The 57671-nt window shown below is 67.2% G+C and carries 50 protein-coding genes, 1 tRNA gene and 1 pseudogene (1 of these 52 running past the window's edge); 17 read left to right on the top strand and 35 right to left on the bottom strand.

Annotation, left to right across the window (positions count from 1 at the left end):
- Positions 1-301 carry the 5' end (the start) of a M20/M25/M40 family metallo-hydrolase gene (locus ACUYTF_RS11390; RefSeq protein ID WP_434143282.1) on the bottom strand. It extends 1013 nt beyond the left edge of the window, so the window shows 301 of its 1314 coding nt (coding positions 1-301); the start codon lies at positions 299-301; its stop codon lies beyond the left edge, outside the window.
- Between the two features lie 105 nt (positions 302-406).
- Here ACUYTF_RS11390 and ACUYTF_RS11385 point away from each other — a divergent pair, with 105 nt between their 5' ends.
- The 4 genes from ACUYTF_RS11385 to ACUYTF_RS11370 all read left to right on the top strand — a co-directional run bounded on the left by ACUYTF_RS11385 (position 407) and on the right by ACUYTF_RS11370 (position 4466).
- Complete coding sequence (locus tag ACUYTF_RS11385; RefSeq protein WP_434143280.1) at positions 407-1357, top strand: EamA family transporter; 951 nt, start codon at positions 407-409, stop codon at positions 1355-1357.
- Positions 1358-1396: 39 nt separating this feature from the next.
- On the top strand, positions 1397-2095 hold the full coding sequence (locus tag ACUYTF_RS11380; protein ID WP_434143278.1) for an MgtC/SapB family protein: 699 nt from the start codon (positions 1397-1399) through the stop codon (positions 2093-2095).
- A gap of 54 nt (positions 2096-2149) precedes the next feature.
- Positions 2150-2533, top strand: a complete 384-nt coding sequence (rbsD, locus tag ACUYTF_RS11375) for a D-ribose pyranase (RefSeq protein ID WP_434143277.1) — start codon at positions 2150-2152, stop codon at positions 2531-2533.
- 142 nt (positions 2534-2675) lie between these two features.
- Positions 2676-4466 (top strand): ATP-binding cassette domain-containing protein, encoded by a 1791-nt coding sequence (locus ACUYTF_RS11370; protein ID WP_434143275.1) that lies wholly within the window; start codon positions 2676-2678, stop codon positions 4464-4466.
- Positions 4467-4521: 55 nt separating this feature from the next.
- Here the strand turns inward: ACUYTF_RS11370 and ACUYTF_RS11365 are convergent, their stop codons facing one another.
- From ACUYTF_RS11365 to ACUYTF_RS11340, 6 genes are all read right to left on the bottom strand, one after another.
- On the bottom strand, positions 4522-5994 hold the full coding sequence (locus ACUYTF_RS11365) for an aldehyde dehydrogenase family protein (RefSeq protein WP_434143273.1): 1473 nt from the start codon (positions 5992-5994) through the stop codon (positions 4522-4524).
- An 11-nt stretch (positions 5995-6005) separates the two neighbouring features.
- Positions 6006-7163 carry an FAD-dependent oxidoreductase gene (locus ACUYTF_RS11360; RefSeq protein ID WP_434143271.1) on the bottom strand — a complete coding sequence of 386 codons (1158 nt, stop codon included), beginning with the start codon at positions 7161-7163 and terminating at the stop codon, positions 6006-6008.
- The gene (locus ACUYTF_RS11355; protein WP_434143270.1) at positions 7160-7372 is read right to left on the bottom strand and encodes a ferredoxin; all 213 of its coding nucleotides are present in this window, start codon (positions 7370-7372) and stop codon (positions 7160-7162) included. Before ACUYTF_RS11355 ends, ACUYTF_RS11360 begins: the two co-directional genes overlap by 4 nt.
- 5 nt (positions 7373-7377) lie before the next feature.
- Entirely contained in the window at positions 7378-8559 is a 1182-nt protein-coding gene (locus tag ACUYTF_RS11350) for a cytochrome P450 (protein WP_434143268.1), read from the bottom strand.
- 92 nt (positions 8560-8651) lie between these two features.
- Positions 8652-10040: a glutamine synthetase family protein gene (locus ACUYTF_RS11345; protein WP_434143266.1), complete on the bottom strand. Its 1389-nt coding sequence runs from the start codon at positions 10038-10040 to the stop codon at positions 8652-8654.
- A gap of 144 nt (positions 10041-10184) precedes the next feature.
- Entirely contained in the window at positions 10185-10952 is a 768-nt protein-coding gene (locus ACUYTF_RS11340) for a glutamine amidotransferase-related protein (protein WP_434143262.1), read from the bottom strand.
- Between the two features lie 264 nt (positions 10953-11216).
- On the opposite strand from ACUYTF_RS11340, the gene ACUYTF_RS11335 reads away from it, so the two are divergent.
- Together ACUYTF_RS11335 and ACUYTF_RS11330 are read left to right on the top strand one after the other, a co-directional pair.
- The gene (locus ACUYTF_RS11335) at positions 11217-12851 is read left to right on the top strand and encodes a flavodoxin domain-containing protein (RefSeq protein WP_434143260.1); all 1635 of its coding nucleotides are present in this window, start codon (positions 11217-11219) and stop codon (positions 12849-12851) included.
- 89 nt (positions 12852-12940) lie between these two features.
- Complete coding sequence (locus ACUYTF_RS11330; RefSeq protein WP_434143258.1) at positions 12941-14677, top strand: GAF domain-containing protein; 1737 nt, start codon at positions 12941-12943, stop codon at positions 14675-14677.
- Here ACUYTF_RS11330 and ACUYTF_RS11325 read toward each other — a convergent pair.
- A complete protein-coding gene (locus ACUYTF_RS11325) occupies positions 14674-15393 on the bottom strand; it encodes a gamma-glutamyl-gamma-aminobutyrate hydrolase family protein (protein WP_434143256.1) in 720 nt (239 codons plus the stop codon). The two genes, ACUYTF_RS11330 and ACUYTF_RS11325, sit on opposite strands and share 4 nt — an antisense overlap.
- Before the next feature lie 256 nt (positions 15394-15649).
- Here ACUYTF_RS11325 and ACUYTF_RS11320 point away from each other — a divergent pair, with 256 nt between their 5' ends.
- Positions 15650-17167: an amino acid permease gene (locus ACUYTF_RS11320; RefSeq protein ID WP_434143255.1), complete on the top strand. Its 1518-nt coding sequence runs from the start codon at positions 15650-15652 to the stop codon at positions 17165-17167.
- 78 nt (positions 17168-17245) lie between these two features.
- On the opposite strand, the gene ACUYTF_RS11315 is transcribed toward ACUYTF_RS11320, so the two are convergent.
- From ACUYTF_RS11315 to ACUYTF_RS11305, 3 genes are all read right to left on the bottom strand, one after another.
- The gene (locus ACUYTF_RS11315) at positions 17246-18334 is read right to left on the bottom strand and encodes a Zn-dependent alcohol dehydrogenase (protein WP_434143253.1); all 1089 of its coding nucleotides are present in this window, start codon (positions 18332-18334) and stop codon (positions 17246-17248) included.
- A gap of 79 nt (positions 18335-18413) precedes the next feature.
- Positions 18414-19160: a gamma-glutamyl-gamma-aminobutyrate hydrolase family protein gene (locus ACUYTF_RS11310; protein WP_434143252.1), complete on the bottom strand. Its 747-nt coding sequence runs from the start codon at positions 19158-19160 to the stop codon at positions 18414-18416.
- Between the two features lie 256 nt (positions 19161-19416).
- A complete protein-coding gene (locus ACUYTF_RS11305) occupies positions 19417-20916 on the bottom strand; it encodes a CoA-acylating methylmalonate-semialdehyde dehydrogenase (protein WP_434143250.1) in 1500 nt (499 codons plus the stop codon).
- Positions 20917-21119: 203 nt separating this feature from the next.
- Here ACUYTF_RS11305 and ACUYTF_RS11300 point away from each other — a divergent pair, with 203 nt between their 5' ends.
- Positions 21120-21905, top strand: a complete 786-nt coding sequence (locus ACUYTF_RS11300) for an FCD domain-containing protein (protein ID WP_434143248.1) — start codon at positions 21120-21122, stop codon at positions 21903-21905.
- On the opposite strand, the gene ACUYTF_RS11295 is transcribed toward ACUYTF_RS11300, so the two are convergent.
- Both ACUYTF_RS11295 and ACUYTF_RS11290 read right to left on the bottom strand, forming a co-directional pair.
- Positions 21895-22944 (bottom strand): nitronate monooxygenase, encoded by a 1050-nt coding sequence (locus ACUYTF_RS11295; protein WP_434143246.1) that lies wholly within the window; start codon positions 22942-22944, stop codon positions 21895-21897. The genes ACUYTF_RS11300 and ACUYTF_RS11295 overlap by 11 nt on opposite strands.
- A 51-nt stretch (positions 22945-22995) precedes the next feature.
- Positions 22996-23529 carry a hypothetical protein gene (locus ACUYTF_RS11290; protein WP_434143244.1) on the bottom strand — a complete coding sequence of 178 codons (534 nt, stop codon included), beginning with the start codon at positions 23527-23529 and terminating at the stop codon, positions 22996-22998.
- A gap of 389 nt (positions 23530-23918) precedes the next feature.
- Between ACUYTF_RS11290 and dacB the strand changes: the two genes are divergently transcribed.
- Positions 23919-25364, top strand: coding sequence for a D-alanyl-D-alanine carboxypeptidase/D-alanyl-D-alanine endopeptidase (gene dacB, locus ACUYTF_RS11285; protein WP_434143243.1), 1446 nt, complete (start codon positions 23919-23921; stop codon positions 25362-25364).
- 193 nt (positions 25365-25557) lie between these two features.
- On the opposite strand, the gene ACUYTF_RS11280 is transcribed toward dacB, so the two are convergent.
- The 7 genes from ACUYTF_RS11280 to ACUYTF_RS11250 all read right to left on the bottom strand — a co-directional run bounded on the left by ACUYTF_RS11280 (position 25558) and on the right by ACUYTF_RS11250 (position 36071).
- Positions 25558-25971 carry a DUF1801 domain-containing protein gene (locus tag ACUYTF_RS11280; protein ID WP_434143241.1) on the bottom strand — a complete coding sequence of 138 codons (414 nt, stop codon included), beginning with the start codon at positions 25969-25971 and terminating at the stop codon, positions 25558-25560.
- Positions 25968-26312, bottom strand: coding sequence for a VOC family protein (locus ACUYTF_RS11275; protein WP_434143239.1), 345 nt, complete (start codon positions 26310-26312; stop codon positions 25968-25970). Before ACUYTF_RS11275 ends, ACUYTF_RS11280 begins: the two co-directional genes overlap by 4 nt.
- Positions 26313-26914: 602 nt before the next feature.
- Positions 26915-27643 carry a VIT1/CCC1 transporter family protein gene (locus ACUYTF_RS11270; RefSeq protein ID WP_054682433.1) on the bottom strand — a complete coding sequence of 243 codons (729 nt, stop codon included), beginning with the start codon at positions 27641-27643 and terminating at the stop codon, positions 26915-26917.
- A gap of 5 nt (positions 27644-27648) precedes the next feature.
- Positions 27649-29607, bottom strand: a complete 1959-nt coding sequence (locus tag ACUYTF_RS11265) for a heavy metal translocating P-type ATPase (RefSeq protein ID WP_054682432.1) — start codon at positions 29605-29607, stop codon at positions 27649-27651.
- 72 nt (positions 29608-29679) lie between these two features.
- The gene (gene chrA / locus ACUYTF_RS11260) at positions 29680-30894 is read right to left on the bottom strand and encodes a chromate efflux transporter (protein WP_449279846.1); all 1215 of its coding nucleotides are present in this window, start codon (positions 30892-30894) and stop codon (positions 29680-29682) included.
- A 192-nt stretch (positions 30895-31086) separates the two neighbouring features.
- Complete coding sequence (mobF, locus tag ACUYTF_RS11255; protein WP_449279861.1) at positions 31087-34542, bottom strand: MobF family relaxase; 3456 nt, start codon at positions 34540-34542, stop codon at positions 31087-31089.
- A 149-nt stretch (positions 34543-34691) separates the two neighbouring features.
- Entirely contained in the window at positions 34692-36071 is a 1380-nt protein-coding gene (locus tag ACUYTF_RS11250; protein ID WP_428931815.1) for an aminotransferase-like domain-containing protein, read from the bottom strand.
- A gap of 99 nt (positions 36072-36170) precedes the next feature.
- Between ACUYTF_RS11250 and ACUYTF_RS11245 the strand changes: the two genes are divergently transcribed.
- From ACUYTF_RS11245 to ACUYTF_RS11235, 3 genes are all read left to right on the top strand, one after another.
- On the top strand, positions 36171-37397 hold the full coding sequence (locus ACUYTF_RS11245) for a benzoate/H(+) symporter BenE family transporter (protein WP_428931814.1): 1227 nt from the start codon (positions 36171-36173) through the stop codon (positions 37395-37397).
- A 100-nt stretch (positions 37398-37497) separates the two neighbouring features.
- Positions 37498-37962: a GNAT family N-acetyltransferase gene (locus tag ACUYTF_RS11240; RefSeq protein WP_428931813.1), complete on the top strand. Its 465-nt coding sequence runs from the start codon at positions 37498-37500 to the stop codon at positions 37960-37962.
- Positions 37963-38252: 290 nt separating this feature from the next.
- Complete coding sequence (locus tag ACUYTF_RS11235; protein WP_449279845.1) at positions 38253-39017, top strand: helix-turn-helix transcriptional regulator; 765 nt, start codon at positions 38253-38255, stop codon at positions 39015-39017.
- 39 nt (positions 39018-39056) lie between these two features.
- Here the strand turns inward: ACUYTF_RS11235 and ACUYTF_RS11230 are convergent, their stop codons facing one another.
- Entirely contained in the window at positions 39057-39752 is a 696-nt protein-coding gene (locus ACUYTF_RS11230; protein ID WP_441873443.1) for a hypothetical protein, read from the bottom strand.
- 242 nt (positions 39753-39994) lie between these two features.
- Here ACUYTF_RS11230 and ACUYTF_RS11225 point away from each other — a divergent pair, with 242 nt between their 5' ends.
- Together ACUYTF_RS11225 and ACUYTF_RS11220 are read left to right on the top strand one after the other, a co-directional pair.
- Positions 39995-40177 (top strand): hypothetical protein, encoded by a 183-nt coding sequence (locus ACUYTF_RS11225; RefSeq protein ID WP_449279844.1) that lies wholly within the window; start codon positions 39995-39997, stop codon positions 40175-40177.
- Positions 40174-41226 (top strand): annotated as a pseudogene (locus ACUYTF_RS11220) (recombinase family protein); the annotation flags it as partial. The gene ACUYTF_RS11225 and the pseudogene ACUYTF_RS11220, both read left to right, overlap by 4 nt.
- 604 nt (positions 41227-41830) lie before the next feature.
- Here the strand turns inward: ACUYTF_RS11220 and ACUYTF_RS11215 are convergent.
- The 11 genes from ACUYTF_RS11215 to ACUYTF_RS11165 form a co-directional block, all read right to left on the bottom strand.
- Positions 41831-41903, bottom strand: a tRNA-Ala gene (locus ACUYTF_RS11215).
- Between the two features lie 138 nt (positions 41904-42041).
- Complete coding sequence (gene rsfS / locus ACUYTF_RS11210) at positions 42042-42434, bottom strand: ribosome silencing factor (RefSeq protein ID WP_434143232.1); 393 nt, start codon at positions 42432-42434, stop codon at positions 42042-42044.
- Positions 42435-42499: 65 nt separating this feature from the next.
- The gene (locus tag ACUYTF_RS11205; protein WP_434143230.1) at positions 42500-44077 is read right to left on the bottom strand and encodes a hypothetical protein; all 1578 of its coding nucleotides are present in this window, start codon (positions 44075-44077) and stop codon (positions 42500-42502) included.
- Entirely contained in the window at positions 44070-44675 is a 606-nt protein-coding gene (gene nadD / locus ACUYTF_RS11200; protein WP_434143229.1) for a nicotinate-nucleotide adenylyltransferase, read from the bottom strand. The genes ACUYTF_RS11205 and nadD overlap by 8 nt, the downstream gene beginning before the upstream one ends.
- A gap of 6 nt (positions 44676-44681) precedes the next feature.
- Positions 44682-44912, bottom strand: a complete 231-nt coding sequence (locus ACUYTF_RS11195) for a hypothetical protein (protein ID WP_434143228.1) — start codon at positions 44910-44912, stop codon at positions 44682-44684.
- A 58-nt stretch (positions 44913-44970) separates the two neighbouring features.
- Complete coding sequence (locus ACUYTF_RS11190) at positions 44971-46224, bottom strand: glutamate-5-semialdehyde dehydrogenase (protein WP_434143226.1); 1254 nt, start codon at positions 46222-46224, stop codon at positions 44971-44973.
- A gap of 10 nt (positions 46225-46234) precedes the next feature.
- Positions 46235-47029: a glutamate 5-kinase gene (gene proB, locus ACUYTF_RS11185; RefSeq protein ID WP_434143612.1), complete on the bottom strand. Its 795-nt coding sequence runs from the start codon at positions 47027-47029 to the stop codon at positions 46235-46237.
- On the bottom strand, positions 47011-48516 hold the full coding sequence (obgE, locus tag ACUYTF_RS11180; RefSeq protein WP_434143224.1) for a GTPase ObgE: 1506 nt from the start codon (positions 48514-48516) through the stop codon (positions 47011-47013). Before obgE ends, proB begins: the two co-directional genes overlap by 19 nt.
- 67 nt (positions 48517-48583) lie before the next feature.
- A complete protein-coding gene (gene rpmA / locus ACUYTF_RS11175; RefSeq protein WP_434143222.1) occupies positions 48584-48838 on the bottom strand; it encodes a 50S ribosomal protein L27 in 255 nt (84 codons plus the stop codon).
- 37 nt (positions 48839-48875) lie between these two features.
- A complete protein-coding gene (gene rplU / locus ACUYTF_RS11170; RefSeq protein ID WP_434143221.1) occupies positions 48876-49184 on the bottom strand; it encodes a 50S ribosomal protein L21 in 309 nt (102 codons plus the stop codon).
- 178 nt (positions 49185-49362) lie between these two features.
- Positions 49363-51786 (bottom strand): Rne/Rng family ribonuclease, encoded by a 2424-nt coding sequence (locus tag ACUYTF_RS11165; RefSeq protein WP_434143220.1) that lies wholly within the window; start codon positions 51784-51786, stop codon positions 49363-49365.
- Positions 51787-52098: 312 nt separating this feature from the next.
- Between ACUYTF_RS11165 and ACUYTF_RS11160 the strand changes: the two genes are divergently transcribed.
- Positions 52099-52701: a vitamin K epoxide reductase family protein gene (locus tag ACUYTF_RS11160; protein ID WP_434143219.1), complete on the top strand. Its 603-nt coding sequence runs from the start codon at positions 52099-52101 to the stop codon at positions 52699-52701.
- Positions 52702-52720: 19 nt separating this feature from the next.
- Here the strand turns inward: ACUYTF_RS11160 and coaE are convergent, their stop codons facing one another.
- On the bottom strand, positions 52721-53326 hold the full coding sequence (gene coaE, locus ACUYTF_RS11155) for a dephospho-CoA kinase (protein WP_434143218.1): 606 nt from the start codon (positions 53324-53326) through the stop codon (positions 52721-52723).
- Positions 53327-53374: 48 nt separating this feature from the next.
- Between coaE and ACUYTF_RS11150 the strand changes: the two genes are divergently transcribed.
- On the top strand, positions 53375-53983 hold the full coding sequence (locus ACUYTF_RS11150) for a DUF4126 domain-containing protein (protein ID WP_449279843.1): 609 nt from the start codon (positions 53375-53377) through the stop codon (positions 53981-53983).
- Positions 53984-54102: 119 nt separating this feature from the next.
- On the opposite strand, the gene rpsA is transcribed toward ACUYTF_RS11150, so the two are convergent.
- Positions 54103-55545 (bottom strand): 30S ribosomal protein S1, encoded by a 1443-nt coding sequence (gene rpsA, locus ACUYTF_RS11145; protein WP_434143216.1) that lies wholly within the window; start codon positions 55543-55545, stop codon positions 54103-54105.
- Between the two features lie 208 nt (positions 55546-55753).
- Here rpsA and ACUYTF_RS11140 point away from each other — a divergent pair, with 208 nt between their 5' ends.
- Entirely contained in the window at positions 55754-56671 is a 918-nt protein-coding gene (locus ACUYTF_RS11140; RefSeq protein WP_434143215.1) for a pseudouridine synthase, read from the top strand.
- Here ACUYTF_RS11140 and ACUYTF_RS11135 read toward each other — a convergent pair.
- On the bottom strand, positions 56664-57554 hold the full coding sequence (locus tag ACUYTF_RS11135; RefSeq protein WP_449279842.1) for a hypothetical protein: 891 nt from the start codon (positions 57552-57554) through the stop codon (positions 56664-56666). The genes ACUYTF_RS11140 and ACUYTF_RS11135 overlap by 8 nt on opposite strands.
- Positions 57555-57671 lie beyond the last annotated feature (117 nt).

Raw genomic sequence — 57671 nt, 5'->3', positions numbered from 1 at the left:
ACGGGTCGACGCTCCAGTTCGCGGGGTCGGCCGGCACGACGTCGAGGTGCCCGTGCAGCACGAGGGCCGGCAGTTCGGGCTCGGCCCCGACGACCCGGGCGACGAGGCTCGCGCGCCCCGGAGCCGATTCGAAGATCTGCGGTGCGAGGCCGAGGCCGCGCAGGTATTCGGCGACGTACTCGGCCGCCGGCCGCTCGGGATTCGCGTCGCCGCCGCCCCGGTTCGTGGTGTCGATGCGGATCAGGTCCCGCGCGATCTTCGCTGTCTCGGAGAGCTCGTTCGTGATGGTCTCGTTCGGCATGCTCCCAGCGTAGCCGAGCGCGATCGGGCCGGGTCGGGAGCGCGTGCGAATGCTGCGCCGTATGACGCGCTACGCTCGCATCGGGAACTACAGATAGGGGCGAACGTGGCCACGTCGAACAGCACGGGCGGATTCCCGCTCGCGGGCTTCCTGCTCGCCATCGCTTCTGCAGCGACGTTCGCGCTCTCCGGCATCTTCGCGAGCGCCCTCATGGCGGCGGGATGGTCGGCCGGCGCGACGACGACGACGCGCCTCGTGCTGGCCGCGCTCGTGCTGCTCGTCCCGACCGTGGTCTCGATGCGCGGCCGCTGGTCCTTACTGCGGCACGGCTGGAAATCGGTGCTGCTCTTCGGTCTGCTCGCGGTCGCGATCTGCCAGCTCGCCTTCTTCATGTCCGTGCAGCTGATCGCGCCGAGCCTCGCGCTGCTCATCGAGTTCATGGGCCCCGTGCTCCTGGTGCTGTGGGTCTGGCTGCGCACCCGGATGGCGCCGTCGGCGCTGACCCTCGTCGGAGCCGTGCTCGCGGTCGGCGGGCTGCTCGCGATCTCGGGCATCGGCGGCGGGGGCGCCGCGCTCCATCCGCTCGGCATCGTGTTCGGTCTCGTCGCCGCGATCGGCAACGCGGCCTACTACGCTGCCGGCGCTCAGGCCTCGCACGGCATCCCGCCGATCCCGTTCGTCGGCCTCGGTCTGGGCCTCGGCGCGGTCGTGCTCGTCTGCGTCTCGCTCACCGGCATCCTGCCGTTCGAGGTGGCCGACGCCCCGGTCGTGATCGCGGGCGCCGAGGTCTCCCCCGTCGTCGCCGTCGCGGGGCTCGTCGTGATCTCGACCGCCACTCCCTACGTGCTCGGCGTCGCGGCCTCCCGCCGCCTCGGCGCGACGCTGTCGAGCTTCACCGGGTACTCCGAGGCCCTCTTCGGCATCTTCTGGACGATCGTGCTGCTCGCCATCCTGCCGACGGGCATGCAGTGGATCGGGGCTGCTCTCATCATCAGCGGCGTCGTCGTCGTGCGTCTCGGCGAGCTCGCGAAGGGCCGCGACCGGGGACGCGCATAGCCCTGTTCCGATCGGACCGGGGCTCGCTATCCTGGGGCCATGCCGTGGTGGACTCCGACTTCCGGCCTGCAGCTCGGGCTGCTGGCCGCGTCGTTCGTGCTCTGCGGCCTCATCGGCCTCGAACGCCAGTTCCGCCAAAAGGCCGCCGGGTTCCGCACCCATGTGCTCGTCGGCACCGGTTCGGCCACGTTCACCCTGGTGTCTGCGTACGGGTTCGAACCGCTGCTCGGCCATGCGACCGGCGGCGATCCCTCGCGCATCGCGGCGCAGGTGGTCTCGGGCATCGGCTTCCTCGGCGCCGGCGTCATCTTCACGCGGCGCGACGTGGTGCGCGGCCTCACGACCGCGGCCACGGTCTGGGTTGCGGCGGCGGTCGGCATGGCGTGCGGCGCTGGAATGGTGATGCTCGCCGTCGGACTCACCGCCGCGCACATGTTCGCCCTCATCATTGTCGGCCCCCTGGTGGCGAAGCTGCCGAACCGCGATTCGAACCGCGTGCTGCACCTCGTCTATCTCGACGGCAGCGGCACGCTCCGGCAGGTGCTCACCGATGCGGCGGAGGTCGGCTTCTCGGCCTACATCCTCCGCTCGGAGAAGCACGAGCACACCGGCATCGTCGAACTCGACGTGCGGTTCAAGGGCAAGCCCCCGCTCGAAGTGCTGATCCCGAAGCTCCACGAAGTGCCGGGCATCCGCTCCGTGCAGGTGCGGCACGACGACGCCGACGACGACGAGTGACGAGCCCCGGGCAGCCGGCCACGAACACCCGATGGACGGAAGCAGGCAGATGCGATGAAACGATCCGGAATCCTCGGCCGCGACCTCCTGTATGCGATCGGGTCGCTCGGGCACACCGATACCTTCGCGGTCGCCGACTGCGGGCTGCCCATCCCGCCGGGCGTGCGCGTGATCGATCTCGCGGTGGTCGCCGGTGTGCCGGGGTTCCTCGACGTGCTCGACGCCCTCACCGCCGAGGTCGTGACCGAGCACGCCATCGCCGCGGTCGAAGCCGACGACCATGCGGCGGGACCAGCGCTGCGCGAGCGCTTCCCCGGGCTCGAACAGGTGTCGCACGAGCAGTTGAAGCGGCTCACCGCCGACTGCCGGTTCATCGTGCGCACCGGTGAGGCCCGCCCCTATGCGAACGTGATCCTGCGGTCGGGCGTCCCATTCTGAGCGGCGCTTCTCGTTCCTCCGCGTACGGAGGCGCCGCGTCTTCTGCTACGCTGTTGCGCATGATCTCCTGACCATCGACACGCACCTGCGTCCGAGGCCCTTTCGCGCGCCCGGCAGGTCACTCGACGATCTCAAGGGTTTCATGTTCCATTCAGCATCTGCATTCGACGCACGCACGCACCTGCGGGTCGATGGCGTCTCGCACTCCTACGCCGGGCGGCGCGTACTGACCGACATCTCGTTCACCGTCTCGGCGGGCGAGCGGGTCGGCCTCATCGGCGAGAACGGTTCGGGCAAGTCGACGCTGCTGCGCGCGATCGCGGGGCTGCTCGACGATCGCGTCGGCACAGTCTCGGTCGAATCGCCCGGCGGCGCGGCGACCACGATCGGCCTGCTGCATCAGGAGCCGCCGTTCGCGCTCGAGGATTCGATCGACGAGGCGCTCGAGGGGTCGGTGGCGCCCGTGCGGCACGCGGCGGCCGCGGTCGGCGAGCTCGGCGGCGCAATGGCCGAGCACCCCGACGACCCGGAGATCGAGCATGCGTTCGCCCGCGCCCTCGACGACGCCGAACGCCTCGGGGCGTGGGAGGTCGACGCGCGCATCGCCGCGACCGTGAACGGTCTCGGCCTCGGAGCCTTCGATCGATCGCGGGCGGCGGGGTCCCTCTCGGGCGGGCAGCGCGCGCGTCTCGGTCTCGCCTGCCTGCTGCTCAGCTCCCCCGATGTGCTGCTGCTCGACGAGCCGACGAACCACCTCGACGATGCCGCGACCGCGTTCCTCGTGGGCGCACTCGCGGCCTGGCGGGGGCCGGTGCTCATCGCGAGCCACGACCGCGCCTTCCTCGATGAGACCGCGACCTCGCTCATCGACCTCGACCCCTCGCCCATTCCGCACGCGGTCTCGGGCCCGCTCGTGCAAGACGGCAGCGGCACAGGGATCGGCGCCGCCCGCTTCACCGGCGGCTTCAGCGACTATCTCGCCGATCGGCAGGACGCCCGGGCGCGCTGGGAGCGGCAGTACCGCGACGAGCAGGCCGCGATCGCGAAGATGCGCGCCTCGGTCTCGGGGCAGCAGACCGTCGGGCATACCGACTGGAAGCCCCGCACGGAGAGCCGCATCGCCCAGAAGTTCTACGGCGACCGCAACGCGAAGGTCGTCTCGCGCCGGGTGAACGATGCGCGCGGCCGCCTCGAGCAGCTCGAGGCGGAGCAGATCCGCAAGCCTCCGGTCGAGCTCGAGTTCCGCGGTCTCACGGTCGCGGGCGCACCGCGCGCCGGCGCATCGGGCGCCGGCGCATCGGGCGCCGGCGGAGACGGCACCGGTTCAGGTGCGCTGGAGCCCGTGCTCGTGGCGACGAACGTCTCTTCCGCCGAGCGCCTCGTGCCGCATTCACTCAGCATCAGCCGCGGCGAGCGCTGGCTCATCACCGGGCCGAACGGTGCGGGCAAGTCGACGCTGCTCGGCATACTCGCGGGCCGGCTCTCCCCGGATACCGGGCAGGTGACGCGTTCGAGCGGCGACCGGGTCGAGCTGCTGTCGCAGGAGATCGAGCTCGCCGACCCGCGGGGGCGCGGCGACGGCCGCACCGTGCTGCAGGCGTACACCGACCTCGTCGGCGAGCGGACGGGCGATACCGGTCTTGCGGAGCGTGTGCCGCTCACCGCGTTCGGGCTCATCGCGGGCCGCGACCTGAACCGGCCGGTATCGACGCTCAGCGTCGGGCAGCAGCGCCGGCTCGCGCTCGCCGTGCTGCTCGCCGACCCGCCCGAGATCCTGCTGCTCGACGAACCGACCAACCACTTCTCGCTGAGCCTGATCGACGCCCTCGAGACGGCGCTCGAGCGCTACCCCGGCACGGTGGTGGTCGCGTCGCACGACCGCTGGCTGCGCCGCCGCTGGTCGGGCGAGCGCTTCGAGGTCTCGCCCGAGTAGCCCGCCGGGTCGCTGAAGCCCCTCGGCGAGCCACTCGAAGACGGCGGCGTGCCGGTCAGAGCGCGAAGCCGCCCCGGTCGACGCCCACCACGCGGTCCCCCAGGAAGAAGCGGACGCCGTACTGCGGCCCGTGCCCGCCGATACCGCTCGTTCCCCAGAAAGTCTGCTGCGACCCGTCGGCGAGGTCGGACATGAACGTCCCGTTGATGCGCACCTCGCCCGCACGGATGCGGGAGGCGAGGTCGAGTGCCGCATCGATGTCGCCGCTGAAGACGTAGGCGTCGAGCCCGCCGGTCGGCGCATTCGCGTGACGCAGCGCTTCGAGTTCGTCGGTGTACGCGTGCATCGTGAGCAGCGGCCCGAAGAGTTCGGTCGTCGCGTCTTCCGCGGCCGTGCCGACGACGACGCCGGGGTTCAGGAACCATCCGCCCAGATCCGGCAGGTCATCGCGCCCGAGCAGCGAGCCGCCGAGGCCTTCGAGCCGCGCGACCTCGTGCTGCAGCGCGTCGCGATGGCGCTCGAATGCGAGGGGCCCGAGTTGCGTCGATTCATCGAGTCCGTCGCCCATGCGGAGCGCGGCGAACTCCGTCTGAATCGCGGATGCCAGGTCGTCGTGCAGCGAGTCGTGCACGAGGATCTTGCCGGGCGCCTCGCACCATTGGCCGTTGACCCGAGTCGTGCCCTGTACGAGCGATGCGGCGGCGGCGGCCACATCCGCGTCGTGCCGGACGATGACTGGGTTGTTCGATCCGAGCTCCATCTGCGCCACAGCAAGGGCGGAGGCCGCGCTCATTGCCACCGACCTGCCGGTGTCGACGCCTCCGGTGAACACCAGCGCTCCGATCCTCGGGTCCCCGGTCAGCAGGGTACCGATCGACGAGCCGCCCTGGAGGAGCTGGAAGTACCCCTTCGGAAGCCCCCGTTCCTCGATCAGACCGATCAGCATCTCCGCCATCAGCTGCACCCCGCTCGGGGTGTTCTCAGACGGTTTCAGCAGCACCGGGCAGCCCGCGAGTAGCGCAGCGGCGACTTTGCCCGACGATGTGAACGAGGGCACATTCCACGGGGCGACGATGACCGCCGGGCCGATCGGTTCGCGCAGCAACCGTACGGGGTAGTCGGGAGTGCCCAGTTCGACGGATTCGCCGAGTTCGATCGCCTCGCGCACCACCGACCGCACGCGGTCGCCGAGCGACGAGGCGATGATCTTCGCCGTTGCGATCGGGCAGCCGGTGTTGATCGAATCCTGATACGCGACTTCCTCCTGACGGCGATCGAGCGCATCGGCGAATGCTTCCATCAGCTCGACGCGCGCGTCGAGCTGAATCTCGCGGCTTCGGCCGCCCTCCGAAAAACGATGCGCTGCGGCGAGCGCACGCTCGATGTCCGCAGGTGCGGTGGTGAGCTTCTGCTGGCGCACTTCGCCGGTGTTCGGGTCGCAGAGGGGTCGGCCGCTGTCTTCGAGCGCGATCCATTCGCCATCGATGTACGAGCGCTGGAGAATGATCGGTGGGATGGTTCTGGTCATGGGTCCGTGTCCTAACGTGCCATGCGGAGCATGGCGATCTGGGGCTGTGCGTTGACGCCGATCCAGCCTTCGCTGCCGTCGTCGCCGCTGACGCGGTAGAGGATGGCTCCGCGGCCGGGGTTCTCGAATTCGACTTCGATCGCCCCGTCGCGTCTCAGCGTGCCGAGCACCTGTATCTTGCGACCGGCGACGTCCGTCCAGAAGTAGGGCATCTCGGGTGCACTCGGTTCGCGGCCGATGAGCGTCTCGGCGAGGTGCGTGCCGTGCTCGGCGGCAGCGGTCCAGCTCTCCGTTCGGATGCGTTCGCCGGATACCGTCTGCCGGGTGATGACATCGCCGATGCCGAAGACGGTCTCGTGCACCGCTTTCCCGGTCATCACGCGCCCCCGTTCGTCGCACACGAGCTGCCCGTCGGTGAGGAGGCCGCTGTCGGAGAGCCAGGAGGTGATCGGCCGCGCACCGACCGCGCTGATGAGCGCATCGAAGGCGAGCACGCTGCCGTCGCCGAGGATCATGGTCCAGTCGCCCGGACCGCCGGTGATCTGTTCGATATCGGCCCCCCATCGGCAATCGATGCCGATCGCCTGGAGCCAGGACGCGACGTCGGCGCCGAGGTGGCCGACGAGCAGCCGTTCGAGCGGCCGGTCGGCCTTGTCGAGAAGCACGACCTCTGCGCCGTTGCCGACGAGCGAGGTCGCGAGTTCCGATCCGATCGCGCCGGCGCCGATGATGCCGACGCGGTCGCCGTCGCCTGCAGCTCGGCGTATGCGTTCGACGTCGCCGAGCGTGCGCAGGCGAAGCACTCCCTCCGGTTCGATGGGCAGACTGACCGGCGATGCTCCGGTAGCGATGACGAGGCGACCGTAGCGCACCCGCCTGGTCTCGCCGCTCTCTTCCAACCGCAGTTCGACGGTCGATGCCAGGGGATCGACGCCCGTCGCTTCGGCTGCGATCACCGGAGCGATCCCCTGCCACTCGACGGCGATCTCCGTATCCTCGGGGCTGGTGAGGAAGCGTTTGGAGAGCGGCGGTCGCTCGTACGGCATGCTCGGGTCCCGGTCGACGACGAGCAGCTCGCCGCTGTAACCGAGTTCGCGCAGGCGGTTGCCGAACGCTTCGGCCGCGACCGAGGCGCCGATGACGACGATGTCGTACTCGTCGGCGATCATGGTGCGCCTTCGACGTCTCGGAGCATGATGGCTCGTTCCGGGCAGTTCTTGATAGCCTTGCGCACGTTCTCCTCGTCGACCGAGCCCTCGCGGCCGGGCAGTACGTAGCTGTAGCCTTCGTCGTCGATGCCGAAGGTCTCGGGGGCGAGCGCCCAGCAGCGGGCATGACCCTGGCAGCGGTTCAGATCGATGTACAGTTCCTTCGCCATGATGATCACTCCGTCCCGATGCGAGCGGCGAGGGGGCCGACTCCGTGCCAGACCTGGTCGCCGACGGTCTCGAACGAGGGCACCTTCGCCAGGAACTCCTGCAGACCGATGATGAGCTCCTTGCGTGCGAGATTCGACCCGAGGCAGCGGTGCACTCCGCCGCCGAATGCGAGGTGCCGGTTGTCCTCGCGATCGATCTTGATCGTGTTCGGGTCTTCGAAGATCTCGGGGTCGCGGTTGCCCGCGCCGAACACGAGCACCACCCGTTCGCCTGCTTTGATCTCGTGCCCCTGCACGGCGGTGTCGCGCGTGCACTTGCGCGCCATCGCCTGCACCGGTGACATGGTGCGCAGGAACTCTTCGACCGCGATCGGCACCTGGTCGGGGTTCTCGCGGAGCTGCTGCTGGGCCTTCGGATTCTGGCCCAGGTACCAGAGGGAGGCTCGCAGCGCCCATGCGGTGGTGTCGAGGCCGGCGACGAAGAGGAGATAGGCGTACGAGATCATCTCCTCCTGAGTGAGCGCGCGTCCGTCGATCTTCGAATGGATGATCTTGTCCATGAGGTCGGTGTATTCGCCGCCGTCGGCCTGGCGGGTTTCGATCATGTTGCGGAAGTACCCGATGACCTCGTCGCTCGCGGCGCGGGCGACCTCGGGATGCTCGGTGCGTTCGTAGAGGATGTCGTCCACCCACTTGTCGAACTTCGGCCAGTCAGCCTCGGGGTACCCGCAGAGACGGCTGAAGATGATCGTCGGCATGGGGCGGGCGAACCCCTTCGAGAGGTCCGCGATACCGTCGTTCGCTGCCGCTTCCGCGAGCACCTCTTCTGCGAGTGCTCGCGCGGTCTCGACCATACCGGGCTCGAGCTTCGCGATGTTCATCGGGGTGAACAGCGGCAGCAAGATCTTGCGATACGCCGTGTGCTCGGGCGGATCGACGTCGATCGGCACCATCGGGAAGTCGATGCCGAGGTCGGGCAGCAGCATCGTGGGGCGTACCGAGAAGGTCTCCGGATCCTGCTCGGCGGCGAAGATGTCTTCGCTCTTGGCGAGGAAGGTGAACCCGCCGTACTTCTTGCTGCGCCCCACGGGGCACTCGTTCATCATGACCTCGTAGTCGTCAAAGATGGTGTCGAGGTGGTCGCCGTGGTAGCTGAATTCGTTGAGGTCTTCGGTGGTCTTGGCCATGATCGGGTCCTTTCTTCGGTGCCGGACCGCAGCCTTCGGGCTTCGCGAGGGCGTCGGGGTCCGGCGGTTCAAGAGGGGTGTGGAACGGTCGCCTACATGCGTTCGAGGTAGCGTTCGATGTCCCACTGCGTGACGGCGATGCGCGACTGGTGCGCCTCCCAGCGCCGCATCTGCGAGTAGTGCTCCACGAAGTCGGCGCCGAAGTACTTCTTCGCCATCTCGCTCCGCGAGAACTGGTCGACGGCCTTGTCGAGCGTGTTCGGCAGGCGCATCGATTCATCGGCGTCGAGATCGTAGGCATTGCCGACGACCGGCGCTCCCGGGTCGAGCTTCCGTTCGATGCCCTCGAGGCCGCTCGCGATCGTGGCCGCGAGCACGAGGTACGGGTTCGCGTCTGCGCCGGCGATGCGATTCTCGACGCGAGCCGACGGCCCGGAGGACGGGATCGAGCGCACCGCGACCGTGCGGTTGTCGACTCCCCACGACGTATTCGAGCCGGCGAACTGCCCGCCCTCGACGCGCTTGTAGGCGTTCGGCGTCGGCAGGTACAGCGCGGTCATCTCGTGCGAGTACTCGAGCACGCCTGCCATGAAGTGCATACCGATCTCGCTGAGCGCTCGGCCGTCCTCCGGGTTCGAGAACAGGGTCGCACCGGTCTCCGGCGAGTTCATGCTCATATGCACGTGGCCGGAGTTGCCCGCGGCATCGTTCTTGATCTTCGCCATGAACGATGCGGTGTATCCGTGTTCGGCCGCGACCTCTTTCACGGTGTTCTTCAGCAGCAGAGCGCTGTCGGCCGCCGAGAGCGCCTCGCCGTAGTGGATATTCACCTCGTACTGCCCGGGGCCGTACTCGCTGTTGCTCGCTTCGATGAAGACGCCGATCTCGGCGAGGCGGTCGCGGATGTCTCCGATGAGCCAGTCGGTGCCGCTGTCGCGGCAGATGCTGTAGGCGTACACGCCGTCGTTGATCGGCACGAGGTCGCGATAGCCGCCTCGGGCGAGCTCTCGGGGTGTGCCCTCGAAGAGGTAGAACTCGAACTCGTAGGCGCAGAGCGTGCGCAGGCCGGCCGCTTCGGCGCGCTGCACGACCCGTCGCAGGATCTCGCGGGGAGCGAGCGGCATCGGGTCGCCTTCGAGCGTGAAGGCATCGCAGATCACCGCGGCGACTCCGGGCTCGCCGGGCACGACGTGCAGCGTCGACAGGTCCGGGATGAGCGCGAGATCGGGGAAGCCGGTGTGGGGACCGGTGTACTGCAATCCGGGGATCGGTTCGCCCTGGACGTCCCAGCCGAAGAGGAGGTCGCTGAAATGGCTTCCCTCCGTGGCGACGGTCTTGAGGAAGAACTCCGCCATGATGCGCTTACCGCGCCAGATGCCCTCCATATCGGGGGCACCGACTTTGACGACTCTGATCTCGTTCTCGACGAAGTAGCGCTTCAAGTCGGTCGAGGGGTCGTATCCACGAACTCCATTGTTCATTAGTGACTTACCTTTCGTACGGGCAGTGAGTGCACGGTCCACCGTATTGAAACCGTCCCCCGGCAGACTGTGCATTCTGTACATAGCCGTCCGTGGCGCGGTGCAGGCGGCACGGTGGAACCTCGTTCAGCGGGCCGCCTGCGGTCATTCGCGATCCGCTCGCCGCGAGCCGCGTGGAGCGGCCACGACTCCGAGGAAGTTCGTGACGAACCGTTCGCACGCCGGCCCCACTTCGTCCTGGAGACGCGCGAACTCGGCAACGGTGCCGTCGAACTCCGGCAGGAAGTCGGGCATCGTCGCGGACACGGCGTCGCGCCAGTTCGCGTATTCCTCGAGCCCGATCTCCGGGTGGAACTGCACGCCCCAGGTCGAACCGCTGCGGAACGCCTGATGCGGGTAACGGGCGCCCGCTGCCAGCAGCACCGCGTCGTCGGGCAGGCGGGTGATGGCATCGCCGTGCATCGCCCCGGTGAGAAAGGTCGGCGGAAGGCCGCGCATGAGAGGATCGCCCGCGGCGACTTCGGTCACGGTGATCTCTACGACACCGGTCTCGATCCCTGCAGCGCCCCGACGCACTGCGCCGCCGAGCGCCGAGGCGAGCAGCTGGCCGCCGAGGCAGATGCCGAGCGCCGGGATCCGATCGCGCCGGGCTTCGCGCAAACGCGCGCGCAGATCCTCGAGCCAGGGGAACGCTTCGGTGTCCCCGTCGCCCATGTCGCCCCCGAGCACCATCAGCCCGTCGTATCCCTGCAGCGTCTCCGGGATCGCGCCCGCGATATCGGCGAGTCGCACGTCCAGGTCGGCACCCGCAGCGCGGGCCCATCGCTCGATGCGTGCGGGCCCGCAGTCGCGGTCGGGCTGCAGCACGAGCACGCGCGGTCGCGAGTGCACCGCCCCAGTCGCTCCATCCATATGGCTCAGTCCTCCTCTGAAACTCCGTCGTGTTCGGCGATCGGCCCGAGCACCGCGCACCGGTGCCGGTTCGACGCGGATACATCAGACCAGACGGCACGGCGATCAATATGTGCATCGCGCACATACGCCGGCACGCTTCAGTGCCGTTTGCATGCGTGGAGCCGGGCCTTTTCCTCGAGAGTGGAAACGACCTCGAGCCCGGACGGGCATTCGAACCGCGATCGGCACCGTCGCCGGCCCGCAGAAACGAATTGAGTATTGATGACTTCAGTATCCGCCGCAGAATTGACGATCCTGTACGGCAGCCAGACCGGCAATGCCGAGTTCCTCGCCTACAACATCTCCCAGGACGCAGAGCGGGCCGGCATCTCGACCGAGCTCCTCACCCTCGACGACGCCCTGAGCGAGAACACGCTCTCGTGGCAGCGCCTGTTGATCGTCACATCCACCCACGACAACGGCCATATGCCCGAGAACGCCGATGCATTCTGGTCCTGGCTGCAGACCTGCGAAGCCGGCCAGTACGCCGGACTCCCCTACGCCGTGCTCGCGATCGGCGACTCGATGTACGAAGACTTCTGCAAGGCCGGTCAGGATTTCGACGGCGCCTTCCAGGCGCTGGGCGCCACCACGATCCAGGAACGCATCGAATGCGATGTCGACTTCGATATGACCGCGGCTCCCTGGGTGAAGACGTTCCTGGCGGCCGTGCCCGATGTCTCCCCGTGGGAGCCGGATGCGCAGGTGCTGGTCGATACCGAGACAGCGCAGCAATTCGCCACAGCCGCCGAGGCGTGGCGCACCGCGCGCATCTCGAGCAGCCGCAGTCTCACGGCGCCGGGCTCCCGGAAGCAGGTCGTCCATTACGATCTCGAACTCCCCGATGACTTCGAGTACCTGCCGGGCGATTCGGTCGAGATCAAGCCGCGCAACTCCGCGAAGCTCGTCGCGGAGTGGCTGACCGCGTTCCCGGGCATCGAATCAGTGCGCATCGCCGATGAACAGCTCGACCTGCGCGAGGCGTTGACCGACCGGCTCGAGCTCAGGCTCCCCCACATCGGCCTCATCAATGCGCTCGTCAGCAGGATCACCTCGTCCGAGGCCGCCGATCGTATCCGCAACCTGCTCGACTCCGGCGAGCGGTACGAGATCGACGACTGGCTGTGGAGCCGCGACGTGCTCGATATCGTCACCGAACTCGGGTTCGCCGGGACCGACCTGCAGGCCATCGTCGACGTCATGCGCCCCGTGCAGGCGCGCTCGTACTCGATCGCTTCCTGCCCTCGGGCCGCGCAGGGCAGGCTCAGCCTCACCGTCTCGACGATCTCCTACGATGCCCGGGGTCGACTGCACCTCGGAACGGGTACTCACCACCTCGACTCCGCACTGGGGCAGGAAGTCTCGGTGCGCCGGATCGTCGCCCACGATTTCCGTCTCCCGGAAGACGATGCCCCCGTCATCATGATCGGGCCCGGCGTGGGAGTCGCACCGTTCATCTCGTTCCTGCAGTCCATCGAGGGGCGCGAGCGGAAGAACGATGCCTGGCTCTTCTTCGGCGATCAGCATCGCTCGAGCGACTGGCTCTACGAGCACGAGATGATCCGCTGGCAGGAGGCCGGAGTGCTGACGCGCCTCAGCCTCGCCTTCTCCCGGGACGGCGACACGAAGCACTACGTCCAGCACGAGATCGCCGAGCAAGCGGAGGAGCTGCGGTCCTGGCTCGCGCGCGGCGCGCACATCTACATCTGCGGAGACAAGAACCGTATGGCGCACGATGTCGAGAAGGCGCTCGCCGCCGTCCTCGAGACGAGCACTTCCGAACGAGACGGCGGGAGCGGAAGCATCACCCTGGAGTCTCTGCGCGACGCGGGCCGCTATGCGAAGGACGTCTACTGAGGCGCCGCTACGATGGGGAGACCTACGGTGCTTCGCCGCCCGATAGTTCGAAGACGGTTCGATCGCTCGATGATGAGAGGATGAAGCACTTGGACGATCCTGTTGCCCCCCGCGACTCGGGAGTGCAGTTCGCGCAGCGCAGGGCCGATGTGCTCTCGGGGCTCGTGCGGATCTTCTCCCAGGAGCAGGAGCCCGCCGGGCTCGTCGAAGCCGCCGTCAACCTGGTCGCTCGAGCTACCGGCGAGATGAGCGTGTTCGTCTATTTCTGGGACCCCGACTCCGAGCGTCTCGAACTGCGCACGATGACGCACGCAGATCTCGGATACTCCGCGAGCAACATCAGCATGCGTCTGGGGGAAGGCCTGACCGGTTGGAGCGCACTGCGCCGCCAACCGATCCTCATCAACGAGGGCTACCGGGACGACCCCCGCTTCATCTCGCTCGACGGGGTCGCAGAAGACGCGTTCGAGTCGGTGCTGACGGTACCGATCTACGACGAGGAGGCGCTCTACGGCGTCTTCGCGATCTACTCCGTCGAACGGCACGCGTTCGGGCAGGCCGAGCTCGATATCGCCGAAGAGGTCGGCCTGCTGCTCGCGAGCGCCCTCAAGCGCGCTCAGACCGTGCGCGAACTCGAGCTGCAGTCCGCCACCGCCCGCTTCCTCATCGACCTCCCGCCCCTATCGGGCGTATCGTTCCCCGCCGCCGCCAGGGAATGCGCACGGCGCATTCTGACCTTGCTCGACGCCGACGCCTGCATCATCAACTACGTCGGCTGGCTCTCGATGGCGACCGAACCGATCGCCGTGGCCGAGAGGCTCGGCGATCCGGAGCGCCCCAAGGTATGGCTCAGCCATTCGAAGCATCAGGCCCGCGACGTCGAGAAGCGGTACGAGAGCAAGGGGTACGACCAGATCTCCGCCTCGCTCGGATACGGCATCTCGCACGGCGTGCTGACCTGCTTCAGATCGCGGAAGTTCACGAAGGAGGAAACCGATCGGCTGAACATGCTCGCTACGCAGGTCGGCGTACTCATCGAGAACATCGGCGTCGCGCCGAACCGGGCGGCGCAGATGATGGCGCTGCTCGCCTCCGACCGCGAGGACCAGATGCTCGAGAGCCTCAAGTACCTCGGGTGGAAAGGGAACGGATTCATCCCCGCGCTGGTCCAGGTCAAACGGCTCGGCGCCGATGTCGAAACCTTCGGGCGCATCGTGCAGGAGTCGGTGCTCTCCGAGCTGGGGCCCGAGACGCTCCTCGCGCAATCGGGAACGCTGGTCGTGCTGCTGGTGCAGGTCGACCTTTCGGCACCGGAATCGACCGCACTGACTCGGATCACCCAGTGGCTCGCACGTCTCGAGCAGACGATCGGCATGAGCGCGGATATCGGCATCGGTCAGAGCACGATCCGCACGAACAGTATTCGCAATGCGCTGATCCAGGCTCGGGCGGCACTCGCGTGGGCGAGCTTCTCCTCCACGCGCAAGGCCCCGCAGGTGATGGCCTACGATTCCATCCAGTCCGTTCGTGATCTCCCCCGCCTGGTCTACGAGCTCAGCTCAGGCGTGCAGCAGTACTGCGAGAGGCTGCGGCCATTGCTGAAATACGATCAGCAGCACGGCACGCAGCTCGTGGAGACGGTCGAGGTCTTCGCGCTGCACGGGGGTTCGATCGCCAACGCGGCCGAAGCGCTCTTCATCCACCGCAACACCCTGCGTCAGCGGCTCTCGCGCGCGTCGACGCTCATCGAATCGGATCTCGGCCAGGAGAGCCATTGGCCCGAGATCCTGCTCGCGACGAGGCTGCTGCAGCAGGATCAGATCTAGCGCTGCGCAGCCTGACGTTCGAGACGGCGCAGCAGCGGTGTCAGCTGCTCGGCCGCCGTTTCGGGATGTTCGGGATGCCACTGCACACCGGTGATCGGAGCGCTCTCGTGCACGACGGCCTCGATGATGCCGTCATGCGCACGCCCCGCCACGACGAGGCCCTCGCCGAGCGCATCGATGGCTTGATGGTGCGAGCATCGCACGGCATCAGCGACCAGGTCCTGGTCGTAGTCCCCGTCCGGAGCGAGTTCGATGGCATTCGTCGCGAACGATTGCATCCCGGGGGCCGAGAGGCGATGCCGCCCACCGGTCTTGAGATGCTGGATCAGCGTGCCGCCGAGGGCGACGTTGATCAGCTGCAGCCCCCTGCAGATGCCGAGCACCGGCTGTCCGGCACGGAGCGCGGTATGCACGGCGATGAGATGCGCAGCATCGGCGCGCAGCAGGTACTCCCCGCTTCCGTCGTACTCCCGTGTGCCTCCGTAGAATTCCGGGGCCACATCCTCGCCGCCGAGAATCACGATGGCGTCGGCATCCGCCGCGACAGCGACGGACTCGTGCAGCGGCAGATCGTTCCCTGCGACCGCTTCGCACTCCCAGCCCAACGCGGTGACCGCCGTCTTCGCCGCCGTGCCCAGCTCGAGCAGAGCGCCGTGGTACACGGGGATGTGAGGCCTCTGATCACTCAGATGCAGCAGTGCGATCTTCAATTTCACCTATTCCTTCTTCGCGTTCGTCGAATGCCGTACCGGCCGAGTCGCCCATGGCCGGCCGCGGTGAATCCGACTTCCAACCAAATGGCAAGCCCTTTATATGGGCATTTCATCCACTTCATGGCGTGGATATCCATAATATAGGACGACTTCATCGATTCCCTTGCTCTATATTCTCAGCCCAAATACGGTGGCCATAATCTGCGGAGCAGATCGCGCCCCGGCGGGGCGTTTCTCGTCTTGATCATGAGGAGTCGGAATGACTACTACGGCGGGCCAACAGGTCCAGGAGTTTCAGAAGAAGCTCGGTTTGAAGGATGTCATCGCGCAAAGCCTGTCGGTGATGGCGCCCGCAATGTCGGGGGCGTTCATCACCTATCAAGCCGCCATCAAGGCTGGAGGAGCAACGTCGCTCTCCTTCCTTCTCGGAGCGCTCGGAATGCTGTGCGTGGGATCCGTGGTCGCACTGTTCGCCAGGACCATCTCCTCCTCCGGCTCGATGTACACCTACCTCAGCAAGGGGGGCAACCGCACCACCGGCTTCGTCGGCGGCTGGGGATACGTCGCCGCCTACCTGCTCTTCGCAGGCGGCGTGCTCGCCGGTTTCGGTTTCTTCATGTCGACCCTCGTCGACCTCCTGTTCGGCGGCACGATTCCCTGGTACTGGTTCACGCTGATCGGCCTCGCCATCATCGCGCTGCTCAACTTCTTCAACGTCGCGGTATCGACGCGCAACCAGCTGATCTTCCTCCTCGTGAGCATGGTCATCATGCTCACGGTCTCGTTCATCGTGATCGCCATCGGGTCGCCCGACGCGAGCGTCGTCGACGGCGAGACTCCGATCGCATCGGCCGGAGCGCACTTCGATATGGCCGTCTTCTGGCCGCCCGCCGTCGACGTCCCCTGGATGGGCATCTTCTTCGGCATGGGCTTCGCGATGCTCTCGTTCGTCGGCTCGGAGTCTTCCGCGTCGCTCTCGGAGGAGACGAAAGACGCGAAGCGCAATATTCCGCGCGCCGTCATCGGCTCGGTGGTCATCGCCGGCATCTTCTACCTGATCGTCACCTATGCCACCGCCATCGGATTCGGCGTCGAGCAGGCCACCACCGATTGGCCGCTCGCGGCGACCGGTCTCGCGGCAGTGGCGCCGAACACTCTCAGCTCCGCGCTGGTGCTCGCCTCCGCGGCCGGGGCGAGCCTCTTCTGCGCTCTCGGCCTGCACACTGCGACTTCGCGCGTACTGTTCGCCATGGGGCGCGAGGGCGTGCTGCCGCAGGCGCTCGGCCGGCTCCACCCGCGGTGGAACACCCCGTGGAACTCGATGCTCCTGGTCATCATCCTGATCGTCCTGCTCATCGGCGGCCCGGTACTGCTGACCCCGTACGAGGTTCAGGTGGCGCTCGTGGGCGGCATCGACGATTACACGACCGGAGGCCAGTACGCGTTCTCGCTGCTGCTCGGCTACGGCACTCCCGTGGTGATCTTCGTCTACGTGATGCTCGGCATCACGGCGATCCTCCACGGCCTGCGCAACCGCTCCCCGAAGTTCGTGTGGGCGGGAGCGGCCGCTGCGCTGTTCTCGATCGTCGCGATCATCGGCGGGCTCTACTTCTCCTTCATCCCGTCGGAGCCGGGAGCCGAGATCCCCATGAGCATGCGCCTCGTACCCTGGGTCGGCATCGCGATCTTCGCCGTGGGCCTCCTGCTCGCGCTCTGGATCCGCGCCAACCGCAAGCAGGTCTGGGCCGACATGGGCCACATGTTCGACGAGCTCTAGAAGCCGCGCCCGAAGCAGTTCGCCCCCGCTGAGATTCTCAGCGGGGGCGATCTGCTTGATGCCGCAGGCGCTTGCGGCTTACGCCTCGTCGAAGACGATGAGGTCTCGCAGCGCCTCCCCCTTGCGCATGGCGTCGAAGCCGCGGTTCACGTCCTCGAGCCGCATGCGCGAGCTGACCATGCCTTCGAGATCCAGCCGGCCGTCGAGATACATCGACACGTATCGAGGCATGGCGACACGGAAGTTCTGCGCCCCCATGTAGGCGCCCTGCAGCTTGCGGTCGTCGAGCAGCAGGCGCCCCTGGACCGGGAATGTGCGGCCGGCGGGCATCAAACCGATGATGGTGGCGGTGCCGCCGACGGCCAGGCTCTCCAGCGCCGCTGTCGCGGTCGCTGCGACGCCGACGGCCTCGAGCGCATGATCCACGCCGTCCGGGAGGACTTCGCGAATCTGCTCGGCGAGATCGCCGTCTTCGGGCGCGAGCACCTGCGTCGCCCCCAGCCGCCTCGCGACACCGAGCTTCTCCGCATTGAGGTCGATCGCGATGATCTCGGAGGCGCCCGCGATGCGCGCGCCCTGGATGGCGCTGAGACCGATCCCCCCGCACCCGAGCACCGCCACGGTCTGCCCGGGCTCGACGCGGGCCTTGTTGAAGACCGCGCCGAGACCCGTCGTCACACCGCACCCGATGAGCGCGGCGAGGTCGAGCGGCATGCGGTCGTCGATGCGCACGACGGCGCTCTCATGCACAAGGAGCGTTTCCGCGAAGCTCGACACGTTCAGGAACTGGTGCATCTCCGCGCCGTCCCGATGCAGCCGCGGCGCTTCGCCAGGGCCGCGCCGGCTCTCCGTGCTCTCGCAGAGGTAGGAGCGGCCCGAGAGGCAGCGATCGCAATGCCCGCAGAATGTTGCGAGGCAGGTGATCACGTGGTCGCCGGGCGCGAAGTCCTCGACGTCGGCCCCCACTTCGACCACCACCCCCGCGGATTCATGCCCGAGCACGGAGGGCCGGGGTATTTCGAAGACGCCGTTGAGGTGATTGAGATCGCTGTGGCAGAGACCCGCCGCGGCGGTGCGGATGAGCACCTCGCGCGGACCGACACTGCCGACCTCGACATCCTGAATGATCAGGTCGCTTCGCTCGTGTTCGAGTACTGCTGCTTTCATCGGAGGTTCTCCTTCTCTGTGCGGCCGACGGCGCATCGACGTCGAGGCGCCGTCGGCGTGCGGTGGGTGTGCTGGTAGCTCAGATCTCCGCAGACGCGGTCGGGGCCTCCCCCGGTTGCTCCCGGCGCGTCTCGCAGAGCTTGACGAAGCTGCGGAAGACGCCGCCATGAGCCTTCGCTTCGGGGTGCCATTGAACCCCGATCAGGCCTCGACGCTGATCTTCGATGCCCTCGATCGTGCCGTCATCGGCATGCGCGGTGACGACGAGCCCGCGCCCGAGCTCATCGATCGCCTGGTGATGGTAGGTCGCGACATCGGCCGTTTCGTGGATGGCGCCGCGCAACCAGCTCCCCTCGACGGTGCGCACGCGATGCTCGCCGAATGCGTTTCGGGCCGGGTTGTGGATCGCGCTGCCGACGACCGCCGGAAGATGCTGGATGAGCGTGCCGCCCAGCACGACATTCAGCAGCTGCAAGCCTCGGCAGATGCCGAATACCGGCGCTCCCGCACTGATCGCCGCTTCGATGAGCGCTGCCTCCCATGCATCCCTGGCTCCGTCGAAAGGGCCTGATTCAGGCGCTACGTCGGCTCCATACCTCGCCGGATCGATGTCCGCACCCCCCGCGAGGACGAGGCCGTCGAGGCGGGATACGACGTCGGCGGCATCCTGCTCGAATCCTTGCCGCGGTTCGGTCGGCACAGGGATCAGGACGACTGTCGCCCCGGCGGACTGCAGATGCTGCGTGTACGACAGGGACAGCAGGTGCGCCTGCCCCTCCCACACCCGCCAGCTCGCCTGCTCGAGGGGAACGGGAATGCCGATCACCGCCCGATTCCGAGTGCGATCCCCCCGTGAACCGTGGCCGCCGCCGATCGCCGGCGAGAAATTTTTGCTCATACCAAATAGTAGTCATGAGGCGATATTCAACACAATGGACTCACCATTTATTTTCGCGTCACCGCCTGCTCGACGACCGGAGTCGGCGCGTGAACGCGGCGAGCCGCGCCCCCGGGCTCCGTGATGGAGCGCTGGGAGACACGGCTCGAAGCGCGGGCCGCGCCTCCGCACGGCCCCGGACGGATCACATAGTGGGCATGACGAAGCTCGCGCCCTCCTTGATGCCCGAGGGCCAGCGGCTCGTCACCGTCTTGGTCTTCGTGTAGAAGCGGAACGCATCGGGACCATGCTGGTTGAGGTCGCCGAAGCCCGACTTCTTCCATCCCCCGAAGGTGTGGTACGCGATCGGCACGGGAATCGGCACGTTCACGCCGATCATGCCGACGTCGGCGCGGGCGCTGAAGTCGCGGGCCGTATCTCCGTCTCGCGTGAAGATCGCGACACCGTTTCCGTACATATGATCGGTGACGAGCGCGAGGGCTTCTTCGTACGTATCGGCACGGGTGATCGACAGCACCGGACCGAAGATCTCTTCGCGGTAGATCGCCATATCCGTCGTCACATGATCGAAGAGCGTCGGGCCGAGGTAGAAGCCCTGCTCATGACCCGGCACGGTGTAGCCGCGCCCGTCGGCGAGCAGAGTGGCCCCTTCGTCGACGCCGATCTGGATGTAGTTCTCGACACGGGCCTTGGCCTCCGCGGTGACGAGCGGGCCGTAATCGGACTCGGGGTCGAGTGCAGGGCCGACCTTCAACGTCCCCACCCGCTCCACGAGCTTCGCGGTGAGCGCCTCCGCCGTCTCCTCCCCCACGGGAACCGCGACGGAGATCGCCATGCAGCGCTCGCCGGCCGAACCGTACCCCGCGCCCATGAGCGCGTCCACGACCTGATCCAGGTCGGCATCGGGCATGACGACCATGTGGTTCTTCGCACCGCCGAAGCACTGGGCGCGCTTGCCGTGCCTGGCGGCCGCCTCGTAGATGTACTGAGCGATCGGCGTCGACCCGACGAAGCCGACGGCCTTGATGCGATCGTCCTCCAGAATGGCATCGACGGCGACCTTGCCGCCGTTGACGACATTGCACACACCGGCCGGCAATCCCGCCTCGATGAGCAGCTCGCCGAGGCGCAGCGGTACGGAAGGGTCGCGTTCAGACGGCTTCAGGATGACCGCGTTGCCCGCCGCGAGCGCCGGGCCGAGCTTCCACAGCGGAATCATCGCCGGGAAATTGAACGGGGTGATGCCGGCGACGACCCCCAGGGGCTGACGCATCGAGAAGACATCGATGCCCGTCCCCGCCGAGGTCGAGTACTCGCCCTTCAGGTGATGCGGTGCGCCGAGCGCGAACTCGATGACGTCGAGCCCGCGCTGAATATCGCCCTTCGCATCTTCGAAGGTCTTGCCGTGCTCGCTCGAAAGCACGCGGGCGAGCTCGTCGCGCTCCTGCTGCACCAGGGAGATGAACTTCATCAGCACCCGGATACGTCGTTGCGGGTTGGTCGCCGCCCAGGCCGGCTGCGCCGCCTCGGCGACCCGGATCGCCTCCGCAACCTCTTCCCTGCTGGCTATCGGAAGCTTCGCCTGGACCTCGCCGGTGCTCGGGTTGAAGACATCGGCGAACTCGCCCGATGTTCCCTCCCGGTGCTCTCCTCCGATGAAGTGCGTCAGAGTACGAATGGTCATAGTATTTGTTCCTCTCAAGCTCAATACGCGCCGTTATGCCACCTTGCATAGGTCACGATCACCATCATGCTTATCTTGAGCAAGAAAATCAATGGCATTACCAAATAGGGTTCGATCGATTCCCCGCCCCTGCGGATGTCGCAGCGTTCCTGTACTGATTCGCCGTATGCTTGCGGCAGAGATCGATTCCGAGGAGACGTCCGTTGGCAGAGCTTCAGCACACCCCCACCGACACCGCTTCGCCGCCGCGATCGCACCGACCCGAGTTCGATTTCGACATGATCTCCGGTCTCGGTCAGGGCACTCCCCTGGCCAACCCGTTCGAACAGGTCATGGCGCACCTCGTTTCGCGGATGCACACGGGCGAACTTCCCTTCGGCACGCGCCTCCCGCCCGAACGCGAACTCAGCGACTACTTCGAGGTGAGCCGTGTCACCCTGCGGGCGGTCATCCGCACCCTGCAGCAATCGGGCTACCTGAGAACGCTGCGCGGCCGCAGCGGCGGCAGCACGGTGATCTGGCAGGGCGAGGGCGATGAGGGCGCGCAGAAGCCTGCGCGGTTGAGCTCCGCGATGCAGGCCCGGCTGCTCGACAGCCTGGCGTTCCGATCGATTCTCGAGCCGGGCGCTGCCGAGCTCGCTGCAACGCAGCAGCTGACCGCGGAGCAGGAGCAGGAATTACTGCGTTTACTCGAGGAAGTGACCGCCGCCGGCATGAATGCGCGCATTCCCGATGCCGAACTGCACGGGTACATCGGTCAGCTGAGCGGCTGCAAGGCGCTCTCCGAGTCGATCGACAATCTGCAGCTGCTGCTCAACGAACAGCTCATGCAGGTGCTGCCCGAGATCGGCCCCGCCATGGATCATTCGAACGAGCAGCACGAACGGATCGTCAAGGCGATTCTCCGATCCGACCCGGCCGCCGCTCGCACCATCATGCACGAGCACGTCGAGGCGACCCGCGGCCTCATCGTCGGGTTCATCCGCTGACGGCGAGCCCCTCGGCGAGCCACTCGAAGACGGCGGCGGCCGGCCCCTCGGGGGCCGCCCGGTGCCCGGTACCGGCCCAGGCGTGCACCCGTTCGGTATCACCCGCGCGTGCCGCGGCCTGACGCAGTTCGCGGGTCAGGTGATGCACCTCCGGATACCCGGTCGGCGCCTCCGCGTCGTGCCGGTCGATGAATCCGCAGTGCAGCGCCCGCGCGGGGCGGCCGGTGAAGGCGCGCGTCAGCACGGTGCCGTGGTCCGCCGAGTCGGGACGTGTCCGGGCCGCATCGAGCGCTGCCCGGTGCGCCCTCGAGGTGCCGGCCTCGTCGGTGCGCAGCAGCAGCGTGCCGACCGCGACCGCCGAGGCGCCTGCAGCGAGCAGTTCGGCGACGGCGTCCGGGCCGTCCACTCCCCCGGCCGCGATGCGGGGCAGCGGGCACGCAGCACTGACCAGCCGCACCAGCTCCGCGGTCTCGAGGGGCGTCGGAGTGCGCACCGGGTCGTGCACGGCGCTGTGGCCGCCCGCTCGCGGGCCCTGCACCGTCAACCCGTCGACTCCGAGCCGCTCGGCGGCGATCGCCTCCGGGACGCTCGTCACGGTGGCGAGCACACGCGACCCCGCGCGCTGCAGCGCTTCGACGTCGGCCCGGGGCGGCAACCCGAAGGTCAACGAGACGACCGGCACCGGCTCGCGTACGAGCAGGTCGATCTTGCCGGCCCAGGCGTCGTCGCCGCCGTGCGGTTCGGGGTCGAGCTCGAGCCCGTAGCCGTCGGCCTCGGGCTGCAGTCGGTGCGCGTACGCGGCGAACGACTTCCGATCGACCCGCCGCGTCGGCGGCACGAAGAGGTTCACGCCGAACGGCGCACTCAGCCCCCGCATGCGATCGATCTCTGCGGCGAGCGCCTCGACGGTCTTGTTGCCGCCCGCGATGAATGCGAAGGCGCCCGCTTCGATTGCTGCGGTCGCGAGGACGACGGTGGTGGGGCCGCCGGCCATGGGCGCGGCCACGAGCGGATGGCGGGTATCGAAGAGGTCTCCCATGCTTCGACCCTACTCCGGGCTTCGGACGCATGAGGCGCCGGGCCGGCCGCCTCAGTCGTCGTGGTCGGTCTCGATGTGCGCGATCTCCCGGTGCCCGTTGTGCAGCACGAAGATCTTCAGCCGGCCTCCGGAGTCGTGCAGTACCGCCTGCAGCGCGCCCTCGGTGCTGCCGGTCTCGCGGGCGAAGGCGTCGGCGATGAGCTGCGCGTAGGGGGCCGTGCGGCTGTCGCGCTGCCACAGCTCCGAGCGCGCGAGCGACTGCGCGACCGCTTCGATGGTGCCGGCGTCGAGCGCCTGCCCGGCGGCGGCCTCGACCTGCGTGCGGTCGAGCAGGTACACCGATTTGATCGCGTCCTCGTAAGCGACGGTCACGAGATCCGCGGCGGGTGATCCCTGTTCGCCCTCGGAGCTCTCGGGGGCCGCGTCCTCGTTCAGTGCGCCCGCCTGCCCGTTCGCCGGCGTCTCCACGGCGGGAGGGGTCTGCTCGACCGTCTCTCCCGCTGAACCGCAGGCGCTGGTGGCAGCCACCGCCGCGAGCGCCAGGGCGGCGATGATGCTGTTCGTTCTCCTCGATGTCTTCTCCATAGCCCGTCCAGGCTAGCCGCCGCCTGCACCGGCAGGCTGAAGACGCGTTACGGTTGTGCACCCGGCCAGGTCCGATGACCGGTTCCGGAAGCGCTCCATGGACCTGGCGCGCTCGCCCCTTCCGGGAGAACTCGGCCGGTGCTACTGTCGCGAATACATAGGGGCATCGCACCGAACGCATATGTTCCGGAAAGGACGCCATGCTCGCTAACAGGCATCGCGCGCTGGGCATATCGCTGACGTTCGTCGCTCGTACTCGGTTGCACCGCGCCACGACCGCCGCCGCTGCGGCCGTCCTCGTACTGGGCGGCGCCGCCGCGTGTTCGCCGAACGAGGGTGGAGTGGAGCCGATCCGAAATCTGGCCGATATGCCGGGAGAAGCCGCGAGAGTGATCGACGAGCCCGCCTATGCGCACGCACGATGGTCGATCTCGGCGCTCGATCTGTCGACGGGCGAGACCCTCATCGATATCGACGGCGAGAAGATGGCCGAGCCGGCGTCGTTCACGAAGACCTACACGATGGGCGCCGCCTGGCTGCGCTGGGGCCCCGACCACGTTGTCGAGACGCCGGTGAAGGCGCAGGGCGACGTCATCGACGGGGTGCTCGACGGAGATCTCGTGCTCGTCGGCATGGGCGACCTCACTCTCGGAGGTCGCACGGGGGCCGACGGCACCGTCGACTTCGAGAATTTCGACCACAACGACGCGAACGCCATACCCGGTGCGACGCTCACTGCAGAGGATCCGCTCGCCGGGCTGAACGACCTCGCGGCCCAGGTGAAGGCGTCGGGCATCGATCGCGTGACCGGCGACATCGTGGTCGACGACCGCCTGTTCCACGGCGAGCTCGAGGGGCAGCCGATTTCCCCCATCATCGTCAACCAGAACCTCATCGACGTGCTCGTCACTCCCGGCGGTGCGGGCGAGCCGGCACGGGTCGAGATGCGCCCCGAGGTCGCGCCCTGGCAGGTGACGAGCACGGTGCAGACGGTCGCGGCGGGCGAGAAGACGAGCTCGGGCGTGTCGAACCCGCGAATCGTCTCGAACGGCGAGATCTCGATCGACGGGTCGATCGCCGCAGGCAGCGTCCCCGTGCTCAAGGTCGTCGCATTCGATGACCCCGCGACCTTCGCGCGCACCGCCTTCATCGAGGCGCTCGACCGCGCGGGAGTCGCGACGAGCGCACCGCCGACGCGCATCAATGCGACCTCGGGGCTTGCCGCTCCCGACGCGGTCGCCGCCCTGCCCACGGTCGCCGCGCTCGAGTCGCTGCCGCTCGCCGAGCAGGCGACCTATGTGCTGAAGGTGAGCTACAACCGCGGTGCGCAGACCACCGTATGCCTCTTCGCCGTCGAAGCGGGGTCCGACGACTGCGCCGACGGCCTGGCCGAGATGGGCCGCACGCTCGCCGACGCCGGGCTCGATACGACCGGTATCTCGCTGATCGACGGGTCGGGCCTCGCAGGCAACCTCGTCACTGCCGAGAACAGCGTGGAGCTGCAGCGGATCATGTTCGCACGGCCCGACGCCGAAGCGTGGATGCGCACGTTGCCCGTGCTCGGGGTCGACGGCTCACTCGCGGAGGTGCAGGTCGGCAGCCCGGCAGCGGGCCTCGTGCACGCCAAGACCGGCACCCTCGTCGGCGGCGATCAGCTCAACGGGCGGTTCCGCCTCGAAACGAAGGCGCTCGGCGGTGCAATGCGCACCGCCTCCGGGCGCGATGTCGCATTCATGATCATGCTGAATAACGGCTTCACCGCGGATATCGACGGTGTGCTGCAGGCGAACGACGATGTCGGCGCGGTCGCCGCGGCCATTCAGCAGGCCTACTGAGCCGCGGCATCACGAGCGGGAACGCGGGCTCCGCGATCGCGATGATGAACGCGAGCAGCGCATCGATCCCTGCAACGGCGGGCATACCGATCAGCGCTGCCGACCGTGTGCGTACCAGTACATGATGAGGGTGCCGCGCGCCGATGCACACCGATGCAGCGGGCATCAGGCGCATCCGATCGGGGCGTCGGGTTCAGAAGCCCGTGGCGGTACTGGAAGCCCTGCGGCCGGGTGCGCGTTGGCGGGATGCCGAGAACGCCTCCCGGGCGAGGGCGAGATAGTCCGCGACATGCTGAGATTCGATCTCGGCGACGCTGTTCACACGAACGTGCTTGCGACCCGATCTGCCGCCCCTGCCTTCAAGATGACCGTAGACGTCTTCGATATGCGCGCCACCGTTGATCTCGACGGAGACATGATTCTTGTAGGCGTATATCCCCGCGAAGGGCGACGATTCGAGGGTGTAGTGCAGGCCGCCGTACTTGAAGTGTTCATCAGCGTCGGGAAACCCGCGTGTGATCAATCCACGAAGCCGAGTGACGATCTCGTAGCGCCCGTCTGCCTGCTCCTCGAGAGCCGCGAGAAAGCCATCGATCCCGTCGATCATGCCTCGACCGGCACCCAGACCGATAGCTCGTTTCCGCCCGGCTCACGGAACTGGAAGCGTCGGCCACCGGGAAAATCGAAGGGTTCTACGGTGATGCTCCCACCAGCGGCGATGACGGCGGAACGCGCCTCATCAAGGTCGGCGACCTGGAAGATCGCCAATGGCGGCGGCGCAGCTTCTCCCGAAGTCGTCTCGAACGCCACCGTGAAGCCGTCTCCGGCGTGAACATCCACATAGGAGTCGCCGTAGCACGTGTTCTCGTACTGGAACGCCTCAGCCATGAACGCAGCCGAGGCTGCCGCGTCGGATGAATACAACTCTACGGTGGTGAACTTCGCCATGTCTTCGAGAATAGTCGCACCGGACCGACACCGACAGGCTCCGCAGCAGGCCGTCCGCGGCGATCCTCGCCAGCGATCCCGGTCCCAGAACGAAAAAACCTTGCCCGCGGGATCGCGGGCAAGGTTCGAACATTTCTGATTACGTGGACGCAATTGGGCGCTGTGGGAACAGGCGACCACGGATTCAGAAGCTCGTCTCCGCGTGGAATCAAGGGATTCGCGAGGATGCCGACGACGCGGGTGAGGTTGATGATGAGCGGATCGCGGCGTCAGTGGAACCAAGTAAACGACCTCGAACACGGCTCACGGACAACGAAGTGGACGGTATGCGAACAGCGCGCGACCTTGGCGTAAGCGTGAAGGCCATCGCGAAGCAGTTCGGGATTCACCGGGGCACGGTGTGGGCGAAGACTCGATAGCGGCGTGGGAGTTGAACTGATCCGTTCCCCCTCGCACACGAAATCGTGAATCGGCGTTCTGCCGCATGATTCCGCGGTTTCTGCGAGGCCCACCTGTGGATAACTGCACCGCGATTCACAACCTAGCAGCGTCGGTAGCACATGAGTTAGCACATGAAAGCGGGCCGGATCACGAGAAGCGGCCTATCCGATGGCCACGCCAAAGAGTGCCCCAATGGCGTATGTGGCGATCATGGTCGCTGAGCCCATGACCACGTTCCGGAGAATTGCGCGACCGCGCGGCGCGCCACCGAGCGCAGCGCTGATCCAACCGGTGAGGAAGAGGCCGATCACAACTGCGATGGCTGCGATCCAAACTCGGTGTCCGCCGACGGGGAGCAAGATCATGATGAGTGGGATCAGCGCTCCAACGGCGAACGCAATGAACGATGACACGGCGGCTGCCCACGGGCTTGTGAACTCTTCATGGTCGATTCCGAGTTCGACCTCTGCGTGAGCGGCGAGAGCGTCCGTCTCGGTAAGCTGCACCGCGACCTGATGTGCGAGGTCATCTGAGAGGCCCCGCTGTCGATAGAGCTCGGTGAGTTCTTCAAGCTCCTCCTCGGGCATGGTTTCGAGCTCCCACCGTTCTTTTGCGATGAGCGCTTTCTCTGTGTCGCGTTGGGTGCTCACCGAAACATACTCTCCGCCAGCCATTGAGAACGCCCCGGCAACTACGGCGGCGATACCGGCCGTCGCGATTGCCAGTACGTTGTTTGGTGTAGCGGCAGCGACACCGACGACGACACCCGCGGTAGAGACGATGCCGTCGTTTGCGCCGAGCACCCCTGCACGTAGCCAGTTCAAACGTTGGCCCACGTTCTGCAGGTGGGCTTCGCCGGGATGCGGCGTGGTGCTTGAGTCGGATGCCATATTGTTCATTTCCTGTCTTGGGTCGTGCTGAAGTGAAGTTGTTCCGTCGATGCGACTGGTGATGATCGTGTGATTCGCTCAGATCGTGGGCCGACTGCACGGAGTGCGCCGAGGATGGCCACCAGGTCAACGACTTCTTGCAGCCACGCGCCGAGGAGTGCTGGGAGGAACCCGAAGGCGGCGATGAGCATGAGGCCGACGCTGATGATGATGCCGAGCCAGATGCTTTGCAGTGCGATCCGCACGGTGTCCTTGCCGATGCTCACCGCGCGCGGCAGGGCCGAGAGCGTGTCGTAGCGGTTCACGATGTCCGCAGACTCCGATGCTGCGGTTGCACCGCGCGCCCCCATTGCGAAGCCAATATCCGCAGCAGCGAGCACCGGGGCATCGTTGAGGCCGTCACCGACCATGATGAGCGGGCGGGGCTGCACGCTACTGACAATGCGAACTTTGTCGCCGGGGCGGCACTCCGCGTGCACCTCGCTGATTCCAAGGCGCCGCGCGATGGGTTCGGCGGTGGCTGCAACGTCTCCGGTGACCATGAGCGTACGCTCGATACCGAGTGCGCTCAGCTGACGGAGAGCCTGGGCTGCTTCTTCGCGCACTTGGTCGCGCATGACGATGGCTCCGGCGAAACGGCCATCGACTGAGACGTAGATTGCGAGTTCCCCTGGAGCAAGGTCTGCCAGCACGAGGTCCGGCGCGGAGTGGCGCACCCAGGAGGGCTTGCCGACACGAACCGTCACTGCCTCAGGTGCGTCAGGAGTGCGGAACACAGCCGCGACTCCGTTTGTCGCGATCTCCTCGGCATGTTCGGCTTCGACGAGCGACAAGCCGTGCTGTTTCGCGGCCTGCACGACGGAGTCCGCAAGCACGTGAGAGGAGTACACCTCCGCTGAGGCTGCGAAACGCAGCAGCTCGTCTTCGCTGGCGCGGTCGGCGGGCAGAAGGCGTTCGAGCACTGGCTTGCCGGTAGTGATGGTGCCGGTCTTATCGAATGCCGCCGAGCGGGCTCGTGAAAGCTGTTCGAGGGTGCCGCCGCCCTTGACGATCAGCCCGAACCTCGCGGCACGGCTCATGCCACCGAGAAACGCGACCGGCGCGGCGATCAGCAGCGGGCATGGGGTCGCCACCACCAGCACCTCGGCAAACCGGACAGCCTCTCCACTGACCGCCCACGCGATCCCGGCGATCACGAGCGCGAGCACTGTGAACGGCACCGCGTACCGATCTGCGAGCCGCACGACTTTGGCTTTGCTCCCCGCGGCTTGTTCGACGAGCCGAACAATCTGCTGATACTCGCTCTCGGCGGCCGGAGCCGCAGCCCGCATGGTGACTGCGGCCTGTCCATTCACCGCACCGCTCGACACTTTCTCTCCCGCGTCACGCTCAACGGGCAGACTTTCACCGGTCAATGACGACTCATCGAACACGGCGTGCTCGGAGACGAGGATCGAGTCCACAGGCACGAGTGCACCCGGCCGCACCAACAACAGATCACCCACCTCGACTTCTTCGACCGGTATGTCCTCGGTCGTGACCTCGGCAGTATGCCCGTGCATGTCCGCGCCGGGTGCGCTTGGGGCGAGGATGCGCGTGGCCTGCTGGGGTGCCTTACGCAGCAGCGCGGTCAGTTCCCGCTTCGAACGGTTCTCAGCGTAATCTTCGAGGGCCGCCCCGCCGGTGAGCATCAGCACCACCACGAGCGCCGCCCACGGCTCCCCAACGAGCACTGCAGCGGTGATTGCCGTCACCGCAAGAATGTCGAGCCCGGCGTGCCCTCGGATGAGCTGCCGGATCATCCCGACCGCCTCCCACCCGGCAATCACGAGCGCATACGCACCCACAATCCAGCTGGCCGACTCAATGGCCGGAGTCGCTAAAAGAACCAACCCGATCATAGCCACCAACAGTGTTGCGATCACGAGTGGATATGCCCTGACCAGAGATGAAAAACGGCTCATGCTTCAATCCTCCCAGGCGGGCACGCTTCTCGCATTGCAGGCCAGCCTCGCCTGAGTATCCGCGTAGCGCGTTCAGAGCAGCAATGCCCCGGCTCCTGCGGCCCCGAGCACTACCGCCCATGCCGGTGTTTTCCAGGACGTGAGTGCGACAAACGCGAGTGCCGCGACGACGAGTGATGCGGCGTTCGTGACACCCGCGGTGAATACGGGGTCGTACAGCGCGGCGGCGAGCAGCCCGACGACTCCGGAGTTCACGCCCGTCAGCACACGCTGCACTCTCGGCGCACCACGCAACCGCTCCCAGAAGGGCAGCACCCCCATCACGAGCAGCGCAGACGGCAGAAAGATCGCGAGCAGCGCAATGGATGCGCCGAGCAGCCCACTCGGGCCGCCCGTGGTGACCGCTCGGAGAAACGCGGCGAAGGTGAACAGCGGCCCTGGCACCGCCTGCGCGGCACCATACCCCGCGAGGAACGCACCCGGCTCCACCAGTCCAGTCTGCACTGTCTCAGCCTGCAAAAGCGGGAGCACGACATGCCCGCCGCCGAACACGAACGACCCCGCACGATAGAAGGTGTCAATCAGGCCTACCGTGGCGTTGCCGGTGAACACAGCAAAAATCGGCAACCCTGCGAGCAGCATGACGAACACAGCCAGGCTCAACCATCCGACTGCGGGCCGCAGGCGCACCCGGAAACGCGGTTCATCGTTCTCGGTCGTGCTCGGGGATCGACAGACGAAGAACCCCGCGATCCCGGCCAAGGCCATCGCGCCGAACATCGTCAGCGGGCCGGGTACGAGCAGCACGACAGTGAGCACCCCGACAGCAATCGTCGCTCGTCGCGCATCAGGCGTGAGTGACTTTGCCATCCCGAGCACAGCATGACCCACGACCGCGACCGCCGCAGCCTTCAGGCCCAGCACCCATCCAGCCTGCGATACGTCGCCAAGGGTCGATACGCCGAGCGCGAACCCGAACAGCAATACCGCAGATGGCAGTGTGAACCCGAGCCATGCCGCGACAAGACCGAGTATTCCAGCTCTCTGCAAACCGATCGCCATGCCGACCTGGCTTGATGCCGGGCCGGGAAGAAACTGGCACAATGCGACAAGATCCGCATACGCGCGATCACCCAGCCATCTGCGTCGCTCGACGAACTCTGCTCGAAAATATCCAAGATGAGCGACCGGGCCACCGAACGACGTGCACCCTAACCTCAAGAACACCAGAAGGACCAGCAATGGCGCGCCAAAGTCGGTTCGACGGCCACTTTCTGCGGATAACATTTCTTACTCAGAATGGGGCACCATCCGGGACTGGCGCTACTCGCCGCGCTGCATTCACGCAGTGTTCACTCGCGGCTCAGAAGCCGTCACCGACTTACGCGAACCTTCCGTGTCGCACAGTGCGATTCTAAGATCGCTCTGCTGACTTCTGAATGGACGCAGGCTACCCGCGATAGTGGCGGCTCCTTCGGCTTACCGGCCCAGAGTTGGCCCGTCGTGGCTCGGACTGGTTCGGCTCTGACGGGAAGCGCCGAGCTGACGTGCACGCTCGGCAAGCATGCGGGCGGTCTCACGCTTGGTTTCCTCGGATGCGCGAGTCTGCTTGATCCGCTCGACCGCCTCGGCGGGAGTGAGCTCGCGCAGCACCTCGGCCTCGGCGCAGGCGTGCCGTGCAGTGCGGGTCGCATCCTCGACCTGTCTGGCAGGTCGGGCGTTGACGTAGACACCGGGATTCTTCCTCACCGCGTCTTCCCCAAAGATGCGTGCATAGACGGCGATACTGGGCCAGGGGTTCGGCTCCAGCGCGGCATGCAACGCGTGCGCAGCCGTAGCCCGCTGCTGCTCGGCTTCGATCACGCGCGGGTCGGCCTCGATCCGGGGCCGGGTGACGCGCTCGACCCATGCAGCTTGGTTCTCGTTCCATCGGGGCGGTTCGCCCCAAGCCTTCGTGAGCTTCCGCTTCGCGCTGCGGGCTGTGCCTTGAGCGGTGTCGTGTTCGGCGATCGCGCGGCGCTTCTTGAACATCCCCGCAGCGCGCACCTTGTCGAGTGCCTTCTTCTCGGCGGTATCGGCGGCCTGCCAATCGGTGAGCGCTTCCGCAGCTTGTGCGGTCAGCGGTTCAGCAACCTCAGAGCGTACGAGTTCGACGTGTCGCTTCGCTTCGTCGTTCGTCTGGGCTGCCTGGTCGTGTTCGGTGCGCTGCCGCACGTACAAGTCGTCCAGGGCGTCGGATGCTTGCTGCCAGCGTGCCGCTCGCGTCTCGGCCTGCTCGGCGCGCCGGATGAGCGCCGCTATCTCAGTGGTGACGAGTTTCGCTGGGCCGTCGTCGACGAGACCTCGCACGGCTTCTGCTGCTTGCTGTGTGGCGTCGGTGAGTCCTCGGTCTGCGCGGTCGCGTTCGAGAGCGTCGATGAGCTGCTCCCGCGCCTCAGCCGTGCTGTCGGCGATGATGTGCAACTGGTTTCCGCCGGTGCCTCTGGTCATGCCGACATAGACCGCAGCTCCGCTCATGGCATCGGTGAGGATCGTGTGCGACTTCGGCACGGTGATGCCCTGCACCCCGTAGGCGGTCGAGGCATAGGCAAGGTGCGCGTGCTCGGCAACGTAGGCGGCGGGCAGCCGCACGGTGCGCTCGCGCTTCCGGTCGCCGCCCACCTCGATCGCCCACAGCACCCCGTCGTCGGCGACGTGCTGCACGACCCACAGTTGACGGTTCGCCACCCCCAGGCCGGTGTCGTTCTTCCGTGTCTGGATCACATCGCCCCGCCCGATGGGGAGGCCATCGCTGCCGATCGCGGTCGCCTGATCGTCAACGGCCCCGGCGCGTAGACGCTCGTCACGGATGCGCACGTTCAGCCGCGCAGCCTCGTCGTTCGTGGCGACCGTGACCGCCGCCCCGTCGCTCCGCTGCTGCGCGATGTACTCGTGCAAGTGCTCGGTGTCGGCGTGCAGGCGGATCAGCCCGAGCACGTTGAGTTGGTCGAAGATCGCGCCAGGGTCGTCACGGTCACGCAACCGCACCGACAGGTGCGCGTAGGCGGCATCGGTGAAGCGATGCACCTCGTTCATGTCTATGGTGCGACCCCGAATCTGCGCGGCCATATCGAGCACGCCCCCGCGACCGACTGCGGGGAGCTGCGCCCGGTCACCGACGAGCGCGAGGATCGCGCCCGCTTCGGCGGCAACGGTGAACAACGCCAGGGCGCTTTCCTGGTCGAGCATCCCCGCCTCATCCACCACAATCCGCTCACCTTCGCGGAGCCGTGCCGTCTCGGGTGGGCCGATGTAGGTACGGCCCGTCTCGGGGTCGAGGTCGCCGGGTGCGAGGCGCGTCCATACCCCGTCGGTGTTCCACCTGTAGCCGTGGGCGTGGATGAGCGCGGCCACCGAGTCCGCCGGGATGCCGAGGGTCTGGTGTGCGACGTCGGCGGCCTTCTTCGTCGGCGCAACCACCCGTACCGAACGTCCTTCCCGCTCGGCGGCGGTGATGGCGGTGGCGAGCATGGTCGTCTTCCCGCTACCGGCTGCCCCTTCCACGATCACCAGCGGATCAGTCGAGGCAAGGGCTACGGCCGCTGCGGTCTGCCCGGCGTCGAGGCCGGCGGCCTGCGCCAACTGGCGCACGTCCGGCACTGCCGGCTCGATCTTGGGTATGCGGGCGGCGAGGAGGTCGCGCAGTTCCGTTTCAGCCTGCATGACGCGCACGCTCGTCAAATGCGCCACATGCTCCAGCCGGGGCGCATCCGGTGGGAGGATCGAGAAGCAGTCCTCCAACGCCAACCGCGATGCGGCCGTGATGAAGTCGCGTATCTCGGTAGGGGTAGCACGGACGCCGTATTCGGTCATGATTCGGGTTGCGTGCTCGGTCACCGTGTGAGCCGTCCATGCGGAACTGGATGCGGCGCAACGGTCGAGCGTGCGAGATGCAACGTCCTGCACGCTCAGGTCATCCAATCGCACCGATGCGCGCGGTGCTGGCCGTTGCAGCGTTGCGGGGTCGTATCCGGCCTCGCGCAGTTCCCTCACCCATCCGGTTTCCTCGGTCAGGGTGGTGGGCTTCTTCGCGGGGCGTTCATGCGCCCACGCCTCCGCTCGGAGACGGGTGGCGACGACCGGCCCCATGCTCTCGCCTGGGTGCGCGTGATCCCATTCGGCTTCGAGGCGTTCGAGGTTCGTGCCTACTTGCTTGCCGCGCTTGCTCATCAGCGCGTTGAACGGCTGCAACTCGGTGACCTCGCCGGTGGCGGGGTCGAGAGTCAGGCCGTGCCGCTCCAACGTATCCGCGAGGCCGGGGCTGGCAGCGATCACGGCCGTGCCGAGAGCGCGGATCGTGCCCTGCTGCTTGAACAGTGCGGCGGTGAACAGGCCACGCCATTTCCCTGCCGCGAACACGCGTGAGCCGATCTGCATGTGAATGTGCCGGTGCGGATCACCCGCCCGACTCGTCCGGTGAGTGATCCCGACGACATGCATCTGCTCGACAGGTACGACCTCCTGCGCCCCCAATGACCCCACACGAGTCACCGAGTGCTGGGCGAGCCACCGCCGAATCTCCGCCAGGGCATCTTGCTGGGCGGCATCGAGCGCATCAGAGACCTCCGGGTGCAGCGCAGCGGCGATCGACAGCGACTTGGGCGTGTTGATGACCATTTCCATGAACCGGGGCGAGCCCTGCCGATCAGACCCCGCCCGGCGTGGCTTGCCCATCGACTCGCCCGTGAGCGGGTTCGTCCAGTCCACCCACCCTGCATACGCTTCGGGGTCAAGGGCAAGCTCAGCGGTCACCGCGCCCGATCCGTCGAGCGCCACGAACTGCGCGACGGTCGCTTCCGCGCCCAGGTAGTAGTCGTCAGCGCGGGAGCGATCGGCCTCGACATAGCGCAGTGCATCGGCCCCGGTGCCCCGGAACAGGATCACGCCGCCATGCATCTCGACCACCTTCAATCCGCCGCTTCGCTCAACTAGCGTATCAGCAACTACGGCACTTAGGATACGTTCATTCTGGTTTGAATGGTCAAGAGGGTGACGGGAGAACTCAGGATGCGCTCAGGCGATGGGAGTGATTCTGAAGCGAGGCGTTAGGTGATGATGGGGGCGAGTTTTCGGATGCCCTGGGCGATCTGGGCGGGGGTGGCTGCGCCGTAGGAGAAGCGCAGGAAGGGGGCGGGGGGTTCGTTGACGAAGAAGTGTCGCCCGTCTCCGACGAGCACCCCGGCAGCATAGGCGTCGCTGCTGATCTGGTGGGTGTCTGCTCCGTGAGGCAGTTTCGCCCAGAGGTGGATGCCCCCACCCGGGACGCCTTGAATGCGGACGCCGGGCAGGGTCTGCCTGATGGCTGCGGTGAGGGTGTCGCGGCGTTCGGCGAGTTCGATGCGGAGGCGTTTGAGGTGTCGCGCCCACACGTTCGAGGTGAGCAGGGTTAGGGCGATTTCTTGGACCATCGGTGCGACGCAGAGGTCGTCGCCGGTGCGGGAGGCGCGGAGCCGGTCACCGGCGGGGCCGCGTGCGATCACTGCCCCGATCCGGAGTCCGGGCGAGGCGGGTTTGGAGAGCGTGGTGATGGTGACGACGTGCCCGTTCGGGTCTTCGGTGATCAGCGGCGGCGGGGTGCGCCCGTCGATGCCGAGGTGTCTGGCCCAGTCGTCTTCGATGATGAACGCGCCGTGTTGGGCGGCGAGGTCGAGCACCTGCGTACGTCGTTCTCGACTGAGCACGGTGCCGGTCGGGTTGGCGTAGCTGGGTTGGAGGTAGATCACCCGCGCGCGGGTACGTTCCAGCTCATCGGCCAGCCGTTCGACGATGATCCCGTCTTTGTCGGCGGGCACGGACGCGATGGTCAGGCCCGCGCTTTGGGCGGCGAGGATCGCGCCGGGGTAGCTGGGGCTTTCGGTGATTACGGTCGCCCCCGGTTCGGCGAGGGTGCGCATGGTGAAGACCAGGCCCTGTTGCCCGCCGGAGACCACGAGCACGTCACCGGGATCGGCCCGGTATTCGGTCGCGAACACCCGGCGAAGCTCGGGGGAACCTGCCGGTGGGGTCATCATCCACGACCGGTTGCTTTTCGCGGCTCGGGAGCCGATGCGATGCATCTCGTCATTGGGCAGCAGCTCGGGGGCGAGGTATCCCCAGGACAGCGGAATGTGCTCGGGGGTGCCGTACCCACCCAGGCGCGACGCCCGCTCAGTGTCCACGCGGGCGGGGCCGAGCGCCTGCGACTGCCACGCGAAATCCGGTTCCGAGAGTTGCTCCCGCTCGGCGATGAATGTACCCCGGCCAGGTTCGGCCCGCACCAGGCCTAGGGCGGTGAGTTCTGACAGTGCGGCAGAGACGGTGGCGGCACTCGCTTGGAACTCTTTTGACAGTTCCCGCACTCCCGGCAGCTTCTCCCCGGCGGGCGCAGCTCTCACTCGCTCGCGCAGGCGTGCCGCAATCACTGACGCTCTGTTATCATTGGACATGAACCCAGTAGATAACGTTACTCATGATTTGGCAAGTCCGTTACCCCGGCATTCGCCGGGTCTCGCTGGCAGATTTGCTCAGGCTCTGGCGGTGCGGGCATGAGTCGGGTTACCGCTGTGCTGCGGGATGTGTCGGTCACCGCGATCGTCGCGGGGTTCCTCTCGGCGCTGATCAACTTCGCAGGGCCGTTCCTGATCGTTCTCGAAGCTACCCGAGCTGCTGGCCTCGATGAAGCGCAGACTGCCTCCTGGGTGTGGGCGCTGTCCATCGGCAATGGGGTGTGCAGCATCGTGCTGAGCCTGTTCACTCGTATCCCGGTCATCGTGGCCTGGTCGACGCCGGGAGCCGCCCTGCTGATCGCTTCCCTGGGTGGCTTCTCGTTCGCGGAGGCGGTCGGGGCGTTCCTTGTCGCATCGGTCGCCGCGGCCGTCGCAGGCTACACCGGCTGGTTCGGGTGGCTGCTCTCCAAAGTCCCCGGCCCCATGCTCCAGGCGCTGCTCGCGGGCATCCTGCTGCCCTTCGTCGTCACCGCAGCGGGAGCGTTCGCCAGCGCCCCGGTGATCGCCGGATGCATCGTGGTCACCTTCTTCCTCGGCAAACGCTTCTTCGACCGCTTCGCGGTCCTCGCCGCACTCGCCGCGGGCCTCATCGCGACCTGGGCTACGGGATCGTTCCAGGAGGTCGCGCCCTCGCTCACGCTGGGTGGCCCGGTGTTCACGATGCCCGTGTTCACGCCCGCCGCGCTCATCAGCGTCGCCCTGCCCTTGTTTATCGTCACGATGGCATCGCAGAACGCGCCCGGCCTGGCACTCCTGCACTCGCAGGGCTACCAGCCCAATGACCGGCTCTTGGTCGGCACCATCTCGACCGTCTCGGCGATGCTGGCCCCCTTCGGCGCGCACGGCATCAATCTGGGCGCGATTACCGCCGCAGTCGCCATCGGCCCGGAGTGCCACCCCGACCGCACCAAGCGGTACATCTCTGGTCTCTCGGGTGGCCTCGCCTATCTGCTGGTCGGTTCCTTCGGCGGCGTACTCGTTGCCGGGTTCCAAGCGATCCCCACAGAGACCGTTTCCGTCGTCGCTGCCGTCGCGCTCCTGGGCGCGGCGCTCACGGCGCTCACCGGCGCGATGAGCGGCAACACCCGCACCGGCCTCGCCGCGATCACCACCCTCGCCGTCACCATGTCAGGCGTCGTCATCCTCAGCGTCGGCTCCGCATTCTGGGGACTGATCGCGGGGGCCGCAGTCTACCTCGTGCTCACCCCGGCACGGGAAGCGTCTGGCCGCGCCAAGACGAGGCAGGAGGCCGACGTGACCGCGTGACACCGCTCCTGCCGCTCCCACTGAGGGGCGGCGTAACCCGCAAGTTCGCCCCGCAGCGCATCAATGCGTTGCTTTCATTTCAAGACGCAAGGACACATCAATGACTACCAAGATCGCCCCGACCATCCGCTTCCTGGCCCCTACCGACGAAAACGAGTGGCGCGCCCTCTTCCGCGCCTACCGGGAGTTCTACAAGCTCGAAGAATCCGAGGAAGTCGTCTCGCGCGCCTGGGGCTGGTTCATGGATCCCACCCACGAGTGCAAGGCCCTCGTCGCTGAGGCAGACGGCGAGATTCTGGGCTTCGCCCACCACCGCCGGTTCTCCTCGCCCTACACCGGCACCTCGCACATCTTCCTCGACGACCTGTTCACGACACCCGCAGCTCGCGGGCGCGGCGTCGGACGTTCACTCATCGGACGCTTGACCGACATGGCCGCAGCCGAGGGCCGCGCCGGGGTGCAGTGGATGACCGCAGAGGACAACCACCAGGCACAGGCGCTCTACAACACCCTCGCCACTCGAACCGCTTGGGTGACCTACGACGCCGAGCCGACCCCACGATGATGCCGCTCTATTTGCCAGTAGTTCCTCTCTGCCGACAAGTAGCGGCTTACGGCTCCGCAATTCGCTGATGCTGAACGTGCGAGAGAACAATGGTATCCAGCGCCGTTCGGACATTCACAAGCGGTCATAGTGAACCACGGGTTCCTTTCGACTGCGTGAGACTCGTGTTCGTCCGTGACGGCACGCTGATCCTTGACACCGGCCGCGCCAGACCCGCGTTCGCTACCCCCGGCGACACGGTGCTGGTCGCGGCCGGTGCGCCATTCGGATACCGCGCAGAGGCTGCGGTCATGACCACCACGCTCCTGATCGACACGGACTATCTCATCGAGCACTTGTTCTGGCGTTACCTCGACCTGATCCCCGACCGTGACGCCGCCCGAGAACTCGCCGTCAAGCTCTACCCCGACCCCATACAGCTTGTCCGTCTCGGAGAACAAGGTATCGAACGGCTCGCGCCGACCCTCGATGAACTCGGCACCCTGACAGAAACACACCAAGATGCAGCGGTCTACTTCCGCACCCATGCGCTGCTCCTGACGACGCTCGAGGTGATCGTCCCGCACCTTCGACACGCTCCAATCGAGATGCCCCTGCTGACAGCACGCGAACGCGCTACCCACGTCGCCTCTCCGCGATGGCGAGCATTCCGGCCCGTCCGCCAAGAGGCCGCGCAAGTAGCGGAACTCCTGCACCACAGACTTGCGGAACGATGGCGGGTCAAAGACCTCGCTGCGCATGCCTGCTTGTCATCCAGCCAGCTAAGACGAGTGTTCAAGGACTCCTTCGGAGTGTCACCGATGACGTACCTCTCGATCCTGCGTGCGCAGGAGATGGCACGTCTTATCCGCGAGACGAACGAGCCCATCGCCACCATCTCCACGCGCGTCGGCTGGGCACCCCAAGACGGGCAAGCATCAACGATCTTCCGCCGATACATGGGCACAAGCCCAAGCAACTACCGACGTCACGGCCCACCGAGCACATCCCCAGAGGGGCCAGGCATCGGAACCATACCGGCCAGAACTCATAACGCTGATTCTCGCAGCGGATGAGTCATCGCGAAGCGCAGTCTCCATGATGCAGATTCACCCTCAGCCCGCGCGCCCACGCCTGCCGGGCGGCAGCAGACCCTTGGAGCGGGCGCGGGCGACCCACCCCTGCGCGGTCGAGAGCGGCACCCGGCTGATCTCAGCCATGCGCGCAGTCGGGTTGGGTTCCCCGTCGTCGACGAGGCGGGTGTGTTGCAGGGCGACGACTTCGTAGAAGTCCGGGGTGCGCTTCGGGTTCCCCAACGGTTTCATGACCTCGGTTGAGCGGAGTATGCGGCCGGAGGGCATCGTGAGTGTGCCACCCTCGAACCGGGTCGTACCGGTGACGGCGAACTGGCGGCGGTTGATCGCCGCCTCGATCCGCGACGTGGGCAGGTTCCGGAGCATCGGGCTTGCCACCGGATCACCGGCCTGTTCGGGCAGGTACACGATCCCGGTGATCCGCACCTCACCCATCGGCTCCTGGAGCAGGACGTACTGGCGCTGCAACCGCAGCAGCACGCGCGTGGAGGACTGGACGTGCTGGATGAGGAACCAGCGCCCATCACGACCATCGTTATACCCGGTCAGGTCCCCATCCGGCCCCGGCGTCGGGTAGACCCGCCTGTCGTACCTGAGCGCCGCGTCGATGGCCACCGATTCGGCAGCAGAGGCGATCACGGGCGGATCGGGCATCACCCAGCCCGCTGGCAGGTCTTCGGGGACCAGCAGCGGAACATCCTCCACGTCTTGACTCATGCCTCCAGGGTAGTGGAACCTCTGATTCATCTCAAATAATGGCCATTACGCCAAGAGTGTGTTACCTTGATATGGCGTACCTGCTATCGCATGAGATTGAGGTGAGTGTTCTGACCCCAACCCCGACCCGTGAGCGCCGTTCCCGCGCGGCGCGGGGCTGGGGTGCGCACTCGTCGGGGTCGGGGTCGGGGAGTGATCCGAGGCAGCTCCGCCTCCGCACGATCCGCCGCTCGGAACCGGACGTGGGGAAGCTGGTCGAGTGGGTGCTGAACATCACCCAGGCCCGCTACGACGCCTACCGCAACGGACAGCCCGACCCCTACGGCCTCCCGGCTCCTCAGAATCTGAGCCTGATGTCAGATGCGCGGGGCAGAGTAGAGGAAGAACGAGAACCCGAACTGCGCCAACGAAGGAGCACCGCATGACCCCGAACATCGCTCCTACGCTCACGCCGCTTGGTGCCGTCGTCCTCGGAGTGGGTGACCGGCCGGTGCTGCTGGCTGTGTCCTACCTGCGCGTCTCGACCCGTGAGCAGGCCGAGCGCGGCGGCACCGAGGAAGGGTTCTCCATCCCCGCCCAACGCGAGGCTAATCACCGCAAGGCCGACGAACTCAGTGCGCGGATCGTCCGCGAGTTCGTGGACGCGGGCGAGTCTGCACGCTCCGCCGACCGCGACGGGTTGCAGGAGATGCTCGCATTCATCGCCGCGACACGGGTGCAGTTCTGCATCGTGCACAAGCTCGACCGCCTCGCCCGCAACCGCGCCGACGACGTCGCCATCCACCAAGCACTCATCGCTGCTGGTGTCACGCTCATATCCGCGACGGAGTCGATCGATCAGACGCCGTCGGGGATGCTCGTGCACGGCATCATGTCCTCCATCGCCGAGTTCTATAGCCGTAACCTCGCCACCGAAGTCACCAAGGGATTGACGCAGAAGGTCGCCCAGGGCGGCACGCCCATGCGCGCACCCATCGGCTACCTCAACGTGCGCCGCATCGACGACAACGGCCGCGAGATACGCACCGTCGAGGTCGATCCCGAACGCGCCCCGCTTATCACCTGGGCATTCGAGCACTACGCGACCGGGGAAACCTCCGTCACCGGTCTCCTGCGGGAGCTGACAGCACGGGGGCTGCTGACGGTGCCGACACCGAAGCGCCCCTCGAAGCCGCTCGGGAAGAACACGCTCTACAAGCTGCTGACGAACCCGTACTACGCGGGCGTGATCCGCTACAAGGGCGCACTGCACCCCGGCGCGCACGACCCGATCGTGGAACCGGAACTGTTCGACAAAGTGCAATCGCTACTCCGGGCGCGGACGGCGAAGATGACCCGGCACGTTCAGCACGCCCACCACCTCAAAGGACTGTTGCACTGCGGCACCTGCGGGTCCCGCATGCTGCTCGACTTCGCCACCAATCCACGCGGCACCACCTACGCCTACTTCATCTGCTCCGGCCGCGCCGCCAAGAAGACCACTTGCACCAGACGCGCTGTCCCCGTCGCAGTCGCCGAACGCCTCGTGGCGGACTCGTACGCCTCGATCACGATCGGCGACGCCACCTATCAACGGCTCGCGGCTGACGTGGATGCGGCGTTCGATAAGCGCAACGCGGGCCAGGATCAGGAAGTTGCTGACTTGACCGCGAACCGGGCACGCCTGGAGGCAGAGTCCGACAAACTCCTCGCCGCGCATTTCGCCGACGCCATCGACCTCGACACCCTCAAGCGGCATCAAGACCGCATCCGCACCGGCCTCGCCGACATCAACCGTCGCCTCGCCGAGCACAGCGAACATCACACCGGCGGGCGCGCGTTCCTCCACGACAGCCTGCGGCTCCTCACCGACGCGCACCGCGCCTACGCCCACTCTGGCGACGCCGGCCGGCGGCTCGCGAATCAGGCGTTCTACACACGCTTGGACATCACCGACGACGAACAACTCCGGCCACACCTCGCGGAGCCGTTCGCGACGATCTTCCGCGAAGCCCACGACACCGGCGACGAAGGCAAGGAAGCCAAACGGGAACACGCCACCTCTACCGATGTCGCGTGTTCCCGTAAGACACTTTGGGTGGATCTGAGGGGATTCGAACCCCTGACCCCCTGCATGCCATGCAGGTGCGCTACCAACTGCGCCACAGACCCGTTGAAGTCGGAGGAATGCTCCCCCGACAACTCCTCTACTCTACACCGGCCGGGCCCTCGAAGTCCAAATCGACGACCCGAACCGCTTCCCCCGCGCGTGTCACGGCCCGGGGCGCGGGCGCATCAGCCGGAAGACGGCTACGATCGATCGTCGAACGCGGAGTCGGGAGCCGCGGCTTCGAGCATCGGAGCCAGGTCGACGACCGGGCAGTCGCTCCACAGCTTCTCGAGCTGGTAGAAGCCCCGCTCCTCCTGATGGAAGACGTGCACGACGATATCGCCGAAGTCGAGCAGCACCCAACGGCCGCTCTCGCGGCCCTCGCGGCGCAGCGTGCGCACGCCGGCCGCATTCAGGGCTTCTTCGATCGCATCGGAGATCGCCTGCACATTGCGTTCGACGGAACCGGTGAGGATGAGGAAGGCATCGGCGAAGCCGAACTGCTCACCGACCTCCAGCGCCACCGGTGCTGTCGCACCCTTGTCATCCGCGGCGCGCACTGCCAGTTCGAGGTGTGCGAGCACTTCACGCATCTGGTCTACCTGAGTGTCCAGTGTCGTTCCCATTCCTGTATATCGAGATCGGTGTTGAAAGCGGTTCAGCCCGAGAACATGCCGCTCGTCGCACCCCAGACGCCGAGGCCGACGATGACGACGAGCAGACCGCCGCCCGAGATGCCGAGCACCAGAGGCAGCTTGCTCTTCTCCTTGGTCGGCTTCGCGACGACCGGCATGCCGGAGGGCATGCGCGCGCTCACCGCGTGCTTCGCGGAGACCGGGGTGGGGCCTGCTTCGGTGGTCTGAGCGGTTTCGCCGGCTTCGGGCATGCTGATCGGCTGCATCTGCAGCGAATCGTGGATCGACGAGTGGCCGCCGGTCTCGCCGAGCGAGCGCGGCAGTTCGATCGACCCGGTGATGTAGAGCTCGCCGGTCGCTCCGAGCGGGCCGGTGAGACCGCCGGTGTCATCGGGCATCGAGGGCAGGATCAGCGCCGACGTGTTCGACGAACCGGTGGCACCCTCCTGGGCCACGGCACGCGAGATCAGATCGTCGAAATCGCCCTTCTCGCTCGCCCCCTGGCCGCCGACGGTGCGCGATGCCGGGTCGTCGAAGACCGAGCGCCACTCCTCGGGAGGCTGGATGTCGGGGAACGAGTACTTCTGCGACTCCGATGCCTGCACGGGCTCCGGCGTCTCGGAGACGGGCGCGGGCTTCGGCTGAGCGCCCCCGCGTCGCGGACCGGGAACCGGCAGCACGTCTTCGGGTTCGGAAGCGGGCTCTACGGGCGCCGCCTCGGCTTCGGGCTGCTCCTCGGGAGACACCGCTGCGTCGGCCTCGGGCTCGCTCGTTTCGGCGGCCACCTCCGCAGAGTCGCTCGGCTCGGCGGCCTCGGTCTTGCTGCGGCCCCAGGGGAACCGGCGCTTCGGCTTCACCGGCTCGGCGACAGCCTCGACCTCGGGCTCGGCATCCGGGCCCGAGGGGAGATCGGCCTCGGGAGCCTCGAACGTCTCGGGGGCCTCATCGACGTCCGCCCCATCGACAGCGTCGGTGAAGATGTCGGCGGCCTCATTGCTCGGACCTCGCTCGGCTTCGCGCAGATCTTCCACCGAGAAGGGAGCCGTCGGCGGCGCCATCAGCGAGTCGAAGTCGAGCGCCGACGTCTCGGGCGCATCGGAAGCATTCTTGGAGGTCTCGAAGATGCCGCCGAGAATCGCGTTCTCCGTATCCTCGCCCGTGATCGCTGCGTCGGGCTCGACACCGACTTCCTCGGCCTCGACGCCCTCGGGTTCGACCGGCTCTGCCGCCTCGGGTTCGACCGGTTCTGGTTCTGCCGCGTCTGCACCGGGCTCGGCGGATGCCTGGGGCTCTGCAGCGGCCTCAGGCCCGGTAGCGGGGTCGGCACCAGAGGAGGCGTCGCCCGAATCGGCCTGTTCCGCGAGGGCGGCCTCGCGCAATTGCCGCATCTCGCGTCGGCTGCGCGGCGTACCATCCTCGTTGAACGGCGAGATCTCGATCGACCCGTTGGCTTCGGGGGCGGGTGCGGCGCTTTCGGCTGCTGCCACGGGCTCCTTCGCCTGCTGCAGCGCCTCTGAAAGGTCGAGCGCGCCCGTCTCCGCGAGTTCGCGCAGTCTGCGCTCCCGTCGGGTCATCGGGGGCTGGTCGTCGTGCTCACTCATCTTTCGTCACTTCCTCAGTGCTGTACAGGCCGTGCTTCGCAATGTATTGAACGACGCCATCGGGCACCAGGTACCACACCGGATATCCTCGAGCTACCCGCGCCCGGCAATCCGTTGACGAGATCGCAAGAGCGGGAACCTCCAACAAGCTTACGTGTTCGCCTGACAAACCCGAAAGCGAGAGCTCGTGCCCGGGCCGTGAGACGGCGATGAAATGAGCCATCTCCCAGAGTCGGTCGACGTCTTTCCAGCTGAAGATCTGTTCGACTGCGTCGGCGCCCGAGATGAAGAACAGCTCGGCGTCGGGCATCTGCTTGCGCAGATCGAGCAGCGTGTCGACCGTGTAGGTCGAGCCTTCGCGATCGACATCCACCCGACTCACCGTGAAACGGGGGTTTGATGCGGTCGCGATGACCGTCATCAGGTAGCGATGCTCGCTCTCCGAGACATTCGTCTTCTGCCAGGGGCGACCCGTCGGCACGAAGACGACCTCGTCGAGGTCGAAGCTCTGCGCGACTTCGCTCGCCGCGACGAGGTGGCCATGATGGATCGGATCGAAGGTGCCGCCCATCACCCCCACGCGCCGCTTGCCGCTCACCGGGGGTTACTCGTGCTTGCCGTCAGTGCCGTGCGGATCGGTGACGCCGTGGTCGCGGGCGTAGGCCGCGGCCTTGGCCGCGTGGCGGTTCGCCACGTCGTGGAACGAGAAGGTGACGATGGCGAGCACCACGAAGATCGAGAAGACGATGATGCCGTAGGCGATCGCCGGAATGGGAAGCTCGTTGACGACATGCGCGGCGCCCTCGGCTGCTGCGAACGTGGCGAGAAGTGACATTGAAACCCCTGTCATCACAAGTGAAACGGAATCGACCTTGACAGTCTACCGGTTCGGGCTATCGGATCTGACCCGAACCGCGCACGAGCCATTTCGTGCTCGTGAGCTCGGATAGGCCCATCGGGCCTCGCGCGTGGAGCTTCTGCGTGGAAATACCGACTTCTGCACCGAAACCGAACTCCCCGCCGTCGGTGAAGCGCGTCGACGCGTTCACCATCACCACTGCCGAATCGACTTCGGCGAGGAAGCGCTCGGCGTTCGCGTAATCCTCGGTCACGATCGCCTCAGTGTGACGGGTCGAATAGCGTTCGATGTGGGCGAGCGCCTCATCGAGCGAGTCGACGATGCGCACGCCCATCTCGAGGGCGAGGTGCTCGGTCGCCCAGGTCTCGTCGTCGGCGGCGGCGATACCCGCGGCAGTCGCGCGAGCCGTATCGTCGCCGCTCAGGTCGACGCCGGCCTCGATCAGCTCACCCGCGAGGCGGGGCAGCAGCCGTTCGACGGCGTCGCGATGCACCAGCAGGGTCTCAGCGGCGTTGCAGACGCTCGGGCGGTGCGTCTTCGCATTCTTGACGATGGAAGCGGCCATCTCCTCATCGGCGGTGGCGTCGACGAACACGTGCACGATACCCGAACCGGTCTCGATGACGGGCACCGTCGATTCGTTGACGACGGTCGAGATCAACCCGGCGCTCCCCCGCGGGATCAGCACGTCGACGTAGCCGCGCGCCCGCATGAGGCGACCGGCGCCCTCGCGGCCGAACTCGTCGATGGTCTGCACCGCGTCGCCGTCGAGCCCGGTGCTCGAGATCGCGGCCTGGATGATGCCGACGAGCGCGCGGTTCGAGTTCTCGGCGGCGCTGCCGCCGCGCAGCACGACGCCGTTGCCGCTCTTCAGCGCGAGCGCCGCGATATCGACCGTCACATTGGGTCGGGCCTCGTAGATCGCGCCGATCACGCCGAACGGCACTCGCACCTGGGTGATGGCGATGCCGTTGGCGAGCGTACTGCCGCGCACGATCTGGCCGACCGGGTCGGGCAGGGCGATCACGTCGCGCACGGCAGCGGCCAGTGCGCGCAGGCGCGGCTCGTCGAGGCGCAGACGGTCGAGCAGGCCCTCGCCGATGCCGTTCTCGCGCCCCGCTGCGAGGTCGAGAGCGTTCGCCTCGACGACCTCGGCGATGCTGCCCTCGAGGGACCGGGCGATGGCCTCGAGCGCCGCATTCTTCTGCAGCGTCGTGACGGTCGCGAGCTGCTTGGCGGCACCGCGGGCGAGCTCGAGCTTGGCGAGGAAGGGATCGGCGTGAGTCATACCCTCCAGACTACTGTCTCGCAGGCGCCCCATCGAAGCGGGTGCCGTAGTCTTCGCCCGCGATCACCCGGGCGAAGAGCTTCGTCTCGGTGAGCAGCACCGAAGCGCCCGCATCGGCGGCGAGCCGCGCGGCCGCGACCTTGGTCATGGCGCCGCCGGTGCCCCAGCCCGACTGCGCTTCGCCGATCTCGATGCCCTCGAGGCGGTCGCCGTAGGGCACGTGGGGAATGCGCTTCGCGCCGGCCATCGCAGGCGGCGCGGTGTACAGCGAGTCGACGTCCGAGAGCAGCACGAGTCGGTCTGCGGACACGAGGCGAGCGACGAGCGCCGCCAGCCGGTCGTTGTCGCCGAAACGGATCTCGTGGGTCGCCACCGTGTCGTTCTCGTTGATGATCGGCAGCGTGCCGAGCTGCAGCAGACGCTCGAGCGCCCGCTTCGCATTGCCCCGGTGCGTCGGGTTCTCCATGTCGTGCGCGGTCAGCAGCACCTGCCCGGCGATGATATCGTGCGCGCTGAGCGCGCGCTGGTACCGGTTCACGAGGATGTTCTGACCGACGGCCGCAGCGGCCTGCTGCGTCGCGAGGTCATCGGGGCGTTCGGCGAGCTCGAGGAAGGGCACGCCGGTGGCGATCGCGCCGCTCGAGACGAGGATCACCTCGACGCCCGCCTGGTGCAGCTTCGCCAATGAGTCGACGAGCGCCGGAATCTGCGACGCGTTCTCGCCGCTGACCGATGACGAGCCGACCTTGACGACGATCCGATCGGCGGAGAGCAGATCAGACCGGCTCACGATTCCTCGCTCCAGAGCCCGGCCTCTCGCTCGCGCTCCAGCTCGGCGCGGGCCTCGGCCTTCGCATCCATACGGTCGCGGTACTCGGTGCGCCGCTCCTTGTTGGTGCGGCGATCGGAGGCATCGATGCGGGCATCCGTGCCGCGCGCGCCGATCTGCACCTCTGCGGCGCTCGTCAGCGTGGGCTCCCAATCGAAGACGACTCCCGACCCCGGGCCGATCACGACGGTCGAGCCCGACACCGCGCCTGCCTTGATGAGGGCGGAGTCGATGCCGATCTTCTGCAGCCGGTCGGCGAGGTAGCCGACCGCTTCGTCGTTCTGGAAGTCGGTCTGCTCGACCCAGCGTTCGGGCTTCTCCCCGAGCACGCGGTAGAGGGTGCCGTAGGTGCCGCCCTCGGTGAGCACGCGGAAACCGCTCTCGTTGACAGCGCGCGGCTTCAGCACGATGCGTTCGGGCTCGCGCTCCTCGGCTGCGCGCACCGCGCGCGCTTCATCGACCAGCGCGCCGAGCGCAAATCCGAGCTCGCGCAGACCGCTGTGCGACACGGTGGAGATCTCGAACACCCGGTACCCCTGGGCCTCGAGCTCGGGCCGCACGAACTCCGCGAGCTCGCGCGCCTCGGGCACGTCGACCTTGTTGAGGGCGACCAGCTGCGGGCGTCCGAGCAGCGGAACCTGCCCCTCGGGCACCGGATAGGCGGCCAGCTCGGCCTTGATGACCTCGAGGTCCGAGACCGGGTCGCGGCCGGGCTCGAGCGTCGCGCAGTCGAGCACGTGCAGCAGGGCGCTGCAGCGCTCGACGTGACGGAGGAAGTCGAGTCCGAGGCCCTTGCCGTCGCTCGCGCCTTCGATGAGGCCGGGCACATCGGCGATCGTGTACCGCGATTCGCCCGACTGCACGACTCCGAGGTTCGGGTGCAGCGTCGTGAACGGGTAGTCGGCGATCTTCGGCTTGGCCGCGCTCATCGCCGCGATGAGGCTCGATTTGCCGGCCGAGGGGTAGCCGACGAGCGCGACGTCGGCGATCGATTTCAGTTCGAGCGTGACGCGCGCCTGCTTGCCCGAGGTACCGAGCAGAGCGAAGCCCGGCGCCTTGCGCTTGGGGCTCGCGAGGGCATGGTTGCCGAGGCCGCCGAGGCCGCCCTGCGCCGCGAGGTGGCGCATGCCGGCCTCCGCGAGGTCGGCGATGATCTCGCCCGCCTCGTCCTTGACCACGGTGCCGACCGGCACCGGCACTACGAGTTCGGCGCCGTTCGTGCCCGAGCGGTAGTCGCCCGCGCCGTACCCGCCGTTCTCGGCGTTCAGATGCGGTCGGCGATGGTATTCGAGCAGCGTGGTGACCTGGGGGTCGGCGAGGATGACGATGTCGCCGCCGTGCCCACCGGCGCCGCCGTCGGGGCCCGCGAGGGGCTTGAACTTCTCGCGGCGCACCGAGACGCAGCCGTCTCCGCCGCGACCCGCCTGGAGACGCAGCTGCACACGATCGACGAATGTCACCATGCCCGTTTTCCTTCCCTAGATACGGCAAAAGGCGAGCCGAAGCCCGCCTCGCCGTAGTCGCCCGCTCTTAGGCAGCGGCTACGATGTTGACGACCTTGCGGCCGCCCTTCGCGCCGAATGCGACCTCGCCCGCGGCAAGCGCGAACAGCGTGTCGTCCTTACCACGGCCGACGTTGACGCCGGGGTGGAACTTGGTGCCGCGCTGACGAACGATGATCTCGCCGGCGTTGACCTGCTGGCCGCCGAAGCGCTTCACACCGAGGTACTGGGGGTTCGAGTCGCGTCCGTTCTTGCTGGAACCGACGCCCTTCTTGGATGCCATGAGTCTGTGTGCTCCTTATTGTCTTCGCGAAGGCGAATTACTTGATGCCGGTGACCTTGAGGCGGGTCAGATCCTGACGGTGACCCTGACGGCTCTTGTAACCGGTCTTGTTCTTGTACTTCTGGATCACGATCTTCGGGCCGCGGAGGTCGTTGAGGACCTCGGCGGTGACCTTCACCTTGGCGAGAGCCGCGGCATCGGTGGTCACCGTGTCGCCGTCGACGAGCAGCACTGCGGGCAGCTCGAGCTTGCCGTCAGCGTCACCTGCCACACGATTCACGGTGATGATCGAGCCGACCTCGACCTTCTCCTGTCGGCCGCTTGCGCGCACTACTGCGTAAACCACTTGTCACCCATTCCTTGAGGATCGTCATCATGTCGAAGCCTGTGTACCGGCTTCGAAGTCTGCGTTTCACCACCCGGAAGGAGTGGCACCAACGCTCAATAATATCTCACAGACCCAAATCCGGTCAAATACGGCCCCGCGTGTTTCGCAGGATCGTGTCGCACCGGATGCGGGCGCGCTACTCGCCTCCGGTCGCGGAGCGCCGCGAGGTCTCTTCGAGCGCCTGCGCGAGCGCCTGCTTCGCCTCGATGGCGGCAGCGGATTCGCGGGCCGCGGCAGAGCGCTCCGCACCGCCGCGGCTGCCGGCGAGACGGCGGGCGCGCGAACGGCCCGTGCCTGCCGCCGGCGATTCAGGCAGCGCGTCGAGCAGCGAGTTCAGCAGATCGTCGGGCGACGCCGAAGCCGAAGCGCTCGCGTGCTGACGACCGGTACTCTGCGCGCCGGATGCGTCGGCCGCGGCCCGATCGCCGGCGCGCGACGGCTGCGCGCCCCCGTGCGCTTCGGCGACGTGGTCGTCCTCACCGTGCGGCTTGCCACCGCTCAGCGTCGACGCCGCCACCTGGGCGAGCATATTCTTCGCGCCGTCGGTGATGGCGTGCGCCTGCGGATTGTGGTTCTGCTGGGGCTGCGGCTGCTGATTCTGCTGCTGCCCCTTGCCGCGGCGCGAACCGCGCGACGACTGCTCGCTGCGATGCTTCGTCACCGGCTCGTGATGCACGATGATGCCGCGGCCGGCGCACACCTCGCAGGGGTCGCTGAACGACTCGAGCAGCCCGAGGCCGAGCTTCTTGCGCGTCATCTGCACGAGCCCGAGCGAGGTGACCTCGGCGACCTGATGCTTGGTGCGGTCGCGGCTGAGGCACTCGACGAGACGGCGCAGCACGAGATCGCGGTTCGACTCGAGCACCATGTCGATGAAGTCGATCACGATGATGCCGCCGATGTCGCGCAGCCGCAGCTGGCGCACGATCTCCTCGGCCGCCTCGAGGTTGTTCTTGGTGACCGTCTCTTCGAGATTGCCCCCCGAACCGACGAACTTGCCCGTGTTCACGTCGACGACGGTCATCGCTTCGGTGCGGTCGATGACGAGCGAGCCGCCCGACGGCAGCCAGACCTTGCGGTCGAGCGCCTTCGCGATCTGCTCGGTCACCCGGTACTCGACGAACACGTCGCGCTCGCCCTCGTACCGTTCGACGCGCTGCATGAGGTCGGGCGCGACCTGCATGAGGTAGTGCTCGATCGTGCCGTAGGTCTCGGCGCCCGAGATCACCAGGCGATGGAAGTCCTCGTTGAAGACGTCGCGGATGATCTTGATGAGCATGTCGGGCTCCGAGTGCAGCAGTGCCGGCCCGCCGCCCTTCTCGGTGCGCTTCTGGATCGACTCCCACTGGCGCGCCAGCCGCTGCACGTCGTGCGTCAGCTGGTCCTCGCTCGCACCTTCGGCCGCCGTGCGCACGATCACGCCGGCGCCCTCGGGCAGCACGGCCTTCAGAATCTTCTTGAGGCGCGCGCGCTCGGTGTCGGGGAGCTTGCGCGAGATGCCGTTCATGGCACCGCCCGGCACGTAGACGAGGAAGCGGCCCGGCAGCGAGATCTGGCTCGTGAGGCGCGCGCCCTTGTGCCCGACCGGATCCTTCGTGACCTGCACGAGCACCTGGTCGCCGGGCTTCAGCGCGTTCTCGATCTTGCGCGCCGAGTTCGATCCCTCGAACTCCGACCAGTCGACCTCGCCCGAGTAGAGCACGGCGTTGCGGCCGCGTCCGATATCGACGAAAGCGGCCTCCATGCTCGGCAGCACGTTCTGCACGCGACCGAGGTAGACGTTGCCGATGAGCGAGTTCTCGCTCGAGCGTGCGACGTAGTGCTCGACGAGCACCTTGTCCTCGAGCACGCCGATCTGTACGCGGTCGGCGGTCGTGCGTACGACCATCTCGCGGTCGACGGCCTCGCGGCGTGCGAGGAACTCGGATTCGGTGATGACCATACGGCGACGGCCCGCATCGCGGCCGTCGCGACGGCGCTGCTTCTTCGCCTCGAGCCGCGTCGAGCCCTTCACCCGCTGCGGCTCGCTGATGACCGGGGCCTGGCGCGGGGCGCGGCGCGGCGCGTCGTCCTCTGCGACAGACTCTCCCCCGCGCTGCCTGCGGCGGCGCGACGAAGCGCCCGCCCGATCGCGGTCGTCCTCTTCGTGCGCTTGGCTGCGCGCATCGCGCGTGTCGCGCGGCTCGTGGCGCTCCTGGCGATCGAACTGGCGGTCGAGCATGTCGTCGAGCCGGGTGAGATCGCTGCGGCGCGGCCGCGGCTGGATCGGGGGCACATCGGGGGCGATGAAGATGAGCTTGGTCGTCGCGCGGAAGCGCTCCTCCGGGGTCATCTCGGCCCAGGTCGGGGCGGTCGGGGTCTCCGGAGCGCTCTGCTCGGTCGACTCGGTGCTTTCGGCGACCGACTCGGTCTCTGCTTCAGCGACCGACGCCTCGGACTCGGGCTGCTCGGCGGTCTCTGCCCGTACGCCCGCGGCTTCGACCCGCTCCTCGTTCTCTCCGTTCACGACCGGGGTCTCCCCCGCTGCTGCAGCTGCTTCGCTTTGCGTATCCTTCACCATTACTCGGTGGTCTCCTTTATGACCCGCAGCGCCAGGCGCAGTGCGGGAACTCTATGGTGCGGTGGAACACCGCGAAATTCTGGTGTGTCCGCGGGCGTATACGACACCCGCACTCGGCCGTTCTCGGGCCGGTGAACGCTTCGCAGCATTCAAAAGACTGTGCGTGCGACCCGCCTCGTCGGCATGTCGCGCGTAGTTCATTATGACACGCCCCGCCCGAGATCTTCCAGAACGCGCCCCGCCACGACGCGACGCGCGACCGGCGGTCCTTTCGCAGTCGGATCACACCCCTCGGCGAGTAGGATCGCCCGTATGAGTGACTCACGCGCACGCTCCCGCCCGACGGCCTTCGCGCTCTTCACCGTCATCGCCGGTGCGATCGGCTGGTTCGCCTCGTTCGAGCTGCTCACCGAATACATCCGCACGCTCCAGAATCCCGACTACATTCCGAACTGCTCGGTGAGCGTGCTCGTCACCTGCGGCCCGAACATGGGCTCGTGGCAGGGATCGCTCTTCGGCTTCAGCAACCCGATCATCGGGGTCTCGGCCTTCGTCGTCCCCGTTCTCGTGGGCGTCGCACTGCTCGCAGGCGTACGCTTCCCCCGGTGGTTCTGGATCGGCTACCGGCTGGGCCTCGCGGCGGGATTCGCCTTCATCTGCTGGCTCTCGTACCAGAGCGTCTTCGTGCTCGGCACGCTCTGCCCGTGGTGCATGATCGTGTGGCTCGTCATGATCCCGCTGTTCTGGATCACGATGCTGCTGCCGCCGTCGAAGTGGGAGGCCGGCCCGGCGCGTCGCGGGTCGCTCGAGAAACTGCATTCATGGTCGTGGGTCTTCGTCGTCGCGACCTACCTCGTCATCGCGTTCGCCGCCCAGGTGCGCCTCGACTGGCTCGCGGAGTTCGCACGGGCCTGACCCGGAGCCGCCTCTGCGCTCATGCGGGCCGCCTGGTGAGGCGCGCCCACAGCGCATCGACCTGCGCGATCGTGTCGGCCCGGGTGCGCGACGTGTCGATGACGACATCGGCCAGGCGCCTGCGCGCCTCGTCGCCCGCCTGGTTCGCGATACGCCCCCGGGCCTCGCTCTCGGTCATGCCGCGCAGCTCGATCATGCGTTGCACGCGCTGCTCTTCGGGAGCATCGGCGACGACGACGAGGTCGTAGTCGCGCGTCTTCCCGGTCTCGGCGAGCAGCGGGATCTCGTAGACGACGATGACGTCGGGGTCGCACCGCTCGACTTCGGCGAGGCGCTCGTCGAGCAGGCGCTGCACCTCGGGGTGCACGATCGCGTTCAGATCCGCGAGCGCCGAGGCGTCGCCGAACACGATACCGCCGAGCTTCGCGCGGTCGAGTTCGCCGCCCGTCGCGATCACCTCGGGGCCGAATCGTTCGATGACCCGGGCGAGGCCGGGTGTCGCCGGGGCCACGGCGTCACGGGAGAGCCGATCGGCGTCGATGCGCACCGCGCCGAGCTGGGCGAAGCGGTCGCCGATGGTCGATTTGCCGGCGGCGATTCCGCCGGTGAGCGCGATCAACTGCATACGCGATAGATTACCGCGCGCGCAGCGGGCCTCCTTTAGTCTGGTGGCATGCTCGAGATCCTGACCGGCCTCGCCCTCGCATCGGCTGCGGGGCTCAATGCGTACATCCCCATGCTCGGCATCGGGCTGCTCTCGCGCTTCACCGATATCGTGCAGCTGCCCGACGGCTGGCTGTGGCTCGAGAACTGGTGGTCGCTCGGCATCGTCGCGGCGCTGCTGCTCGTCGAGGTGCTCGTCGACAAGTTCCCGGCGCTCGATTCGGTGAACGATGTGATCCAGACGGTCGTGCGGCCCGCATCGGGCGGCATCGTGTTCGCCGCGGGTTCGGCGAGTCAGACGGTCGCCGTCGCCGACCCCGAGAGCTTCGTCACCTCCGCGCACTTCTGGCCGTTCGTGCTCGGCATCGTGATCGCGCTCGTGCCGCACGTGCTGAAGGCAGCAGCGCGCCCGGTCATCAACTTCGTCACGGCGGGGGCCGGGGCGGCGGTGATGAGCACCCTCGAAGACATCGGCGCCGTCGTGCTCACGCTGCTCGCGGTCATCGTGCCGGTGCTGGCGGTGGTCTTCCTCGCGCTCGTACTCGTGCTGCTCGTGCGCCGACTGCGTCGGGGCCTCGCCGTTCGCCGTGCGAAGCGCGCTGCGAGCGCCACTGCCTAGTCCCCCGGTGCGCACGCATTCCCCCGGTGCGCGCCGCACGCGCACCGCATGCACGCCGAAGGCCCGGCCTCCGAACGGAGACCGGGCCTTCGTGTGCGACTGGAGTCGTCAGCAGAGGGTTAGTTGCCCTCGAGCTGCGCCTTCAGAGCGGCGAGCGCCTCGTCGTCGGCGAGAGCGCCGCCCGAGTTCGAATCGCTCGAGAAGCTCGACGAGGGGGCGTCGGCCTGAGCCTGAGCCTGCTCGACGATCGCGGTCGCGACCTGCTTCTTGTGGGCTTCCCAACGCTCCTGGGCAGCAGCGTACTCCTGCTCCCACTTCTCGCGCTGGCTCTCGAAGCCTTCCTTCCACTCCTGGGTCTCCGGATCGAAGCCCTCGGGGTACTTGTACTCGCCGTTCTCGTCGTACTCGGTGGTCATACCGTAGAGAGCCGGGTCGAACTCGGTGCCCTCGGGGTCGATGCCCTCGTTGGCCTGCTTGAGGCTGAGCGAGATGCGGCGACGCTCGAGATCGATGTCGATGATCTTGACGAAGACCTGCTGGTTCGCCTGCACGACCTGCTCGGCGAGCTCGACGTGCTGATCCGACAGCTCCGAGATGTGCACGAGGCCCTCGATGCCGTCCGCGACGCGCACGAATGCGCCGAAGGGAACGAGCTTCGTGACCTGGCCCGGGGCGATCTGGCCGATCGCGTGGGTGCGGGCGAAGACCTGCCAGGGATCCTCCTGCGTCGCCTTCAGCGACAGCGAGACGCGCTCGCGATCGAGCTCGACCGACAGCACCTCGACGGTGACCTCCTGGCCGACCTCGACGACGTCGGAGGCGTGCTCGATGTGCTTCCACGAGAGCTCGGAGACGTGCACGAGGCCGTCCACGCCGCCCAGGTCGACGAATGCGCCGAAGTTGACGATCGACGAGATGACGCCCTTGCGCACCTGGCCGGGCTTGAGCTCGGCCAGGAACGACGAGCGGGTCGCCGACTGGGTCTCCTCGAGCAGCGCGCGGCGCGAGAGGACGACGTTGTTGCGGTTCTTGTCGAGCTCGAGGATCTTCGCCTCGATCTCCTGACCCAGGTACGGGGTCAGGTCGCGCACGCGGCGCAGCTCGATGAGCGATGCGGGGAGGAAGCCGCGGAGTCCGATGTCAACGATCAGGCCGCCCTTGACGACCTCGATGACGGTGCCGGTGACGACGCCCTCGTTCTCCTTGATCTTCTCCACGTCGCCCCAGGCGCGCTCGTACTGAGCACGCTTCTTCGACAGGATCAGGCGACCTTCCTTGTCCTCCTTCTGGAGCACGAGCGCCTCGACGGGATCGCCGACCTGAACGACCTCATCGGGGTTCACGTCGTGCTTGATGGACAGCTCGCGCGAGGGGATGACACCCTCGGTCTTGTAACCGACGTCGAGGAGCACCTCGTCGCGGTCGATCTTCACTACGGTGCCTTCGATGAGGTCGCCGTCGTTGAAGAACTTCAGGGTCGATTCGACCGCTGCAAGGAAGTCGTCGGCAGAGCCGATGTCGTTGATAGCGACCTGCTTGCTCGTGGTCGTTGCGTTCGTCATGAAATTGGTCTCCAGAATGGACAGGATATTCGGGCGGGAGCGCACCGGAACTGCTCGGCCGCGATGCGATCGCGGCCGCCGGGCCCACCCGCGCGTGGACATGGTTGAGTCGCCACAAAAGTGACACTCCAGTCTAACCCGCCGATCCACGCAGAAACAAGCGGCGACACGCCCGGGGTTCGCCGCGCCGCCGAGCTAGGCTGGCCGGGTGCCTCCCCGCTCCCCGCTGCCACAGCGCCACGGCCTCGATGCCGCCTGGCTGCGCACCGCGAACCGTGTGCACGGCGAACCTCCGCCGTTCGACACGATGGGCGCCTGGCTGCGCAGCCGCATCCCCGCGGAGGTCGATGTCGCCGCGATGCTCGACGCGCGTGCCTTCGTGTACGAGGACGGCTCGGTCGTCGGCTCCGGGGATCGCTACCGCCCGCACACCTTCGTGTGGTTCCATCGCGAGCTGCGCGACGAGGCCGAGGTGCCCGGCAGCATCGATATCGTGCACCGCGACGATCGCATCGTCGTCATCGACAAACCGCCGTTCCTGTCCTCGATCCCGCGCGGACGGCACGTCTCGCAGAGCGTCGTCGTCAAGCTGCGCGACCGGCTGCAGCTGCCCGAGCTCACCCCGGCGCACCGTCTCGACCGCGTCACCTCGGGCCTGCTGCTGCTCACCGTCGAACGCCGGTGGCGCGGCGCCTACCAGTCGCTCTTCCAGGAGCAGACCGTGCACAAGGTGTACCGGGCGGTCGCCCCGATCGGCCCCGCGCTCGAGCTTCCGCTGACCGTGGAGAACCACATCGCGAAGCAGCACGGCGTGATGCAGGCCGAAGTCGTGCCCGGCGCCCCGGTCAACGCCCGCACCCTCGTCGAGCTCGAGGTCGACCTCGGCGACGGCACCGGCGTCTACCGGCTCACGCCCGCTACCGGTCGCACCCACCAGCTGCGCCTGCACATGAACGGACTCGGCGTACCGATCGTGAACGACCCGCACTACCCGGTGTCGCGCGGGGTCGATATCGACGACTTCGCGCATCCGCTGCAGCTGCTCGCCAGCGAGCTATCGTTCACGGACCCCGTCGACGGGTCGGACCGGCGCTTCACGTCGCGGCGATCCCTGCCGATCACCTGACCGTCGCCCCGCTGCGGCGGCGAGCCCCGCTCTGCACGAGAGCCGCCGCTCCGAACACCAGCGCCGCCCCGCAGGCCGCGCAGAAGATCAGCAGGCGGATGTTGGCTTCGATCGTCGCGTCGCCCCAGGTCATCAGGTCGACGTACCCAGCCTCCCGCTCCCCCAGCACCGCGTTCACCAGTCGGCCGATCACCAGCGCGCAGATTCCGAAGAGCAGCACGACCGCTGCGGTCACGCCGAGAGCAGGCAGCGGCAGGTAGCGGATGGTCAGCGCGACCAGCCAGATCGGCACGGCGCCGATCGCGACGAGCGGCAGCACCGGCCACACCCACAGTTCGAGCCGCCCGAGGGCGACGAACACGATGAGCAGGAACACGACGAGCGCCGCCGTGTCGATCACGAGCGCGAGAACGGTGGTATGCCGCCCGAGACCGCCCGGCAGTTCGAGCAGCGTGAGCCAGATCGGCGTGAAGACGAGCAGCAGCCCGAACAGCACCCCCGACACCGCGATCACGAGCCACGGCCCTGCCGCGAACTGCAGCCAGACCACGAGCAGCAGCACTACGAGACACGCCGTGGCACTCGCGAGGGCCGACCAGCCCGGTCGCGGTACGGGCAGCAGCGGCAGAGTGGTGAGCGAGAACGCGAGACCCACGGCCGGCAGCACGATCCAGAACCAGCTCAGGGTGTGCTGCACGGACAGGTTGACGATGAAGCAGGTGAGGATCGCGCCGGCCCAGGTGAGCAGCGTCGTCCAGAGGATCGCACGGCGCCAGCCACGGTAGTTGCGGGCGTCGCGCTTGTCGGCTCGACCCTCGTGGTCCTCGCTGGCGCTGATCAGCTCCTGACCGCTGACGCCGAGTTCGGTGGCGAGCGCCTGCACCAGAGACGCTTCTATGATTGTCAAGTCGTAGAACCGGCAGAATGTAGGGCATTGAGCGTCCGGTAGAAGTGCCTACCGAGGTAGCGTTTGAGACAGCGCCGGATCTCGCGCTTGCTA

The organism is Leucobacter sp. GX0328 (assembly GCF_053567315.1).
Note: the sequence above shows the minus strand (reverse complement) of the source record. Positions and strands in the feature narration are given on the sequence as shown.

Bases quoted from the DNA above. Each gene is read 5' to 3' on its own strand.
- ACUYTF_RS11320 (WP_434143255.1), top strand. From the start codon at position 15,650: ATGACTACTACGGCGGGCCAACAGGTCCAGGAGTTTCAGAAGAAGCTC.
- ACUYTF_RS11160 (WP_434143219.1), top strand. From the start codon at position 52,099: ATGAGTGACTCACGCGCACGCTCCCGCCCGACGGCCTTCGCGCTCTTC.
- ACUYTF_RS11370 (WP_434143275.1), top strand. From the start codon at position 2,676: ATGTTCCATTCAGCATCTGCATTCGACGCACGCACGCACCTGCGGGTC.
- coaE (WP_434143218.1), bottom strand. From the start codon at position 53,326: ATGCAGTTGATCGCGCTCACCGGCGGAATCGCCGCCGGCAAATCGACC.
- ACUYTF_RS11315 (WP_434143253.1), bottom strand. From the start codon at position 18,334: ATGAAAGCAGCAGTACTCGAACACGAGCGAAGCGACCTGATCATTCAG.
- rpsA (WP_434143216.1), bottom strand. From the start codon at position 55,545: ATGACGAACGCAACGACCACGAGCAAGCAGGTCGCTATCAACGACATC.
- ACUYTF_RS11165 (WP_434143220.1), bottom strand. From the start codon at position 51,786: ATGGTGAAGGATACGCAAAGCGAAGCAGCTGCAGCAGCGGGGGAGACC.
- ACUYTF_RS11190 (WP_434143226.1), bottom strand. From the start codon at position 46,224: ATGACTCACGCCGATCCCTTCCTCGCCAAGCTCGAGCTCGCCCGCGGT.
- ACUYTF_RS11340 (WP_434143262.1), bottom strand. From the start codon at position 10,952: ATGGATGGAGCGACTGGGGCGGTGCACTCGCGACCGCGCGTGCTCGTG.
- ACUYTF_RS11345 (WP_434143266.1), bottom strand. From the start codon at position 10,040: ATGAACAATGGAGTTCGTGGATACGACCCCTCGACCGACTTGAAGCGC.
- ACUYTF_RS11355 (WP_434143270.1), bottom strand. From the start codon at position 7,372: ATGGCGAAGGAACTGTACATCGATCTGAACCGCTGCCAGGGTCATGCC.
- ACUYTF_RS11360 (WP_434143271.1), bottom strand. From the start codon at position 7,163: ATGATCGCCGACGAGTACGACATCGTCGTCATCGGCGCCTCGGTCGCG.
- ACUYTF_RS11250 (WP_428931815.1), bottom strand. From the start codon at position 36,071: ATGTCCAATGATAACAGAGCGTCAGTGATTGCGGCACGCCTGCGCGAG.
- obgE (WP_434143224.1), bottom strand. From the start codon at position 48,516: ATGGTGACATTCGTCGATCGTGTGCAGCTGCGTCTCCAGGCGGGTCGC.
- ACUYTF_RS11150 (WP_449279843.1), top strand. From the start codon at position 53,375: ATGCTCGAGATCCTGACCGGCCTCGCCCTCGCATCGGCTGCGGGGCTC.
- ACUYTF_RS11195 (WP_434143228.1), bottom strand. From the start codon at position 44,912: ATGTCACTTCTCGCCACGTTCGCAGCAGCCGAGGGCGCCGCGCATGTC.
- rbsD (WP_434143277.1), top strand. From the start codon at position 2,150: ATGAAACGATCCGGAATCCTCGGCCGCGACCTCCTGTATGCGATCGGG.
- ACUYTF_RS11295 (WP_434143246.1), bottom strand. From the start codon at position 22,944: ATGGGAGACCTCTTCGATACCCGCCATCCGCTCGTGGCCGCGCCCATG.
- ACUYTF_RS11290 (WP_434143244.1), bottom strand. From the start codon at position 23,529: ATGGAGAAGACATCGAGGAGAACGAACAGCATCATCGCCGCCCTGGCG.
- ACUYTF_RS11265 (WP_054682432.1), bottom strand. From the start codon at position 29,607: ATGAGCCGTTTTTCATCTCTGGTCAGGGCATATCCACTCGTGATCGCA.
- ACUYTF_RS11280 (WP_434143241.1), bottom strand. From the start codon at position 25,971: ATGATCGACGGGATCGATGGCTTTCTCGCGGCTCTCGAGGAGCAGGCA.
- ACUYTF_RS11235 (WP_449279845.1), top strand. From the start codon at position 38,253: ATGACCACCACGCTCCTGATCGACACGGACTATCTCATCGAGCACTTG.
- rpmA (WP_434143222.1), bottom strand. From the start codon at position 48,838: ATGGCATCCAAGAAGGGCGTCGGTTCCAGCAAGAACGGACGCGACTCG.
- ACUYTF_RS11240 (WP_428931813.1), top strand. From the start codon at position 37,498: ATGACTACCAAGATCGCCCCGACCATCCGCTTCCTGGCCCCTACCGAC.
- rsfS (WP_434143232.1), bottom strand. From the start codon at position 42,434: ATGCGTGAAGTGCTCGCACACCTCGAACTGGCAGTGCGCGCCGCGGAT.
- ACUYTF_RS11275 (WP_434143239.1), bottom strand. From the start codon at position 26,312: ATGGCGAAGTTCACCACCGTAGAGTTGTATTCATCCGACGCGGCAGCC.
- ACUYTF_RS11380 (WP_434143278.1), top strand. From the start codon at position 1,397: ATGCCGTGGTGGACTCCGACTTCCGGCCTGCAGCTCGGGCTGCTGGCC.
- ACUYTF_RS11350 (WP_434143268.1), bottom strand. From the start codon at position 8,559: ATGGCCAAGACCACCGAAGACCTCAACGAATTCAGCTACCACGGCGAC.
- ACUYTF_RS11245 (WP_428931814.1), top strand. From the start codon at position 36,171: ATGAGTCGGGTTACCGCTGTGCTGCGGGATGTGTCGGTCACCGCGATC.
- mobF (WP_449279861.1), bottom strand. From the start codon at position 34,542: ATGCATGGCGGCGTGATCCTGTTCCGGGGCACCGGGGCCGATGCACTG.
- ACUYTF_RS11365 (WP_434143273.1), bottom strand. From the start codon at position 5,994: ATGACCAGAACCATCCCACCGATCATTCTCCAGCGCTCGTACATCGAT.
- ACUYTF_RS11305 (WP_434143250.1), bottom strand. From the start codon at position 20,916: ATGACCATTCGTACTCTGACGCACTTCATCGGAGGAGAGCACCGGGAG.
- ACUYTF_RS11230 (WP_441873443.1), bottom strand. From the start codon at position 39,752: ATGAGTCAAGACGTGGAGGATGTTCCGCTGCTGGTCCCCGAAGACCTG.
- ACUYTF_RS11270 (WP_054682433.1), bottom strand. From the start codon at position 27,643: ATGGCATCCGACTCAAGCACCACGCCGCATCCCGGCGAAGCCCACCTG.
- ACUYTF_RS11335 (WP_434143260.1), top strand. From the start codon at position 11,217: ATGACTTCAGTATCCGCCGCAGAATTGACGATCCTGTACGGCAGCCAG.
- ACUYTF_RS11205 (WP_434143230.1), bottom strand. From the start codon at position 44,077: ATGAGTGAGCACGACGACCAGCCCCCGATGACCCGACGGGAGCGCAGA.
- chrA (WP_449279846.1), bottom strand. From the start codon at position 30,894: ATGTTATCCGCAGAAAGTGGCCGTCGAACCGACTTTGGCGCGCCATTG.